The sequence below is a fragment of the Bradyrhizobium sp. U531 genome (assembly GCF_051710265.1).
Classification (GTDB): domain Bacteria; phylum Pseudomonadota; class Alphaproteobacteria; order Rhizobiales; family Xanthobacteraceae; genus Bradyrhizobium.
Map to the genome: position 1 here is coordinate 215,790 of NZ_JASVEN010000009.1, position 56,175 is coordinate 271,964.

Annotated in this window: 52 protein-coding genes (2 of these 52 running past the window's edge); 22 read left to right on the plus strand and 30 right to left on the minus strand. The window is 65.4% G+C overall.

Going from position 1 to position 56,175, the window contains the following annotated elements; genetic code table 11:
* From QRQ56_RS31780 to QRQ56_RS31795, 4 genes are all read left to right on the plus strand, one after another.
* On the plus strand, window positions 1-857 hold the 3' portion of the coding sequence (locus tag QRQ56_RS31780) for an ABC transporter substrate-binding protein (protein ID WP_438745313.1). The gene continues 529 nt to the left of window position 1, outside the view; only the last 857 of its 1,386 coding nucleotides appear in the window; the start codon falls outside the window, past its left edge; the stop codon is at window positions 855-857.
* 95 nt (window positions 858-952) lie between these two features.
* A complete protein-coding gene (locus QRQ56_RS31785) occupies window positions 953-1,825 on the plus strand; it encodes a carbohydrate ABC transporter permease (protein WP_438745315.1) in 873 nt (290 codons plus the stop codon).
* Entirely contained in the window at window positions 1,822-2,673 is an 852-nt protein-coding gene (locus tag QRQ56_RS31790) for a carbohydrate ABC transporter permease (protein WP_438745317.1), read from the plus strand. Before QRQ56_RS31785 ends, QRQ56_RS31790 begins: the two co-directional genes overlap by 4 nt.
* 114 nt (window positions 2,674-2,787) lie before the next feature.
* Window positions 2,788-3,780 carry a hypothetical protein gene (locus QRQ56_RS31795; RefSeq protein WP_438745318.1) on the plus strand — a complete coding sequence of 331 codons (993 nt, stop codon included), beginning with the start codon at window positions 2,788-2,790 and terminating at the stop codon, window positions 3,778-3,780.
* Here the strand turns inward: QRQ56_RS31795 and QRQ56_RS31800 are convergent, their stop codons facing one another.
* The 6 genes from QRQ56_RS31800 to QRQ56_RS31825 form a co-directional block, all read right to left on the minus strand.
* Window positions 3,781-4,278: a DUF6622 family protein gene (locus QRQ56_RS31800; RefSeq protein WP_438745319.1), complete on the minus strand. Its 498-nt coding sequence runs from the start codon at window positions 4,276-4,278 to the stop codon at window positions 3,781-3,783. It abuts the gene before it with no gap.
* Between the two features lie 14 nt (window positions 4,279-4,292).
* Window positions 4,293-5,105 (minus strand): ABC transporter permease, encoded by an 813-nt coding sequence (locus QRQ56_RS31805; RefSeq protein WP_438745321.1) that lies wholly within the window; start codon window positions 5,103-5,105, stop codon window positions 4,293-4,295.
* A gap of 4 nt (window positions 5,106-5,109) precedes the next feature.
* Window positions 5,110-6,024: an ABC transporter permease gene (locus tag QRQ56_RS31810; protein ID WP_438745323.1), complete on the minus strand. Its 915-nt coding sequence runs from the start codon at window positions 6,022-6,024 to the stop codon at window positions 5,110-5,112.
* Complete coding sequence (locus QRQ56_RS31815) at window positions 6,021-7,190, minus strand: ABC transporter ATP-binding protein (RefSeq protein WP_438745325.1); 1,170 nt, start codon at window positions 7,188-7,190, stop codon at window positions 6,021-6,023. Before QRQ56_RS31815 ends, QRQ56_RS31810 begins: the two co-directional genes overlap by 4 nt.
* Window positions 7,191-7,357: 167 nt before the next feature.
* Window positions 7,358-8,809, minus strand: a complete 1,452-nt coding sequence (locus QRQ56_RS31820) for a glycerol-3-phosphate dehydrogenase (RefSeq protein ID WP_438745404.1) — start codon at window positions 8,807-8,809, stop codon at window positions 7,358-7,360.
* Between the two features lie 138 nt (window positions 8,810-8,947).
* The gene (locus QRQ56_RS31825; protein WP_438745327.1) at window positions 8,948-11,632 is read right to left on the minus strand and encodes a sensor domain-containing protein; all 2,685 of its coding nucleotides are present in this window, start codon (window positions 11,630-11,632) and stop codon (window positions 8,948-8,950) included.
* Window positions 11,633-11,834: 202 nt separating this feature from the next.
* On the opposite strand from QRQ56_RS31825, the gene QRQ56_RS31830 reads away from it, so the two are divergent.
* On the plus strand, window positions 11,835-12,938 hold the full coding sequence (locus QRQ56_RS31830; RefSeq protein WP_438745328.1) for an NAD(P)/FAD-dependent oxidoreductase: 1,104 nt from the start codon (window positions 11,835-11,837) through the stop codon (window positions 12,936-12,938).
* A 109-nt stretch (window positions 12,939-13,047) separates the two neighbouring features.
* Here the strand turns inward: QRQ56_RS31830 and QRQ56_RS31835 are convergent, their stop codons facing one another.
* Window positions 13,048-13,227 carry a YdcH family protein gene (locus tag QRQ56_RS31835; RefSeq protein ID WP_094893420.1) on the minus strand — a complete coding sequence of 60 codons (180 nt, stop codon included), beginning with the start codon at window positions 13,225-13,227 and terminating at the stop codon, window positions 13,048-13,050.
* 331 nt (window positions 13,228-13,558) lie between these two features.
* Here QRQ56_RS31835 and QRQ56_RS31840 point away from each other — a divergent pair, with 331 nt between their 5' ends.
* The 3 genes from QRQ56_RS31840 to QRQ56_RS31850 all read left to right on the plus strand — a co-directional run bounded on the left by QRQ56_RS31840 (window position 13,559) and on the right by QRQ56_RS31850 (window position 14,443).
* Window positions 13,559-13,765: a YdcH family protein gene (locus QRQ56_RS31840; protein WP_008131174.1), complete on the plus strand. Its 207-nt coding sequence runs from the start codon at window positions 13,559-13,561 to the stop codon at window positions 13,763-13,765.
* Window positions 13,766-13,874: 109 nt separating this feature from the next.
* Entirely contained in the window at window positions 13,875-14,090 is a 216-nt protein-coding gene (locus tag QRQ56_RS31845) for a hypothetical protein (RefSeq protein ID WP_438745329.1), read from the plus strand.
* Window positions 14,091-14,191: 101 nt separating this feature from the next.
* Complete coding sequence (locus QRQ56_RS31850) at window positions 14,192-14,443, plus strand: hypothetical protein (protein WP_438745331.1); 252 nt, start codon at window positions 14,192-14,194, stop codon at window positions 14,441-14,443.
* Window positions 14,444-14,445: 2 nt separating this feature from the next.
* Here QRQ56_RS31850 and QRQ56_RS31855 read toward each other — a convergent pair whose 3' ends face one another.
* On the minus strand, window positions 14,446-15,168 hold the full coding sequence (locus QRQ56_RS31855; protein WP_438745332.1) for a GGDEF domain-containing protein: 723 nt from the start codon (window positions 15,166-15,168) through the stop codon (window positions 14,446-14,448).
* Window positions 15,169-15,309: 141 nt separating this feature from the next.
* Between QRQ56_RS31855 and purE the strand changes: the two genes are divergently transcribed.
* Both purE and QRQ56_RS31865 read left to right on the plus strand, forming a co-directional pair.
* Entirely contained in the window at window positions 15,310-15,798 is a 489-nt protein-coding gene (gene purE, locus QRQ56_RS31860; protein WP_438745333.1) for a 5-(carboxyamino)imidazole ribonucleotide mutase, read from the plus strand.
* Window positions 15,795-16,901, plus strand: a complete 1,107-nt coding sequence (locus tag QRQ56_RS31865; protein ID WP_438745334.1) for a 5-(carboxyamino)imidazole ribonucleotide synthase — start codon at window positions 15,795-15,797, stop codon at window positions 16,899-16,901. The genes purE and QRQ56_RS31865 overlap by 4 nt, the downstream gene beginning before the upstream one ends.
* Window positions 16,902-16,951: 50 nt before the next feature.
* Here QRQ56_RS31865 and aqpZ read toward each other — a convergent pair whose 3' ends face one another.
* Window positions 16,952-17,674, minus strand: a complete 723-nt coding sequence (aqpZ, locus tag QRQ56_RS31870; protein ID WP_438745335.1) for an aquaporin Z — start codon at window positions 17,672-17,674, stop codon at window positions 16,952-16,954.
* Between the two features lie 263 nt (window positions 17,675-17,937).
* Between aqpZ and rpsU the strand changes: the two genes are divergently transcribed.
* Window positions 17,938-18,234 (plus strand): 30S ribosomal protein S21, encoded by a 297-nt coding sequence (rpsU, locus tag QRQ56_RS31875; RefSeq protein WP_014492442.1) that lies wholly within the window; start codon window positions 17,938-17,940, stop codon window positions 18,232-18,234.
* Between the two features lie 274 nt (window positions 18,235-18,508).
* The gene (locus QRQ56_RS31880) at window positions 18,509-19,183 is read left to right on the plus strand and encodes a tetratricopeptide repeat protein (RefSeq protein WP_438745336.1); all 675 of its coding nucleotides are present in this window, start codon (window positions 18,509-18,511) and stop codon (window positions 19,181-19,183) included.
* A gap of 21 nt (window positions 19,184-19,204) precedes the next feature.
* Here QRQ56_RS31880 and QRQ56_RS31885 read toward each other — a convergent pair whose 3' ends face one another.
* The 11 genes from QRQ56_RS31885 to QRQ56_RS31935 form a co-directional block, all read right to left on the minus strand.
* Window positions 19,205-20,164, minus strand: a complete 960-nt coding sequence (locus tag QRQ56_RS31885) for a hypothetical protein (RefSeq protein ID WP_438745337.1) — start codon at window positions 20,162-20,164, stop codon at window positions 19,205-19,207.
* Between the two features lie 93 nt (window positions 20,165-20,257).
* The gene (locus QRQ56_RS31890) at window positions 20,258-20,542 is read right to left on the minus strand and encodes a cupin domain-containing protein (RefSeq protein WP_438745338.1); all 285 of its coding nucleotides are present in this window, start codon (window positions 20,540-20,542) and stop codon (window positions 20,258-20,260) included.
* Between the two features lie 58 nt (window positions 20,543-20,600).
* Complete coding sequence (locus QRQ56_RS31895) at window positions 20,601-21,698, minus strand: calcium:proton antiporter (protein ID WP_438745340.1); 1,098 nt, start codon at window positions 21,696-21,698, stop codon at window positions 20,601-20,603.
* Window positions 21,699-21,747: 49 nt separating this feature from the next.
* Window positions 21,748-23,082 carry a sodium:proton antiporter gene (locus QRQ56_RS31900; protein ID WP_438745405.1) on the minus strand — a complete coding sequence of 445 codons (1,335 nt, stop codon included), beginning with the start codon at window positions 23,080-23,082 and terminating at the stop codon, window positions 21,748-21,750.
* 97 nt (window positions 23,083-23,179) lie between these two features.
* On the minus strand, window positions 23,180-23,977 hold the full coding sequence (locus QRQ56_RS31905) for an alpha/beta hydrolase (RefSeq protein WP_438745406.1): 798 nt from the start codon (window positions 23,975-23,977) through the stop codon (window positions 23,180-23,182).
* A 219-nt stretch (window positions 23,978-24,196) separates the two neighbouring features.
* Window positions 24,197-25,594, minus strand: a complete 1,398-nt coding sequence (locus QRQ56_RS31910; protein ID WP_438745341.1) for an NAD(P)(+) transhydrogenase (Re/Si-specific) subunit beta — start codon at window positions 25,592-25,594, stop codon at window positions 24,197-24,199.
* A gap of 38 nt (window positions 25,595-25,632) precedes the next feature.
* Window positions 25,633-25,950: a proton-translocating transhydrogenase family protein gene (locus QRQ56_RS31915; protein WP_024337650.1), complete on the minus strand. Its 318-nt coding sequence runs from the start codon at window positions 25,948-25,950 to the stop codon at window positions 25,633-25,635.
* Window positions 25,951-25,961: 11 nt separating this feature from the next.
* Window positions 25,962-27,089 carry a Re/Si-specific NAD(P)(+) transhydrogenase subunit alpha gene (locus QRQ56_RS31920; RefSeq protein WP_438745342.1) on the minus strand — a complete coding sequence of 376 codons (1,128 nt, stop codon included), beginning with the start codon at window positions 27,087-27,089 and terminating at the stop codon, window positions 25,962-25,964.
* A 139-nt stretch (window positions 27,090-27,228) separates the two neighbouring features.
* Entirely contained in the window at window positions 27,229-27,381 is a 153-nt protein-coding gene (locus tag QRQ56_RS31925; RefSeq protein WP_018317799.1) for an aa3-type cytochrome c oxidase subunit IV, read from the minus strand.
* Between the two features lie 140 nt (window positions 27,382-27,521).
* A complete protein-coding gene (locus tag QRQ56_RS31930; protein WP_438745407.1) occupies window positions 27,522-30,485 on the minus strand; it encodes a cell division protein in 2,964 nt (987 codons plus the stop codon).
* 70 nt (window positions 30,486-30,555) lie between these two features.
* The gene (locus QRQ56_RS31935; protein WP_438745343.1) at window positions 30,556-31,254 is read right to left on the minus strand and encodes a TetR/AcrR family transcriptional regulator; all 699 of its coding nucleotides are present in this window, start codon (window positions 31,252-31,254) and stop codon (window positions 30,556-30,558) included.
* An 86-nt stretch (window positions 31,255-31,340) separates the two neighbouring features.
* On the opposite strand from QRQ56_RS31935, the gene QRQ56_RS31940 reads away from it, so the two are divergent.
* Window positions 31,341-32,123, plus strand: coding sequence for a sterol desaturase family protein (locus tag QRQ56_RS31940; protein ID WP_438745344.1), 783 nt, complete (start codon window positions 31,341-31,343; stop codon window positions 32,121-32,123).
* A gap of 16 nt (window positions 32,124-32,139) precedes the next feature.
* Here the strand turns inward: QRQ56_RS31940 and QRQ56_RS31945 are convergent, their stop codons facing one another.
* Window positions 32,140-34,092, minus strand: coding sequence for a M3 family oligoendopeptidase (locus QRQ56_RS31945; RefSeq protein WP_438745345.1), 1,953 nt, complete (start codon window positions 34,090-34,092; stop codon window positions 32,140-32,142).
* Window positions 34,093-34,219: 127 nt separating this feature from the next.
* Between QRQ56_RS31945 and QRQ56_RS31950 the strand changes: the two genes are divergently transcribed.
* The 3 genes from QRQ56_RS31950 (at window position 34,220) to QRQ56_RS31960 (ending at window position 40,168) form a co-directional block, all read left to right on the plus strand.
* Window positions 34,220-35,716, plus strand: coding sequence for a sigma-54-dependent transcriptional regulator (locus tag QRQ56_RS31950; protein WP_438745346.1), 1,497 nt, complete (start codon window positions 34,220-34,222; stop codon window positions 35,714-35,716).
* A 346-nt stretch (window positions 35,717-36,062) separates the two neighbouring features.
* Entirely contained in the window at window positions 36,063-38,267 is a 2,205-nt protein-coding gene (locus tag QRQ56_RS31955) for a L,D-transpeptidase family protein (RefSeq protein ID WP_438745347.1), read from the plus strand.
* 281 nt (window positions 38,268-38,548) lie between these two features.
* Window positions 38,549-40,168 carry a DUF882 domain-containing protein gene (locus QRQ56_RS31960; protein ID WP_438745348.1) on the plus strand — a complete coding sequence of 540 codons (1,620 nt, stop codon included), beginning with the start codon at window positions 38,549-38,551 and terminating at the stop codon, window positions 40,166-40,168.
* 105 nt (window positions 40,169-40,273) lie between these two features.
* On the opposite strand, the gene QRQ56_RS31965 is transcribed toward QRQ56_RS31960, so the two are convergent.
* From QRQ56_RS31965 to QRQ56_RS31975, 3 genes are all read right to left on the minus strand, one after another.
* Window positions 40,274-40,699, minus strand: a complete 426-nt coding sequence (locus QRQ56_RS31965; protein WP_438745349.1) for a DUF1801 domain-containing protein — start codon at window positions 40,697-40,699, stop codon at window positions 40,274-40,276.
* A gap of 147 nt (window positions 40,700-40,846) precedes the next feature.
* A complete protein-coding gene (locus QRQ56_RS31970; RefSeq protein ID WP_097659825.1) occupies window positions 40,847-41,119 on the minus strand; it encodes a DUF2312 domain-containing protein in 273 nt (90 codons plus the stop codon).
* A 199-nt stretch (window positions 41,120-41,318) separates the two neighbouring features.
* Window positions 41,319-41,630, minus strand: coding sequence for a DUF1244 domain-containing protein (locus tag QRQ56_RS31975; RefSeq protein ID WP_438745350.1), 312 nt, complete (start codon window positions 41,628-41,630; stop codon window positions 41,319-41,321).
* Window positions 41,631-41,817: 187 nt separating this feature from the next.
* On the opposite strand from QRQ56_RS31975, the gene QRQ56_RS31980 reads away from it, so the two are divergent.
* Together QRQ56_RS31980 and pyk are read left to right on the plus strand one after the other, a co-directional pair.
* Window positions 41,818-42,408, plus strand: coding sequence for a DUF1036 domain-containing protein (locus tag QRQ56_RS31980; RefSeq protein WP_438745351.1), 591 nt, complete (start codon window positions 41,818-41,820; stop codon window positions 42,406-42,408).
* On the plus strand, window positions 42,405-43,841 hold the full coding sequence (gene pyk / locus QRQ56_RS31985; RefSeq protein ID WP_438745352.1) for a pyruvate kinase: 1,437 nt from the start codon (window positions 42,405-42,407) through the stop codon (window positions 43,839-43,841). Before QRQ56_RS31980 ends, pyk begins: the two co-directional genes overlap by 4 nt.
* Before the next feature lie 145 nt (window positions 43,842-43,986).
* Here pyk and QRQ56_RS31990 read toward each other — a convergent pair whose 3' ends face one another.
* Together QRQ56_RS31990 and QRQ56_RS31995 are read right to left on the minus strand one after the other, a co-directional pair.
* Window positions 43,987-44,667, minus strand: a complete 681-nt coding sequence (locus QRQ56_RS31990; protein ID WP_438745354.1) for a helix-turn-helix domain-containing protein — start codon at window positions 44,665-44,667, stop codon at window positions 43,987-43,989.
* Window positions 44,668-44,966: 299 nt separating this feature from the next.
* Window positions 44,967-45,131: a Flp family type IVb pilin gene (locus QRQ56_RS31995; protein WP_097659833.1), complete on the minus strand. Its 165-nt coding sequence runs from the start codon at window positions 45,129-45,131 to the stop codon at window positions 44,967-44,969.
* Window positions 45,132-45,470: 339 nt separating this feature from the next.
* Here QRQ56_RS31995 and QRQ56_RS32000 point away from each other — a divergent pair, with 339 nt between their 5' ends.
* From QRQ56_RS32000 to QRQ56_RS32015, 4 genes are all read left to right on the plus strand, one after another.
* Entirely contained in the window at window positions 45,471-46,961 is a 1,491-nt protein-coding gene (locus QRQ56_RS32000) for a hypothetical protein (RefSeq protein ID WP_438745355.1), read from the plus strand.
* 97 nt (window positions 46,962-47,058) lie between these two features.
* Window positions 47,059-48,621, plus strand: coding sequence for a hypothetical protein (locus tag QRQ56_RS32005; RefSeq protein ID WP_438745356.1), 1,563 nt, complete (start codon window positions 47,059-47,061; stop codon window positions 48,619-48,621).
* Window positions 48,622-48,797: 176 nt separating this feature from the next.
* Window positions 48,798-49,793 (plus strand): glycosyltransferase family 2 protein, encoded by a 996-nt coding sequence (locus QRQ56_RS32010; RefSeq protein WP_438745357.1) that lies wholly within the window; start codon window positions 48,798-48,800, stop codon window positions 49,791-49,793.
* Window positions 49,794-49,800: 7 nt separating this feature from the next.
* Entirely contained in the window at window positions 49,801-50,484 is a 684-nt protein-coding gene (locus QRQ56_RS32015; RefSeq protein WP_438745359.1) for a class I SAM-dependent methyltransferase, read from the plus strand.
* A 1-nt stretch (window position 50,485) separates the two neighbouring features.
* Here QRQ56_RS32015 and QRQ56_RS32020 read toward each other — a convergent pair whose 3' ends face one another.
* From QRQ56_RS32020 to ybgF, 4 genes are all read right to left on the minus strand, one after another.
* Window positions 50,486-51,931: a hypothetical protein gene (locus QRQ56_RS32020; RefSeq protein ID WP_438745360.1), complete on the minus strand. Its 1,446-nt coding sequence runs from the start codon at window positions 51,929-51,931 to the stop codon at window positions 50,486-50,488.
* Between the two features lie 199 nt (window positions 51,932-52,130).
* The gene (gene ftsH / locus QRQ56_RS32025) at window positions 52,131-54,056 is read right to left on the minus strand and encodes an ATP-dependent zinc metalloprotease FtsH (protein WP_438745361.1); all 1,926 of its coding nucleotides are present in this window, start codon (window positions 54,054-54,056) and stop codon (window positions 52,131-52,133) included.
* Window positions 54,057-54,336: 280 nt separating this feature from the next.
* Complete coding sequence (tilS, locus tag QRQ56_RS32030) at window positions 54,337-55,419, minus strand: tRNA lysidine(34) synthetase TilS (RefSeq protein ID WP_438745363.1); 1,083 nt, start codon at window positions 55,417-55,419, stop codon at window positions 54,337-54,339.
* Between the two features lie 82 nt (window positions 55,420-55,501).
* On the minus strand, window positions 55,502-56,175 hold the 3' portion of the coding sequence (ybgF, locus tag QRQ56_RS32035; RefSeq protein ID WP_438745364.1) for a tol-pal system protein YbgF. The gene runs 421 nt beyond the window's last position; 674 of the gene's 1,095 nt are visible here — the last part of the coding sequence; its start codon lies off the right edge, out of view; the stop codon is at window positions 55,502-55,504.

The window sequence follows — 56,175 nt, forward strand, 5'->3', positions numbered from 1 at the left end:
CGGGCTACTGGACGTTCTGGTGCGACAAAGTGCAGCCGGCGATCCGCAAGGCGACCGGCCAGCGCATCTATGCCGTCGGCCAGCCGATGGGCGTGGAATCCACCGACGCCTTCCAGTCGTTCTACACCTTCATGGACGCCTATCACGTCAAGCTGGTCGACGATGACGGCAAGCTCACGGTCGACGATCCCACGGTTCGCGAGAACCTGATCAAGGCGATGAAGGACTACACCGACACCTACATCAAGGGCTGCACGCCGCCGTCCTCGACGACCTGGAAGGATCCGGACAACAACGTCGCCTTCCACAACAAGACCATCGTGATGACCCACAACTTCACGATCTCGATCGCGGCGAAGTGGTTCGAGGATTCCCAGAACCAGGCCCTGACCCAGGAGCAGCGCGACGCCGGCAAGAAGGCCTACGAGCAGGACATCATCACGGCGTCCTTCCCGAAGGCTCCCGATGGCTCGACCATCCGCTACCGCTCCGACGTCAAGACCGGGCTGGTCTTCACCGCGGCCAAGAACAAGGCCGAGGCCAAGCAGTTCATCAGCTTCCTGCTCCAGGAAGAGAACGTCCGTCCCTATATCGAGGGCGCGCTCGGCCGCTGGTTCCCGGTGACCAAGGAAAGCCAGCAAAGCCCGTTCTGGCAGGCTGACAAGCATCGCAAGGCCGTCCACGCGCAGTTCACGGGCGGCACCGCGGCGTTCGACTTCACCAAGAACTGGAAGTTCACGATCCTGAACAACGAGAACATCTGGGCCAAGGCGATGAACCGGGTGGTCAGCGAGAAGGTCCCGGTCGACAAGGCCGTCGACGAGATGATCGCCCGCATCAAGCAGGTCGCGGGTTAATTCACCCGGCCCTCTCCCCGCCTCGCGGGGAGAGGTGCTAGAATAAACACCGGCCGCGTTTCGCGGCCGGCTTCTCTTTGAAGAGTCCGAAAAGAATGGCGATCACGCTCTCTGGCGATCAGGCACTCCCCGGCCCGCCCCTGTCGTCGCGACTGACCCCGGCACAGGTCTGGGGCATCGCACTGCTCGCGCCCTATCTGCTCGTTTTCCTGGCCTTTGTCGTTTATCCCGTCTGCTACGGACTCTGGCTGGCGCGCGCCCCATCGAATTATGTCGCGCTCTACAACGACCCGATCTTCGCACGCGCCGCGGTCAACACGCTGATTTTCCTGGTCATCGGCATCAACATCAAGATGCTGATCGCGCTGTTCCTGTCCGGCTTCTTCGCCGTGCAGCGCCCCTGGATCAGATGGCTCTCGGTGATCTTCATCCTGCCTTGGGCGGTGCCCTCGATCCCGACCATCCTGTCGGTGCGGTTCATGCTCAACCCGGAATGGGGCATGGTGAACCACCTCATCTTCTCCCTCACGGGTGATGACGGCCCGAACTGGCTGAACGACCCGACCGTGGCGCTGACCATGGCGATCGCTGTGCACATCTGGAAATCGCTGCCGTTCTGGACGCTGATCCTGATGACGGGCCGGCTTGCGATCGCGCAGGATCTGTTCGAAGCCGCCGAAGTCGATGGCGCGAGCTGGTGGCAGAAATTCCGCTTCATCACCTGGCCTTCGATGCAGACGCTTTACATCACCTGCACGCTGCTCTCGATGATCTGGACGCTCGGCGACTTCAACAGCGTCTATCTGCTCACCGGCGGCGGCCCTGCCGACCTCACCCACGTGCTGTCGACACTTGGCATCCGCTACCTTCGGCTCGACCAGCTCTCGCTGGCGATGGCTTCCATCGTCTGTGCGATACCATTCGTCCTGCCGCTGATGTACTTCATGATGAAACGGTTGTCGCGATGAAGCTTCCCTCTCTCCGTGACGTCGCGACTGAAGCGCGGCTGCTGCTGATCGGCATTCCCGTCTTCATCTGGACGATGATCCCGATCTATCACATGTTCCTGTTCGCGATCTCGCCGAAGGAGGACGCGTTCTCGGGCAAGCTGTGGCCGGACCATCCGACGCTGCACAACTTCGAAATCGTGTTCAAGCAGCAGCACTACTTCCTGCGCGACTTCTACGTGCAGTTCTGGAACTCGCTGGTGATCGCGGCGTCCGTCGGCGTGCTGACGCTGTTCATCGCCACTGCCGCGGCGTTCTCGATCTCGCGGCTGAAGGTGCCGGGCGGGCGGGTCGTGATGAACCTCGCGCTGTTCACCTACTTCATCCCGGCGGCGTTCCTTGCCGTGCCGATGTACCGCACCATGGGCAATTACGGCCTGCTCAACAACCACTGGGCGCTGATCCTGGCGATGGTGACGATCGCCTCGCCTTACGCGATCTGGGTGCTCAAGCAGGCCTCGGACAAGCTGCCGGTCGAGCTCGACGAAGCCGCGGTGATGGACGGCGCCACGACGCTGCAGATTTTCCGCCTGGTCTATCTGCCGCTGATGATGCCCTCGCTGGTCGCGATCGGCACCTATGCGGTGCTGCTGGCCTGGAACGAATATCTCTACGCGTTCCTGCTGCTTTCCAACGACCGCGAGATCACGCTCCCTGTCGCACTCGGCAACTTCCTCGCCGCCGACGACTCGCCCTGGGAGCTCTTGATGACCACCGGCTTCATCTATGCGCTGCCGCCGGCCGCGGTCTATTACGCCTTCCGCCGCTACATGGTGGGCGGGCTCACGGCAGGCGCGGTGAAGTCCTGACGCGACAGGACGCATCGCGGCGCTGCAAGCAAAGCGTTTGAGGGACGGTGCGGACAATTGAAGATTGTCCGCACCTGCTCTAACCTTCCGGGACCCAAGGCGGGGCCCGGCATCATGCGCAGCAACGACGCGATCCATCTCGGCCTGATGCTGCTGGCGCTCGCCGCGGCCTACCTAGTGCCGTTCGAGCTGCTGCTGCTGGCCTATGTCGTGCTCGGTCCGGCGCATTACTTCACCGAGATCTCGTGGCTGCATGATCGCAGCTACTACCTGCCCCATCGCGGGATCGCGGCGGGCCTTGCCATCGTGGCCGTGGTCGCGGCGCTGATCGACAACGCCTCGTGGTTCGGCTTTGCCATGTGGGGCGCGCTGATCGTATGCGCCATGCTGGCCGCGACGAATTCGGCGATCGAGAGCATGCTGCTGTTCATGGCCGCGATCGTCCTGTCCGCGATCATGTATTCGAGCGGGTCCTCGCTCGCCGTCATCGGCATCCTGATTCCGACCCTGATCCACGTCTCGCTGTTCACGCTGATCTTCATGGTGCTCGGCGCCTACCGGTCCGGAAGCCGGGTGCAGGCTGCGCTGGTGGTGATCTACCTCGCCGCCCTCGCCACCATCCTGCTGCTGCCGCCGGCCGCGGAAATCCGCATCGCGAGCTTTGCCCGGGTCGGCCAGGATTATTTCGGCAATGTCGGCCCCGCCCTCGGCCGGCTGTTCGGCATGCCCGGCCTCGTGCTCGACACCAGGCTGACCAGCCTGCTCGCCTTCGTCTACACCTATCACTACCTCAACTGGTTCATCAAAGCCGACGTGATCCGCTGGACCGCGGTGTCGAAGGCGCGGCTGGCCGCGATGGCAGCCGCAAGTGCAGCGGCCACCGCACTCTATTTCTACGACTATGCGTTCGGCTTCACCTTCCTGCTGGCGCTGAGCCTGATCCACATCCTGCTGGAGTTTCCGCTCAATGCGCTGGCGCTGCGACAGCTCGGCGCGGCCGTGCAGGACGCAGTGCGCACGCGATATGCCAGCCCCGTCACAGCTTCCGCGACGCAGCCGCGCGCAGCAGGCACGAAAGGCCCGAAACGTCCGTCCCGGCCGCGCTGATCATCCGAGCGCGCGCTTGCGCCGATAGGCGATCAGCAGCGCGACCGTCGAGCCGATGAAATAGCCGGCGGTCGCACCGGACACCGCGCGGCCGAACATGATCGCGAATGCGCGATCGCCGGCATCGATGGCCGAGATCACACCGACCGCATATTGCAGCGAGAACACGACGAGGTTGCGGATCAGCGCGAACACGCTGCCCGGACGGATGATCTCACCCGTCCTGTGATCGACGTCGAAAGGGCGCGGCGTCAGCACGCCGAGCGGCAACAGCGCCAGCGCGGCTGCAATCCAGGCGATCAGCGGCCCCGCACCGTCCTGGTGTCCGAAGCCGATCCGCGAGGCGCCCCAGACGATGAACACGACCGGCAGGATCAGCGCACGCCAGATCGGCGTCGTGCGCGGCCGCATCGCCTGAATGCCCTGCCAGACGAGATAGGCGAACAATACAAAGACCCAGACGGGTGTGTGGATCAGGATCTGGTAGGCCATCGTCATGATCCCGGCCCCGCTCACAACGGCGCCGCGCTCTCGCCCTGCGAGCTCGACAGCTTCGAGGCGAGCGAGGCGATGACGATGACCACCGCGATCAGAGCGATCACCAGCGTGCAGATCGCATTGATCTCCGGCTTCACCCCCAGCCGCACCTCGGAATAGATCCGGATCGGCAAGGTGGCCGAACCGGGGCCGGTGGTGAAGCTCGCGATCACGAGATCGTCGAGCGACAGCGTGAAGGCCAGCATCCAGCCCGCGGCGATCGCAGGCGCGATCAGCGGCAGGGTCACTGACACGAAGGCGCGCACGGGGTCGCAGCCGAGGTCCATCGCCGCTTCCTCCAGCGAACGGTCGAGCGAGGCGAGGCGGGACTGCACCACCACCGCGACGAAGCACATCGTCAGCGTGGTGTGGGCGATCGTCACCGTCCAGAAGCCGCGCTCGGCATTGAGCGCGACGAACAACAGCAGCAGCGACAGTCCCGTGATCACCTCCGGCATCACCAGCGGTGCGTAGAGCATGCCGGAGAACAGCGTGCGGCCGCGGAAGCGCTCGCCACGCGACAGTGCGACGGCGGCGAGCGTGCCGAGCAGCGTCGCGATGGTTGCGGAGGACACCGCGACCCGCAGGCTCATCCACGCCGCCTCGATCATGGCGCGGTCATTGAAGAACTCGTGATACCAGCGCAGCGACCAGCCGCCCCACACCGTCACCAGGCGCGAAGCGTTGAAGGAATAGATGATGAGGATCAGGATCGGCAAATAGAGGAACGCCATCCCCAGCGCGAGCGAGGCGATGTTGAAGCGGGACAGGCGGGAGACCGCGCGCATCGCTCTACCTGCCCTGTTCCAGCTGCCGCTTCTGCAGCCGTTCATACAGCAGCAGCGGCACCAGCAGCACCACCAGCAGCACGGTCGCTGCAGCCGAGGCGACCGGCCAGTCCTTGTTGGTGAAGAATTCGAGCCACAGGGTCTGCCCGATCATCAGCGAGTTGGATCCGGCCAGGAGGTCTGGAATGACGAACTCGCCGACGATGGGGATGAAGCACAGCAGCGCGCCGGCACCGACGCCGGGCAGCGACAGCGGGAAGGTGACGAGCCAGAACACCTGCCACGGCGGCGCCCCGAGATCGGCGGCCGCCTCCTCCAGCGCCGGCTCCATCTTGGCCAGCGTGGCGTAGAGCGGCAGGATCATGAACGGCAGATAGGAATAGACGATGCCGATATACATCGCGGTGTCGGTGGAGAGCCACACCACGGGCTGGCTGACCAGATGCAGCGCCAGCAGGATCTGGTTGAGCAGGCCGTCGTGCTGGAGGATGTTGATCCAGGCATAGATGCGGATCAGGAACGAGGTCCAGAACGGCACGATCACCAGCACCATCGCCACCGCCTGCCAACGCTTCGGCAATCGCGCCATGCCGTACGCGATGGGATAGCCGATCAGGAGCAGCAACGCAGTCGCGGTGACGGCAACGGTGAGGCTGCGGACATAGGCGAACACGTAGATGTCGTCGGAGGCGATCAGCCTGAAATTGTCGATCGAGAGTGTGGAGAAGGCGGCCTTGAGCGCGTTCCACCCAGCCGTCAGGTCGAACACGGGCTCGTAGGGCGGCTGCGCGATCGCCGTCTGCGACAGGCTGATCTTCAGCACGAAGGCGAACGGCACCAGGAAGAACAGCACCATCCAGACATAAGGGGCGATCGCCGCGAAGCGAGCCGGGCGCGCGAAGATGCGGCGGGCGCTCATGATTGCAGCACCACACAATCATCGGGCGTGAACCAAGCGACGACCTGCTGGTTCAGGCTGTAGGCGTCGATGTCGAGGCGCGCGCTGTTGGCGACGGACGCCTGCACCGTTCCGCCGGTGTCGAGCTTCACCTTGTAGGTGGTGGTGCCGCCGAGATAGCAGATGTCGGCGACCACGCCGTCGAGCCGGTTGATCACCGTCCCATGACCGGCCTCACTCACCGGTCCACGTCGCGACAGCTTGACCTTTTCGGGGCGGATCGCGATCGCCAGTTTGCCCGCACCGACCGGCTCGCGCGGCTCGGCCACCACCAGCGCACCCGCATCGCGCGTGCCGATGACCAGGCGATGACCGTCGCGCAATTTGGACTCGCCGTCGAACACGTTGACGTCGCCGACGAACTCCGCGATCCAGCGCGAGCGCGGCGCCTCGTAGAGCTCGCGGGGGCTCGCGACCTGAGCGAGCTTGCCTGAATTCATCACACCGATCCGGCTCGCCATCGTCATCGCCTCTTCCTGGTCGTGGGTGACGATGATGAAGGTCATGCCGAGCCGGCGCTGCAGCTCCATCAGCTCGACTTGCGTGCTTTCGCGCAGCTTCTTGTCGAGCGCCGCGAGCGGCTCGTCGAGCAGCAGGAGCCGCGGCCGACGCGCCAGCGCGCGGGCGAGCGCGACGCGCTGACGCTGGCCGCCGGACAGTTGGTCGGGCTTGCGCTTTTCCAGCCCATCGAGCTTCACCAGCGCCACCATCTCCGACACGCGCGTGGCGATCTCGGCGCGCGCCATGGCGGCTCGCTTCAGGCCGAAGGCGATGTTGTCCCGTACCGACAGATGCGGGAACAGGGCGTAGTTCTGGAACATCATGTTGATCGGGCGCTCATGCGGCAGCGCCTGCGCGATGTCGCTGCCGCCGAGCAGAATGCGCCCCTCGTCCGGCGCCTCGAAGCCGGCCAGCATGCGCAAGAGCGTGGTCTTGCCGCAGCCGCTCGGCCCCAGCAACGCAAAGAACTCGCCGGCCTTGATGTCGAGCGAAACACCGTCCACGGCGCGGAACGTCCCAAACGTCTTGGCGACGCCCTCGATGCTCAGCAAGGGCTGACCTGCGGCGACGGCGTCTCCGTCGGCCGCCTTTGTCGCGTTGTGCATCTTGGGCAATTCGTCGGTCATATTTCCTGCCAACCCCGATTCCGCCGCACGCTAGCGGTCGATCGCGCTTTGCTCAACCGTGTCGGGGCAACTTGCATCGCAGATCGTAGCCCGGATGAAGCGCAGCGTAATCCGGGGCAGTCGATCCGCGGTGAGGGTTTCCCGGATTGCGCTCCGCTCCATCCGGGCTACGCCATGAACGCCGCCAGCGCGTCGCGGTCGGCCGCCGGCATGGTCAGGCCGAGCTTGGAGCGGCGCCACAGGATGTCTTCCGGAAAGCGCGCCCATTCCTGGGCCATGAGATAGCGCACCTCAGTGCCGGTCAGCTCCGGGCCGAAGGCAGGGCCGAGTTCCTCGCGGGTCTTGGCTTCACCCAGCACGGCCGGCAGGCGCGAGCCGTAGGCGGCGACCAGACGCTGGGCCTGCGCTTCTGAGAGAAAGCGCCAACGATCGCGCGCGAGGTCGACTTCGTGATCAAAGCGATCCCAGGCGAAATCACCGCCGGGCAGCGCCGCGCCCGCCGTCCAGGGCCGCGACATAGGATAGAACGGCGTCAGCTTCGTCACCGCGCGCTCTGCGCGCAGGCGCGAGCTGGTGACGTCGCCGCCGAACATCGTAAGCAGCGGCGCCTTGCGCCGGCGCGCGTGGAACTGGGTCGTGCCGTCCCCTCGCCGTGCGGACGCCGGCGCCAGATTGACGCCCGAGACCGCCCGCACCACGTCGGTCGGAGCGACGCGCTCGCGGAAATAGCGGCTGGCGGCGTCGCAGAGATAGCTGACGTCGGCGCCTCGCATCGCGACGATCGCGGGATCGCCGGTGAAATCGTGCGTGACCGTGCCGATCAGCGTGAACTCCCGCTCGAACGGGGATGCGAAGATCAGGCGCCCGTCGCTGTTCTGGAAGACGTAGACATTTTCGGAGTCGAACAGCCTGGGCACGACGATCTGGCTCATCTGCATCGCCGCCACAGCGGGCTGCGGCTGGCGCAGCACCGTCTCCGCGACCATTGACGCCCACGCTCCGGAGGCGTTGGCCAGCGCCCGGGCCGTGATGGTGCGGCGATGGCCGCGATCGACCACCGCGAGCCGCCAGATCTCGGTGCGATCGGCCCGCACGCAGCGCGCACCGGTCCGGATCGCAGCGCCACGCTCGGCCGCATCCAGCGCCGTGAGCACCACCAGGCGGGAATCGTCGACGACGCAGTCCGAATATTCGAACGCCATGCCGAACGGACGCTTCAGCGCGTTGCCGACCGGATGATGCGTGATGTCGAGGGTCGCCGATGGCGGCAGGCCGCCGCGGCCGGTAAGGCCGTCATAAACATACAGGCCCGCACGCAGCAGCCATGGCGGACGCTCGTCGGAATGCGCGGGGATCACGAAGCGCATCGGCCGGACCAGATGCGGCGCGATCCGGAGCCAAGTCCGGCGCTCGGCCAACGCCCGGCGCACCCGCCAGAATCCACGCCGTTCCAGCACCGACAAATCGCCGTGGATCAGCCGCGGCGTCGCCGAGGAGGCCGCGCCGCCGAGATCGCCCTGCTCCAGGAGGATGACCCGCAGACCGCGACCGGCCGCATCGCGCGCGAGGCTGACACCGTTCAGGCCGCCGCCGATGATCGCAAGGTCGTAATCCGCCATGAAGCCGTCGAGCAGGAGCAAAGCGCCCCATCATCTCTAGAGCCATTTGCGTTCCGATGAAATCGCAACGCGGCTCGAGATGGCCGTTCTCACACGCTTTCTCGAAGCGAACCGGCGTACGCCTCGCTCGCAATCGCGCTAGCCGGTCTTGAGCGCGAGCTCCATGATTTCGGCGCGGCCGACGAGGCCGGCATATTTCCCGATCGGCAGCGGCTTGCCGAGCAGATAGCCCTGCACGCCGTCGCAGCCTTCCTTGGCCAGGAAAGCGAGCTGCTCGACCGTCTCGACGCCCTCGGCGATGATCGACATTTCGAGGCCGTGGCCGAGATCGATCACCGCGCGGACGATCGCGGCCGATTGCGGGTTGCGGCCGAGATTGATGATGAAGGCGCGGTCGATCTTGATCTTGTCGAACGGGAACGCCTGGAGATAGCTCAGCGAGGAGTATCCGCTGCCGAAATCGTCCATGGAGATGCGCACGCCGAGCGCCTTCAGGCGGCGCAGCAGCGCAAGGCCGCGGTCGAAATCCTCGATCAGCACGCCCTCGGTGATTTCCAGCTCGAGGCGGCCGGGTGCAAGGCCGGTCTCGATCAGGATCGAATGGACGAGGCCGACCACGTCGCCGTGCATGAACTGCGCCGGCGACAGATTGACCGCGACCTGGAGCGGCTTCGGCCAGGACGCCGCCTCGCGGCAGGTCTCGCGCAGGATCCACTCGCCCATCTCGACGATCAGGCCGCTTTCCTCCGCGATCGGGATGAACTCGGCCGGAGAAACCTGGCCGCGCACCGGATGCTGCCAGCGCGCCAAGGCCTCGAAGCCGATGATCTCGCTCTCGGCCACGCTGTGGCGGGCGACGCCTTGGGGCTGGAAGGCGAGCGAAAGCTCGCCGTTCTTGATCGCCATCGACAGGTCCTGGTGCAGCACGCGGCGATCGCGGATCTGCTGGTCCATCTCGGGCTGGTAGAGGCTGATCGTGCCGCGGGACTTCTGCTTGGCGCGGAACAGCGCCGCACCGGCATTGGCGAGCAGCGAGGCGCCGTCGGTGCCGTTGTGCGGGAATATCGCCATGCCGGTGGTAGCGCCGGCGCGGACGGCCCGGCCGTCGATCTGGAATTCCTCGGCGACGGCCTCGCCGAGGTGCTGCGCCAGGGCAAGACCCGCGTCCGGCTGCTTGCCGTCGATGATGAGGCCGAATTCGTCACCGGACAGGCGCGCCACCACGCCGCCGCGGGCGGAATCCTGAAGCCGCTGGGCCACCTCGATCAGGAGCTTGTCGCCGAGCGCATGGCCGAAGACGTCGTTGACCTCCTTGAGGCCGTCGAGGTCGACGCAAAGGACGGCGAATTCCTCGCCGGTGCCTTCGCAGGCCTCGATCATCTGGGTCAGCGCCTGGAGGAAGGCGGCGCGGTTCGGCAAATCGGTGAGGCCGTCGTGATAGGCCATGTGCGCCATGCGCGACTCGGTCTGCCGCCGGTCGGTGACGTCTTCGTGGGTCTTGATCAGATATTGCGGCTCGCCGCCGTCGCCGAGCACGGTGGCGCGGCGGGTCAGGAACAGCCGCAGGCCGTCCTTGGTCGAGATCGGGTGCTCCTCGGTGATCATCCCGCGTTTCTTGATCGCGGCCTCGTCGCGCGCGATGATCAGCTTGGCTTCCTTGGGATTGAAGATGTCGGACGCGGTCAGGCCCGTGGCTTCCTCGCGGCGGCGGTTGAGGATCGTCTCCGCGCTGCGATTGGCAAGCAGATAGCGGCCGTCCTTGACCTGCTCGACGATCAGCGCCACCGGGATGTTGTCGACCACGAGCTCGAGGAACTTCTTGGCGCTCTCCAGCTCCTTCGACAGCGAGCGGCGGTCGGTGATGTCCTCGAACACCAGCAGCAGGAATTCGGGCTTGTTGCTTTCGTTGCGGACCACGATCCGGATCGAGGCGACCATGCGCCGCTCGCCGGCGCGATCGACCTCGAATTCGTTGCGGAACTGACCGTCCGGGGAATCGAGCGCCGCCCGGTCGGTCGCCTCGATGCTGTCGGCCGAGGCGGACGCGAACAGCTCGCGCGCATTCTTGCCGACGACATGATCGCGCGAGAACCCCCAGAACCGCTCATAGGTGCTGTTGGCGAAGATATAGCGGCCGTCCTCGATATTCTTGGCGGCCACGCAGGCCGGAACATTGTCCAGCACCGTCTCGAGGAATTGCTTGGTCGAGGCGAGCTGCCGCGACAGCCGGCGCTGCTCGCTGACGTCGAGATGCGTCGCCACCGAGCCGCCGTTCGGCAGCACGAAATATTTCACCAGGATGGCCCGCCCGTCCGGCAGCTCCGTGATCAGGCCGTTGGTGCTGGCCGCCTTGTCGTAGAACTCGTCGTCGGAGACGCCGAGTACCCCGCGCTTGCGGCGCAGCTCGAGCAGCTCGTAACCGTTCATGTTGGCCCAGACATCCGCGCGCGTCAGGCCGTAGATCTCGAGATAGCGGTCGTTGCAGAAGATGATGCGCCGCTGCGCATCCGTCATCACCACGCCCTGATTGAGGTTGTTCATGGCGGAGGAGACAAAGGCGTTGCGCCGCAACTGCAAACGCCGGGTCCGGCGCAGCGAGGAATGGATCCACAGGGCGATCGCGGCCAGGAAGGCACAGACCACGATACCCGCGATCAGGACTTCCCAGACCACGTTGGGATCGAGCTGGCCGAGATAGCTCGGCGCGGCAAAGTTGTCCGAGAGCGCATAGGCGCGCGCAGGCGCAACCGTGCTGGCCAGGCACACCACGGCCTGCACAGCAATCGGAAGCGTGCTGCCCTCGTGCCAGTTCTTCTCAGCCATCAGCCACCCGCGATTTCAACGTCGGATTGTCTGGCTTCACGGGTTTGGATCGGGTAAACGCCTGTACGCGCAACAGAAAAATCTGACGTGAAATACGGCAATTGCCCTGACATGATAAATTCTTCCTTAACGGAAACCGGCCCCGCGCCGCTGTTTCCAGGCCGAATGCCACCGGCGCGTCCAGCGGACATCCTGCACAACCATGGATAAGGTCGATTCCATCGTCATCGGAGCGGGCGTGGTCGGGCTCGCCGTGGCCCGCAAGCTCGCGCAGTCCGGGCGCGAGGTCATCGTGCTCGAGGAGGCCGAGGCGATCGGCACCATCACCTCCTCGCGCAACAGCGAGGTGATCCATGCCGGCATCTACTACCGGGCCGGGAGCTGGATGGCGCGCATGTGCGTCGACGGCAAGCACGCGCTCTACCGCTACTGCGGCGAACGCGGCATCCCCCACAAGAATTGCGGCAAGCTGATCGTCGCGACCAATCCGAAAGAGACCGAGAAGCTGCAATCGATCAAGGCGCATGCCGAGGCCAATGGCGTGCTCGACATGCAGCTGCTCACGGGCGAGGCCGCACGTGCGCTGGAGCCGGCGCTCGCCTGCGATGCCGCGCTGCTGTCCCCGTCGACGGGCATCATCGACAGCCACGCCTATATGCTGTCGCTGCGCGGCGAAGCCGAGGAAGCCGGCGCAGCCTTCGCGTTTCACACCCCGATGATCCGCGCCAAGGCGGCGAACGGCGTGATCGAGGTCGAGGCCGGCGGCGAGGCGCCGATGACGCTGCAATGCAGCCTCCTCGTCAACGCCGCAGGGCTGTCGGCGACGAAGGTGGCGCGCAACATCGACGGCATGCCGCTGGACCGCATTCCGCCAGCCTATCTCGCCAAGGGAAATTACTTCAGCTGCAATGCCAAAGCGCCGTTCTCGCGCCTGATCTATCCGGTGCCCGAACCCGGCGGCCTCGGCGTGCATCTGACGCTGGACATGGCAGGGCAGGCGCGCTTCGGCCCCGACGTCGAATGGATCGAGACGATCGACTACGAGGTCGATCCGTCACGCTCCGAGCGCTTCTATCCGGCGATCCGCAGATACTGGCCGACGCTGCCCGACGGCGCGTTGATGCCGAGCTATTCGGGGATCCGGCCGAAGATCGTACCGCCCGCGGTGGCGACGCAGGACTTCCTGATGCAGGGCCCGCGCGATCACGGCGTTGCAGGGCTGGTCAATCTGTTCGGCATTGAATCGCCGGGACTGACGTCATCGCTCGCGATCGCAGATCACGTCGCCGAGCTCGCAGACATCTAAACCGCGCAAACATTTTTGCGTGGTGCACATCCAACAGCAGGGATGAGCGCATAGGCTCTCATCCCTGCTGGATAGGGTGCGGTCAACTCTACGCTGTTACGGGGGGTTACTAGTGGAGCGTGTCGCCGTGCCTCAGACGCTCGATCTGGTCCTTGACCATCAACTTCCGGCGCTTCAACTCAACAATTTGCAGGTCGTCTGTTGAAAGGTGCACGAGAGCGTCGTGCAATTCGTTTTCGAGAAGTTTGTGCTTCCGCTCCAATTCAACGAGATGTGCCTGAATTGTCATTCGAAACCTCCTCGGTAGGGTTGAACCTCAGGATTCGATCCGGACAAGGAAGTCTACATCACCGATTCGATCTGTCGATGGGTATCCGTCGTCGCAGTGTCATTTTTGAAATTTCATATGTAACGAAGCGTGAGTAAAGGAACCACGCGGGAAAAATCCATGATATCAATGCGCTTGCGTGGCACTTCGGCGATCCGCAGAAATATGTTGCTGGAGATCGGCGAGCGAGGGTCGCAGATCGCTTGCGATCACGCCGCGCAAGGACGATAATTTCCACAGGGCATCCACAGCCTTAGAGTCTCACGCCTATCGGTTTTCGGCCACCGCAGACATGACCAATGAAGACGAGCGTGAACTCGAATCCGAGCTCACCCGGTTGCAGCAGGAACACCGAGATCTCGATGCGGCGATCGATGCACTGCATCAATCGCCCGCCCCCGACCTGTTGCGGTTGCAGCGGCTGAAGAAGCGCAAGCTGTTGTTGCGCGACCGCATCGCGTTCATCGAAGATCAGATCACCCCGGACATCATCGCCTGATCCACAGGCCCGGCGCGCGGCCCCGCGATGCCGGATCGAATCCGCTTGACTCCAAAAGAACAAAATAAGAACATCCGGGTGTCCCCTACGAGACGCCGAGGAAACGCAGATGTCGACAGCCGCCCTTCTCGACAACAGCCATTATGAACAGGCCTGCGACCAGGCCATTGCGATGTGCGACGGCAATCTGCGGAGCACGATCAAGGCGTTGATCATGGCCAATGAATATCTGGAAGCCGAGCTCGAGGAATTGCACGCGGCGATCTCCGCCGGCTGCATCCCGGAGACGTCGCGCAGCAGGGCGCGGAGCAACAGCGCCGCCTGAGTTCGAGAGCGCGATGAGATCGCACTGTTATTTCAAGGCATGATCCTGTCGATGCTGACGCGGCCCTTCGTTTCCGGATCATGCTCCATCGGAGCAACGCCATGTCAGACGTGACCTATTACGTTGCAATGCCCTTCTTGATCGACGCCGACGGCTCGCCTGTCGCCGGCGCCGCGGAAGAATGCCAGAGTTCGACGGCCGCGTTACGGCGCGCCGAAATGCTGGCGCATGGTGCCGGCCACATCGGCGCGGTCGCGTTCAGCCGCAGCGGCGATCCCATGACCGGCGAGTTCGGCGACGCCACGCTGCTGCGCAAGTTCGGCAACGTGCCGGACGATCTGGCGACGCTGTAGGATCAGCTGCTGACAAGCCTGATCCGCGGCTCGTGCCGCCGATGCGCCTTGCGCACATACATGGCGGCATCGGCCTCCTCCAGCGCGCGGCCTGCATCGGAATGCGATCCCAGCAGCGCGACACCGGCGGATGCGCCCGCGGTCACGTGCTGGCCGCGAAACACGAAGGACAATTCGTCGACCGCCTGCTCGAAGATAGCCGCCTTCGCCTTGGCATCGGTCTCGCTGAGATTCCACAGCAGCATCGCGAACTCGTCACCTCCGAGACGTCCGACGACGTCGGAGGCGCGGATCTGCCGCGTCAGCGTGGCTGCAATCGCCTTCAGCACCTCATCGCCGGCGCCGTGACCGAACGAATCGTTGATCGGCTTGAGGCGGTCGACATCGAGCACGATCAGGGCCCCGCTGGCGCGGTAGCGCTTCATGTAGGCAATGGCGCGCGCGAGCTCGCGCTCGAAGCCGCGCCGGTTTGGAATCTCGAGCAGGAAATCGGTGTCGGCCGCGGCTTCCAGTTCCGCGACCCGGCGCTGCGCCTCCTTGAGCCTGGCCCGCAGGTCCCGGATCGTCGCCTTGGCGTCCCTGGCTGCGCCGTCGCCCGACGCGCCCCGCCGCGGCGGCTTCGCGGCAGGCTTGGTCTGTCGTCTGGAGACGGCTTTGGACCGGCCGGCGCTGGTTTTCCGGCCCTTTTTGGCCTTCGCAGCGCCTGCCCTTTTTGGTTTCTTCATGGGCATCCTGCTCAATGAAGGCTTGCGGGGATTCACCAAGACAGGATAGTGGATTTCCTTCTCCTTGCCACCGCCTTGCGAGCCGCCGGCCGGAACCGTTAATCTGGCCTATCCTTCTGTTTTTCGAGCACAATTATCGTCATGACCGCGCCGATCGCCATCATCATGGGAAGCCAGTCGGACTGGGACACGATGCGGCATGCCGCCGACACGCTTGCCGCGCTCGGCGTCGCCGCCGACACCCGCATCGTTTCGGCTCACCGCACCCCCGACCGGCTGTTTGCTTTCGCCAAGGGCGCCAAGGCCGCAGGTTACAAGGTCATCATCGCCGGAGCCGGAGGGGCCGCGCATCTGCCGGGCATGGCGGCGGCGCTGACCGAACTCCCGGTGTTCGGCGTTCCCGTCGAATCCAAGACGCTCAAGGGGCTCGATTCGCTCTATTCGATCGTCCAGATGCCCGCCGGCATCCCGGTCGGCACCCTCGCCATCGGCAAGGCCGGCGCGACCAATGCCGCCCTGCTGGCAGCGTCCGTCCTGGCCTTGTCCGACACGGCCCTGTCCGATCGCCTCGCCGCCTGGCGCAAGGCGCAGACCGAAGCCGTTGCCGAGCGTCCGGAGGACAAGGCGTGACTGACGCAAAGCAGGTCAAGCTGAAGCCTGGCGATACCATCGGAATCCTCGGCGGCGGACAATTGGGGCGGATGCTGGCGATGGCCGCGGCGCGGCTCGGCCTGCGCTGCCAGATCTTCTCGCCCGATCCGGACTCGCCGGCCTTCGATGTCGTCCTGAACGCGACCTGCGCCGAATATGCCGATGTCGAAGCGCTCGAACTGTTCGCCGGCGACGTCGACGTCATCACCTACGAATTCGAGAACGTTCCCTCGGCTGCCGCGATGGTGCTGGATGCCCGCCGTCCGGTGCTGCCCAATCGCAAGATCCTCGAGACCACCCAGGACCGGCTCGCCGAGAAGGATTTCGTCACCCGCCTCGGGATCGGTACCGCGGCCTATGCCGATGTCACCTCGGTAGCCTCGCTGCGCGAGGCGATCGTCAGGATCGGACTTCCGGCCGTGCTGAAGACCCGCCGCTTCGGCTATGACGGCAAGGGCCAGGCCATCATCCGCGAGGGTGACGACATCGCGAAAGTGTGGACCAGCCTCGCCACCAAATCGGCGATCCTGGAAGCCTTCATCCCCTACGAGCGCGAGATCTCCGTGATCGCCGCGCGCTCGGCCACGGGCCAGGTCGAGTGCTTCGACGTCACCGAGAACGAGCACCGCGACCACATTCTGAAAATATCCCGCGCGCCCGCCCCGATTCCCGATGCGCTCGCCGAGGAAGCGCGCAGCATCGCCGGCAAGATCGCAAGCGCGCTCGACTATGTCGGCGTGCTCGCCGTCGAGATGTTCGTGCTGGCGAACGGCACAGGGCCGAAAGTGCTGGTCAACGAGATCGCCCCGCGCGTGCACAATTCCGGCCATTGGACGCTCGACGGCGCGTCCGTCTCGCAGTTCGAGCAGCACATCCGCGCCATCGCCGGCTGGCCGCTCGGCAAGCCCGTGCGCCACGGCGAGGTCGTCACCATGACCAACCTGATCGGCGACGAGATCAACGATTACGAGAACTGGCTGAGCGTACCGGGCGCAACCGTGCACATCTACGGCAAGGGCGCGCCGCGCCCGGGCCGCAAGATGGGCCACGTCACCGAAGTCAGGCCGCCCAAAGGCAAGTGAACCGGGGCAAGTGAGGGAGCGCAGCAGACTGCGATCCCCCAGCCTTGCGATCAGGCCGTCTTCACGCCCGCGACGACGCCGGCCGGCTCCTCGCTGAGCCAGCGATAGATCACCCCACCCAGCGCGCCGCCGATCAGCGGTGCGACCCAGAACAGCCAAAGCTGCGCCGTTGCCCAGCCGCCGACGAACAGCGCGGGGCCCGTGCTGCGCGCCGGGTTCACCGACGTGTTGGTGACGGGAATGCTGACGAGATGGATCATCACCAGCGCGAGCCCGATCGCGAGCGGTGCGAAGCCCGCGGGCGCGCGGCCATGCGTGGCGCCCATGATGACGAACAGGAACATCATGGTCATCACGACCTCGGTGAGGAAGCACACGATCATGCTGTACTGGCCGGGCGAATGCGCATCATAGCCGTTGGATGCGAAGCCCTTGCCGACGTCGAACCCGGGAGCCCCGCTGGCTATGATGTAAAGCAACTCGGCGGCGACGATCGCACCGCAGACCTGTGCGATCACGTAAGGCAGGATCTGGCCGGCCGGAAAGCGGCCGCCTGCGGCAAGACCGACGGTGACGGCCGGGTTGAGATGGCAGCCCGAGATATGGCCGATCGCATAGGCCATGGTCACGACGCTCAAGCCGAAGGCCAGCGACACGCCGACGAGGCCGATTCCGACCTGCGGGAAGCCCGCCGCGATCACGGCACTGCCACAGCCTGCGAATGTGAGCCAGAAGGTGCCGATGGCCTCGGCGGCATATTTCTTCATATCCATGTGGCGTCTCCCCTGATTTTCCAGTTTTCGGCGCAAAGCGCCGGTCACGACCCGTCAAATGGCGCCAAACCACCCAAATCAGGGCCGCACAGGGGCATTTTCGCCGCATTTAATGGCTGAACTTGGCCCGAAAACCCGCCGCGCCGGTGGACATCCCGGGTTTTGTCTGATACATCGGCGCCCTCAAGGTTAAGGGCTTGCGCGTTTCGCCATCCCCTTCGTCTTACCAGAATTCAAATCCGGTCCACTGAAGAGGATGCCGCGTGCAGGTTCTCGTTCGCGATAACAATGTCGATCAAGCCCTCAAGGCGCTGAAGAAGAAGATGCAGCGCGAGGGTATTTTCCGCGAGATGAAGCTCCGCGGTCATTACGAGAAGCCCTCCGAGAAGAAGGCCCGCGAAAAGGCCGAAGCCGTGCGCCGTGCGCGCAAGCTGGCCCGCAAGAAGCTGCAGCGCGAAGGCCTGCTGCCGATGAAGCCGAAGCCGGTGTTCGGCGCCGGTCCCGGTGGTGATCGCGGCGGTCGCAGCGGCCCGGGTGCTGGTCCGCGCGGACCGCGCTAAGCTACCGGCTCCTGCGAGATTTCAGTTTTCGATAACGCGGGCCCTTGGCCCGCGTTATTGTTTGTGAGGGGTGCCCTTTCCGGGACGCGGCATTCCCGACGCGGCGCCGAAGCGCGATGAGATTAGGACGAATGATCATCGCTCTTTGGCTTGTTGTTCGAGCACGATCTGCGCGCAAATGCGTTCGGCGTTTGCAGCGCGGGAAACCGCTTCACACCATTCGCCAACGCGGCCCTTCGGGTCCGGATCATGCTCTAGCGCGAGCGAACCGTAGATGGCCTCCCCTTCCCCCGAGCGCGGCTTGGCGCGGCGACGCCGGAACTGGCGGCAGCCGTACGCGCTGGCCTTGATGGGAATGGCGCTGTGCGGCTGCTCATTCGATCTGGGATCGTTGACGCCGGAGAAGGATAAGCCGCAGGAAGCCCCCAGGGAGGCTGCCAAGGAAGCCGTCAAGGAAGCCGCGCCCGCCGAAAGCGCGGTGAGCGCCGCCAACGTCACCGAGGCTCAGGCTCACACCGCAAAGGCCCAATCCCTGGCGAAGTCGGGCGAGACCGCGGCCGCGCTCGACGAATTCAATCGCGCGGTCGGGCTCGATCCCTACAACGCCCAGGCGCTCTATGGCCGCGCGGTGATCTATCAGAGCAAGAACCAGCACGACTTCGCGATCGCCGATTTCAGCGCGGCAAACGGGCTCAATCCCCAGAAGGTCGAGCCGCTGCTCGGCCGTGCCACCAGCTATCTCGCGCTCGGCAAGGTCAAGGAAGCTGCAGCCGACATGGATGAGGCCTCCGAGGTCGATCCGCACAACGCACAGGTCTGGACCACCCGCGGACAGGCCTATGAGCGCCTCGGCGACAAGGCCAAGGCAGCGGCGTCCTACACCAGGGCTGTCTCGCTTCGTCCACGCGACGACGCCGCCCGCAGCGGCCTCGCCCGCGTCGGCGGCTGACGGTTCGGCGCAGGCGCCGGCTTAATCGGGGGTAGCGCCCTTCGGCAGAACCGAGTGGAACATCGACTTCATGCCCGACAAGACGTCGTCGGCGACATTGGTCTTCTTCGGCCGGGGCATGGAGGCGCCGGCGTCGGCCCGCAGATCGAGCGGCGGAGCGATCATCGGCACGGGAATGTCGGCCGGCGGCGTGATTCGATTCGGGTCGTCGCTGCCGACCGAGGCCGTGTAGGACGGCGACGAACCGCCATTGCCATATGTCTCGGCCGAGGGCGTCGACACCGTGATCGGCGGCGGCAACGGACGGATCCCTGCGGGCTCCGTCGTGACGACGCGCGGTGCCTCGGGGACGCGGGTGGCTTCGCGCACCGCAGGATCCGGGGTCCGATCGGCCTGCTTGGTTTCGGCAGCCTTGGCTTCCGCAGCCTTGGCTTCAGCGGCTTTGGCCTCAGCAGCTTTGGTTTCGGCGGCCTTTTCAGCAGCCTTGCCCTCAGGCGACTTGCGAAGACGCTCGATGGCGGCCCGCGCCAGATCGTTGGCGTCGGGGGTCACAGCGGGCGACGTACCGGCCGGCGCGGAATTGGCTTCCACCACCGGGGCGGTGGCTGTCGGGGTCGACTTCGCGGCGGCCTTCTCGCGCGCCGCTGGGCGGCCGTGCGCGGGGGTCTCGGCGGGCGCAACGTCCTCAGCTTTGGTCTCGGAAGGCTTGGTCTCGGAAGACTTGGTCTCGGAAGGCTTGGTCTCAGCCTTGTCCGCCACGCTCTTCTCAGAGATTCCCTTGGCCTTGACGCCGGGGGCGGGAAGGTTGGCGGTGTCGGTCGGCTTGGCGTCCTTGCCTGCCTCGGCGGGCGCAACGACGGCCGCGGGGGTGTCCGGCGCCGGCTTGGCGTTGATGTAGTGGTTAACGATGTAGGCCCCGATGATCGTTGCGAGCACCGAGGGGAAAATATCCATCGAGATTTTAGCGAGGTATTTCAGCATTTCTCGGCCACTCCCCGCGCGATCAGATGCGGGAACTTTGGGGCATTGTAAGGGATCAACTGCGACGGATCGATGGCAAAGGTACCCTGCGCACTACGGCTTCAGCTCGATCTCAAGGAACACGATCTCGGTTGAGGTTTCGTTAAGTACGTCGTGTTGGACGCCGGCCTTGCGGAAGTAGGATTTGCCGGCCGCGAGCTGCGCCTTGGACCGCTCGCCGTTGGGCGCCACGATGGTCATCTCGCCGGCGGCGACGGGAACAATCACATAGTCCATGCCGTGGGTATGGTGGCCGGTGGCGCTGCCCGGACCGAGCCGCCATTCGGTCACCCGGACCTGCTCGTTGTCGACCTGAATTTCGGATGTGGCGGCAAGCATCGGGAACTCTCCTGGGAAGCGATCCGGCCCCGAAGGGCCGCGTAAGCGCAAAGTCGGGTCAGGGCACGAAAACCATGAATACGTAGACGGCAAATACCACCATATGGACCAGCCCGAACAGGACGTTTGTTCTGCCCGTGCCGAAGGTCAGCATGCTCAGGAAGAAGGTCAGGAGCAAAAGCACGCTGCCCTGGGCGTTGAGGCCGAGCTCGAGTTCCTTGTCGAGGGCATAGGTGGCGATGCCGACGGCCGGGATGGTCAACCCGATGGTGGCGAGGGACGAGCCCAGCGCGAGATTGATGCTCTTCTGCAGGTCGTTCTTGCGCGCCGCCGAGACCGCCGCGACGCCTTCCGGCATCAGGATCAGGAGCGCGACCAGGAGGCCGGTAAAGGCCGGCGGCGCACCGATCCTGACCGCCACGGCATCGACCACCAGCGAGAACTTCTTGGCGAGCAGCACGACCGCCAGCAGCGCGATCAGCAGCAGCACGATGCTGAGCACCAGCATCCGGCCCGACAGGTGCGCCTCGCCGCTGCCGCCGTCCGCCCGCTCGTGAACGAAGTAATCCTTGTGCAGGACGGTCTGGGTGTAGAGGAACACCCCGTACAGCGCCAGCGTGACCACGTCGACGAAGCCGAGCTGAACCGACGAATAGACCGGTCCCGGCGTGGTGGTGGTGTAGTTCGGCATGATCAGCGTGATGGTCGCGAGGGCGAACAGGACGCTGAGATAGACGTTGGCGCCGGAGAGCTGGAAGCCCTGCTCGCGATAGCGCAGGCCGCCGATGAAGATGCAGAGCCCGACGAGGCCGTTGCAGACGATCATCACCACGGCAAAGACGGTGTCGCGCGCCAGTTCCGGCGCGGGCTTGTCGCCCAGCATGATCGTGGTGATCAGCGCCACCTCGATGATGGTCACCGAGAGCGTCAGGATCAGCGTGCCATAGGGTTCGCCGACCCGTTCGGCGATCACTTCGGCATGGTGAACCGCGGCGAACACCGTGCCGAACAGGATCACCAGCAGCACGGTCGCGAAAACGAGCCCGCTCAGCGAGAGCGTGAACACGTAGCCCGTCGCGCTGACGGCCGCGAACAACAGCACGGCCAGCGCCGGAAAGACCCAGGCCGACCGGGGCATCGAATTATGCGCGCTCATCCACCGGCTCCAATCATCCAGCCGAGCAGTAGCAAATCGGCCGGCAGATTCAATGCCAGCGCAGGATCGGTGCGACCGGCAGAAGCGTCAGCAACAGGAACAGCGGGATCAGGACGGCACCGGCACGCGCGAAATAGCCGAAGAAGCTCGGCATCCTGATGCCGTTCTCGCTGGCGATGCTGCTCACCATGAAGTTCGGCGCATTGCCGATATAGGTGAGCGCTCCCATGTAGACCGCGCCCATGGAGATGGACGCGAGCGTGCCAGACATCTCGTGCATCAGCGTTTGCGGATTGCCGCCGGCGAGTTCGAAGAACAGCAGATAGGTCGGCGCATTGTCGAGGAACGCCGACATCAGCCCGGTGAACCAGAAATAGGCCACCTCTCGCGGGGTACCGTCCGGTGCCGTCACGGCGGACAACAACCAGGCGAAGGCGCCGTGATGGCCGGCATTGAGCATGGCGATGACAGGAATGATGGCGACGAAGATACCCGCGAACAGCTTTGCGACCTCGCGGATCGGCTCCCAGGTGAAGCCATTGGCCTGCCTGTGCTCGTCCGGCGTCAGCCACACCGACAGGGCCGCGATCGCGAGCAGCGCCAAATTGCGGGCGAGGTCTTCGAGCTCCATCTTCGTGCCGAGAATGTCGAAGGCAATGCCGGGCTTCCACGCCGCCGAGGCCAGCAGGCTGCCGATGATGGCCGCGATCAGCACCAAATTGACGAGGCCGCGGATCCGCACCGGCTCCGGGGGGCCGTCCTCGCCCGGCACCGGCTCGCTGCGGAAACGCCAGACGTCGACGACAACGAAAATGGCGAGCAGCAACACGGCAACGATCGCGGTCTGCAGCCAGATGGTCCGCGTGGTCCAGAAGAAATCGATGCCATGCAGGAAGCCGACGAACAGCGGGGGATCGCCGAGCGGACTGAGCGCGCCGCCGACATTGGCGACGAGGATGATGAAAAACACCACGACATGGGCGTTGTGGCGCCGCGGCAGGTTGGCGCGGATCAGCGGCCGGATCAGGATCATGGCGGCGCCGGTCGTGCCGACGATGCTGGCCATGACGGTGCCGAGCGCGAGCATGCCGGCATTGGCCGCCGGCGTTCCCTTGATGCCGCCGGTGACGAGAATGCCGCCGGCCACGACATAGAGCGCGAACAGCAGCACGATGAAGCCGAGATACTCGGTGAGCAAGGCATGCACCAGCGCGGCGGCCGTCGCCATCGCGCCGGCGAGCCCGACCAGCGAGCCAAGGGCCAGCAGCGCCCACAATGCGGCGATCTTGCCGTAATGGTGATGCCAGAATTTCGGAAACAACAGCGGCCCGAGCGCGATCGAGAGCAAGAGGCCCGCGAAGGGCAGCGCGTGCGGCCAGCGCATCGCGGCGCCATCGAGTTCGGCCGCCGCCCAGGCTTGCTGCGGCAACAGTGCTGGAACCACGACGAGGGGCAAGCTCCAGCGCCGAGTGACAAGCCGTTTAGGATCCAATGAAGAGCCTCGCCGTTTCGATCGCGCCGAAGGAGTCGAGATCGTCGTGTCCGCCGCCCGCAAGGCGAACGAACTGCTTCGGTTCATGCGCGAGCGCGAACAGACGCTCCCCGAACACGATCGAAATGGCAAGGTCATTGGTGCCATGCATCACCAGGAGCGGCACAGTGACGCGCGCGATCCGTTCGTCGGAACGAAACTGGTCCCGCATCAGGAGGCGGACGGGAACGAAGCGGAACGCCGAGGCGGCAACGTCGGCCGTCGAGGTGTACGGCGCCTCCAGGATCATCTTGCCAACGGGGTGTTCGGAGGCAGTCGCGACCGCAACGCCCGTTCCGAGCGAAAAGCCCCAGGCGACGATCCGTTCCGCCGCATAGCGAGCCGTGGTGAAGGCATAGGCCGCCGCGGCATCGCGCAGCAGCCCCTCCTCGCTCGGCGCGCCGGTCGACCCCGCATAACCGCGATAGGACAGCGCGACGAGGCCGGTGCCGTCAGCCGTGATGCCTTTGAAGCGATCGACACGGCCTGCGAGAAAATCGCCATTGCCGGGAAAGAACAGGACGACGGAGTGGCCAGGCTTGGCCGGCACATGCCAGACGATGACCTTCTCGCCGTCCGAGGCGCTCAGGACATGCTCTTCCGCCCCGGGAAAGCCTGCGGCATCCGGCGCAGTACGGCCGACGGACGGAATTGGAAACAGCATCTCGCGCTGGCGCACATACAGCACGACCAGACCGGCGCAATAGACGGTTACAAGCAGAATGACGGTCCATTTGGCGATGGTGATCATGGCGCGGTCGGCCTCAGGTGCAAGCTCAGGGCTTGCGATGGCTCCGCAGCAATTTCATGACGTCGGGCCGGAGGCTCGCGGGTATGTCGCGACAGCCGCACGCCGCCTTGTGGGCGGCGTGCCATGCGACGCGCTGCTCGCGCGTCGCCTTGGGTGGCATGCGATGGGACCGGTGCCATTCTCTGTTGATGGCCACGGTCCGTTTCCTCGTTTGCGCTACATCGCCTTGACGATGTTCTCGGTGACCTTCTTGGCGTCGCCGAGCAGCATCATGGTGTTGTCGCGGTAGAACAGCGGATTGTCGATGCCGGCGTAGCCCGAGGCCAGCGAGCGCTTGATGAACATCACGGTGCCGGCCTTCCAGACCTGGAGCACGGGCATGCCGTAGATCGGCGAGGTCTTGTCCTCTTCGGCCGCCGGGTTGGTGACGTCGTTGGCGCCGATCACGAAGGCGATGTCGGCCTGCGCGAATTCGGAGTTGATGTCCTCGAGCTCGAACACCTCGTCATAGGGCACGTTGGCTTCCGCCAGCAGCACGTTCATGTGGCCGGGCATGCGGCCGGCGACCGGGTGAATGGCGTATTTCACCTCGACGCCTTCCTTCTTCAAGATGTCGCCCATTTCGCGCAGCGCATGCTGGGCCTGCGCCACCGCCATGCCGTAGCCGGGCACGATGATGACTTTCTGCGCGTTCTTCATGATGAAGGCCGCATCGTCCGCCGAGCCGAGCTTGGCCGGCTTCTGCTCGCCCGTGCCGCCGCCGGCCGCCGCGGTCTCGCCGCCGAAGCCGCCGAGGATGACCGAAATGAAGGACCGGTTCATCGCGTGGCACATGATGTAGGACAGGATCGCACCCGACGAGCCGACCAGCGCACCGGTGATGATCAGCGCTGAATTGCCCAGCGTGAAGCCGATGCCGGCCGCGGCCCAGCCGGAGTAGGAGTTCAGCATCGAGATCACGACCGGCATGTCGGCGCCGCCGATCGGGATGATCATGAGCACGCCGAGCGCCAGCGCCAGGATGGTGATCATCCAGAAATCGAACGCGCCGCCGGTGAGGACGAGGCGGACGACGAAGAACACCAGCGCCAGAGCGAGCGCGATGTTGATGATGTGGCGGGCAGGCAAGATGATCGGCGCGCCGCTCATCCGCGCGGACAGCTTCAGGAACGCGATCACCGAGCCGGTGAAGGTCAGCGCGCCGATGGCGACGCCGAGCGACATCTCGACCAGGCTCTGCGTGTGGATGTGGCCGGTCGTGCCGATGTCGAAGGCTTCGGGCGCGTAGAACGCACCGGCGGCGACCAGCACCGCGGCCATGCCGACCAGCGAGTGGAAGGCGGCGACCAGTTCCGGCATCGAGGTCATCGGCACGCGGCGGGCGATCACCGCGCCGATGCCGCCGCCGATCGCGACCGCGAGAATGACCAACACCCACGCCACGCCGTCAGCAGGCGGATGGCTTGCGAGCGTGGTGGCGACCGCGATCGCCATGCCGATCATGCCGAACAGATTACCCTGGCGCGACGAAGCCGGGCTCGACAGCCCTCGCAGCGACAGGATGAACAGCACTCCCGCCACGAGATACAAAAATGCAGAGAGGTTAGCGCTCATCTCAGGTCCCCATTATCCCTTCAGCCCGAGGTGGCCGCTTACTTCGACTTCTTCTTGTACATCGCCAGCATGCGCTGGGTGACAAGGAAGCCGCCAAAGATGTTGACGCAGGCAAAGATGAGCGCGACGAAGCCGAAGCCGCGCGCCCAACCCGAGCCGCTCGAAACCATGCCGACGCCGACCGCGAGCAGCGCGCCGACCACGATCACCGAGGAGATCGCGTTGGTCACGCTCATGAGCGGCGTGTGCAGGGCGGGGGTCACCGACCACACCACGAAATAGCCGACGAAAACGGCGAGGACGAAGATCGACAGCCGGAAGATGAAGGGGTCGACGACCTGTGCAGCATGCTCCATGGCGGGTCTCCTTAAGCCTTCGGCTGGAAGTTCGGATGGATGACGGCGCCGTCTTTGGTGAGCGCAGTGGCCTTGACCAGTTCGTCGTCCCAGTTGACGGCGAGCTTCTTCTCTTTCTTGTCGACCATGGTCTCGATGAAGGAGAACAGGTTGCGCGCGTAGAGACTGGAGGCCGAGGCCGCAACGCGGCCGGCGACATTGGTGTAGCCGACGATCTTGATGCCATCGGCATCGACGACCTCGCCGGCTCTGGCGCCCTCGACATTGCCGCCGCGCTCGACGGCAAGATCGACCAGCACCGAACCCGGCTTCATCGACTTGACCATCTCGCCGGAGACGAGCTTCGGCGCGGGCCGGCCCGGGATCAGCGCGGTGGTGATGACGATGTCCTGCTTCTTGATGTGCTCGGCGGTCAGCGCGGCCTGCTTGGCCTGATATTCCTTGGACATTTCCTTGGCATAGCCGCCGGCGGTCTGCGCGTTCTTGAACTCCTCGTCCTCGACGGCGAGGAATTTCGCGCCGAGCGATTCGACCTGCTCCTTGGTCGCGGGACGCACGTCGGTCGCGGTCACGATGGCGCCGAGACGGCGCGCGGTCGCGATCGCCTGGAGGCCGGCGACGCCGACGCCCATCACGAACACCTTCGCCGCAGGCACGGTGCCGGCCGCGGTCATCATCATCGGGAAGGCGCGGCCGAAGGCTTCGGCGCCCTCGATCACGGCGCGGTATCCGGCCAGGTTCGCCTGCGAGGACAGCACGTCCATCACCTGCGCGCGGGTGATGCGCGGCATCAATTCCATGGCGAAAGCGGAGACGCCGGCATCGGCGATCGTCTTCAGCGCGGCCTCGTTGCCATAGGGGTCCATGATCGCGATGACGAGCGCGCCGCGCTTGTACTGCGACAGCTCCGACGCCTCGGGGCGCTTCACCTTGATGATGATGTCGGCATCCTTCAGCGCGTCCGCGCTGACCGTGGCGCCTACCGCGGTAAATTCGGAATCCGGAAGGCCCGACTTGATGCCGGCGCCCGGCTCGACGGCGATCTCGGCGCCCAGCGCCTTGAATTTCTTCACCGTATCGGGCGAAGCGGCGACACGCGGCTCCGACGGATCGATTTCCTTGGCAACGGCGATCTTCATAGGTCCTCCGGCGGCGCGGGACAGCGCGCGCGCAAAACTGAGCGTTTACTCCCGCGGCGTTCGTTACCGGTTTTATCACCGGCTTGGATGCAAATATTCTGGGCAGCTGCTGCCGCTGGCGTGTGCAGCTGCCGACAGGTCAGGTCAGGAAGATCGCCATCAGGATCACGATGAGCGCGACCGAGGCCGTGCCGTACTTCACCAGCTTGATGAAGCCCTCGTAGGTCTGCTCGTGGGCAACGTAGTCGTTGCCGTCGGCGGTGCTGTACGCCACTTCGCTATGATCAGCCATGGAATGTCCCCAGTCGAAAGTTCAATTCTTGGGCTGGGATACCGCAAAGTTTCAGGCAGGGCAACGGCAGGTGGGCGCGGTTTTCCGGCAAATCAGGTGATTTGGGATTCCAATGGCCGCGAATCGGGCTCGCGCGCCGCTCAGGCCTGATCGGTCGTCATGGTCGCGGGCCCCGCGGTCCGCCGCTGAAGCGCCGGCAGGCCGAGCGCCTTGCGCACCTCGTCGACGGCCTTCTCCCCGGCCTCGGTGAACCGCCCCATGCGCGGCGCCGTGCCGGGGCCGACCGCCACGGAGTGGTCGCCGGCCAGGAAGCCGTGGGTCATGTGAAACCCCAGCGCGCGATAGACCTCGAACTGCTCCTCCGAAAAGAACTGGTCGCCGGTGGTCTCGTGGGGAAAGCTGTCGTTCCGGCGCGCATAGTCGCGGATGTAGTCGTTCTCGTCGCTGGAGAGCGAGGACTTGATGTAGACGAGATACCCCCTGTCATCGCCGCCGTAGTCGATGACGCCGATCGCGACGTGAACGTGGTCCCTCGCCGCCTCGTCCGGGGCTGCGACGGCCGGCGCGGACTTGCTGTCGGCGTTCTCCGCCATGATGGCACGCGTGCGGTCCCGGATCGGCGTCCAGGGCAGATCGATGCGAGCGCCGAGATCGATGCGGGCGTAGCGCTGCAGCTTCATCAGCGAGGCAAAGTTCATCGGCGCGTCGGCTTCGGCATCGACCGCGATGATCACCTTGCAGCGCCGGCGCAGCAACTCGTAGACACCGAGATTCTCGATGTGGCCGCCGTCGGTAAGATAGACGCCGTCGCTGTTCTCGTAGAGACGGCCGGAGATTTCCGACCACAGGAACAGCGGCGTGGAGCGGCGCTGCGGCCGGGCCGTGGCCTCGACGTAACGCGGGTTGTTCAGCCAGTAGCCCAGCCGCACGTTGAGCAGCGCGAGCGTCGGCGTCAGCGCCTTGATCGAGTTCGAGCCCATGTTCGACGACGCCGCCGCCCCCGAGATCGCCATGGCGGTGGCGAGGTCGAGGCTCTGCTCCAGGCGCTCGACCGCCGGGGTTTTGGCGTAGCGCGTCGCCTCGCTGCCGACATAGAGCGGCGAGAAGACGAAGAAATCGGCATTGCGGCCGCGCCGGTTGGCGAAGTCGGAGCCCTGAATGTTCAGCGCCGTGTTGATGAGATGATAGGGCGCGCCGAGCTTCGGCGCGGCAGGCTGACCATCTGTCGCGGCGCCGTCACCGGCTGCATAGAGCTCGCTCAGCTTCATCCGATCGAGCGGCTTGAAATCGCGCCCCTGGTCGAGGCTCGCCTCGGCGCGCGCGATGTTGCCGTCGGCCGAACGTCCGGGATCGAACAGGAACGCCTTGCTCAACCGGTCGCGATACAGGCGGTGCAACGAATTGGCGTTGGGCGTCAACGACCAGGACATCGCAAACAGCACCGCGCCGACGAGGAAATACAGAATGACCAGGGGAAGGCTGTGCGAATAGCCGGAGCCCGCATCCACCCAGTGGAATTGCCGTGCGACGTTGCTCGCTGCAAATCTGAGCCAGGCCGGCACGTGTGAGACCGGCGTCAGCCACTCCATCGTCGCCGTCGGCGCCGCAGGCTGTGGGGTGATCTCGGCCGTAAAGGTGCCCGCGCCCGCGTCGAACGCGATTTTGCCTGCCAGATTGCCCGATGCCGCCACGGTCGCTTTGTTGGCGGCAAGACAACTCCTCTGCCCGATGGCGGCCAAAGGCGCCTGACATTTCTCGAGCGGATCGTTGGCGATGCCCCAATAGGACAAATAGAGGTAGGCGACCCAGATGATCAGCGGCAGCGCCAGACCCGCGATCCACAGCGCGACCTTGGCCGCAATCGCGAGCACCAGCGAGCCCCATTGCGAGGAGACGCTATTGCCCTTGAGGAACTCGGCGAATTGCTGCCTGAAGGCCGTGACGAACACGCCGATCGGCGCGGCAATCGCGGCGAGTGCCTTGATCCAGGTGACGGCGACACCGCCGACCGGCCCGCCGATCGCGTTGCTGTCGACGACATCGAACATCTGCGACAGCATGAAGGGCTGGAACTCGAAGAAGGCGATCACCGCAAGCAGCACCAGGAAGGTCGCGCCCGCGGTCGGCCAGTGCGAACGAAACTCCTGGCGCTTTTCCGGGCTCGCCAATGATTGCTTGAGCGCCCAGACGAAGAACAGAGCGACCCCGATGATCCCGGTCGCAAGCGTCAGCGCGAAATGCTTGATCTGCAGGATGCGGGCGAAGTCGCAGGCGATGCCGAGCAGGAACGCGATGGCCGCAGCATAAGTGAGGAAGATCGTCGGCCCCATGCCGCGCTCGGCGCGCGCGAACAGATAGGCAATTCCCGCGCCGGCGAGCAGCACCAGCGAAAAGATAGTGCCGATCGCCGCGAAGCCGTAGCGATCCGCGATCCAGCCGAAATGGTGCAGCTCACATTGCGGCAGCGCGCCGTCGGCGAGATCGACGCCGAAGAAGTTTGCGACCGTCAGGCAGCTCCGCAGCGGGGTCGACCAGATGGTGACGGCAGCGACCAGCAGCACGACCGGCAGCGTCAGCCCGATATTGGCGATCAGGCCGCGCGCCACGATCGCGATACCCGTCAGGAGGTCGCGGAAGCCGGCCGGGACGAGGTAGTTGGAGTAATTCCTGATATGGCCGACCGACGGCGTATCGCTGATCTCGCTGGCGGTGACGGTCGCGCCGGCTGGCCGCTGGCCGAACACGAAACGACCGGTCACCGTCATGGTCGAGCTGAGCGAGGTGCCGATGTAGCCGCCGCCCGACACGGTGGAGAGATAGTCGATCCGGCCGATCAGATCGTGGTGGTTCAAGGCCTGGAGCACGCCGAGGCACATGGCCGAGGAGCGGATGCCGCCGCCGGACAGAGCGAGCCCAATCACGTCGAGCATCTGGCAGGCGTCTATGCCGTCGGGATCGATCCGCCGTGCCGGCTCGCGGCGGGTGTTGATCGCCTCGATCTCGTCGCGCACGATCTGCTGGTGCTTCTCGCACCAGGGCGTTTCCTCGTCGAAGGCTGCAGCGTTCCGTGCTCCGGGTTCCGGGACTTGTCCCTGATCGGGCATCATGACCTCCCGGACGGCAATGGGCGATCAACAATCGAGAGTTGAAGAAATAGATCAAGTATCTACACGGTTAGTCTCGCCGCGGCCCCGAACGTTCAATGCCGGCGAGCAGGATCTCGAGACCGGTCTCGAAGGTCGCGTCGAAATGCGCGGGCTGAAAATACGGCGCGGCCGCCGCCAGATGGCTGAAGCTCGCGGCGATCGTTTCGTTGGAGACTGGTTCCGCAGATGAGGGCCCGCGGGCGTAGCCCGCGGTCTCGTCGAGCGCGGCACCCGTGAGGTAGTAGCCGAGCTCCCGAAAATAGATCGCAGCCTCGCGATCGGAAAAACCGGCCTCGCGCAGGATGCCGATGATGCCGTCGATATAGGCGACGCCAGCGGGCGTGTTGAGCCGGTGCACGGCGAAGAACGGAAAGAAGGCCGGGTGCTTGAGCGCCATGGCGCGAAAGCCGTGGGCGGCGCGGCGCAGGCGCTCGCGCCAGTCCCATTGCGGCTGCATCACCACGCGCGCATCCGCGAGCATCAGGTCGACGAGCGCATCCATCAGATGCGCCTTGCTCGGGAAGTGATGATAGATGCTCATCGCCTCGCAGCCGAGCACCTCGCCGAGCCGGCGCGTCGAGAGCTTGGCCAGTCCGTCGCGGTCGACCAGCGCCATCGCGGCGGCCGCGATCCGCTCGCGGGACAGCGCCCTGCCCCCGTCACGCGTCGCGGAGCGCCGCCGTGGCGCAGTCGAGGCTTTCCGGCCCGCTCTGGCTTTTCTGGTCATGACATCCGAATCGAAACCGCTTGCAACCTTACACCGCAAGGCAGTATCGTGGAATCAACTTACACCGTAAGGTTGGAGTTGCAGCGATGTCGGCGATCGATCTGTTTGGCCTGCTAGTGCCCGTGACCTATCTCGTTATGCTGGCCATCGAGCGCCTGATCCCGGCGCGGCAGTTTCCCGAAATTCCCTATTGGCGGCTCAGGGGGTTCTGCTTCCTGACGGCTCAGGGCCTGCTGGCGACGCTCACTCCGCTGCTGATCCCGGAAGCCTGGCTCGAGCGGCATAGGCTGATCGACCTCAGCGGCCTTGGTGTCGCCGGCGGTGCTGCGCTGGGATATGTAGTGCTGTCACTGGTCAATTACGTCTGGCACCGCAGCGCGCACACGTTTCCCCTGATGTGGCGCATGTTCCACCAGATCCATCACAGCCCGCAACGCATGGACATGTCGGGCGCGGCGCTTTTCCATCCGCTGGAGACGATCGCATTCTTTGCGATCGCGTCCGTGGTGACGACGCTGGTACTCGGGCTCGATCCGGTCGCGGCGGCCGCGACAGGCTACATCGCCGCCTTCTACGGCTATTTCCAGCACATGAATGTGCGCACGCCGCAATGGCTCGGCTTCATCATCCAGCGGCCGGAGGCGCATTGCATCCATCACCAGCGCGACGTGCACGCCTACAATTACGGCGACCTGCCGGTCTGGGACATGCTGCTCGGCACCTTTCGCAATCCGGCAAGCTTCGAGGGCGCGGTCGGCTTCGGCAAGCCGGCGACCGGCCGGCTTGGTGCGATGCTCGGCTTCGTTGACGTCAACGAACCTGCGGCGGGGCAAAACAGCCTCGGCCGCAGCCCCAACGCGAGAGGCTAGCTCAAAGCGGTGGCGCTCAGCCCATCGCCTCCAGCTCGTCGATCATGCCGGCGATGACCGAGAGGCCGCCGTCCCAGAACTTGGGATCCTTGGCATCGAGCCCGAACGGGCGCAGCAGCTCGGAATAATGCTTGGTGCCGCCGGCGGCGAGCATGTCGAGATAGCGCTCGGCAAAGCCCTCGGCCGCGTTCTCGTAGACGGCATAGAGCGAGTTCACGAGACAATCGCCGAAGGCATAGGCGTAGACGTAGAACGGCGAGTGGATGAAGTGCGGGATGTACATCCAGTAGTTCTCGTAGCCCGCCTTGATCTCGATCGCCGGCCCGAGGCTTTCGCCCTGCACCGACAGCCAGATCTCGCCGAGCCGCGTCGCGGTGAGCTCGCCGTTCTTGCGCTCGGTGTGAACCGCGCGCTCGAAGGAATAGAACGCGATCTGCCGCACCACGGTGTTGATCATGTCCTCGACCTTGCCGGCGAGCAGCGCCTGGCGCTGCTTGGCGCTCTTGGTCTGCGCCAGCAGCCGGCGGAAGGTCAGCATCTCGCCGAACACACTGGCGGTCTCCGCCAGCGTCAGCGGCGTCGGCGCCATCAGCGCGCCGTTCTTCGCCGCCAGCACCTGATGCACGCCGTGGCCGAGCTCGTGGGCGAGCGTCATCACGTCGCGCGGCTTGCCCTGGTAGTTCATCAGCACGTAAGGGTGTGCCGATGGCGTCGTCGGATGCGAGAACGCACCCGGCGCCTTGCCCGGCCGCACCGGCGCGTCGATCCAGCGATCGGTGAAGAAGCGCTCGGCGATATCGGCCATTCCTGGCGAGAAGCCGCGATAGGCCGTCAGAACCATGTTGCGCGCATCGGGCCAGCCGATGACGTCGGTCGCGGCAAACGGCAGCGGCGCGTTGCGGTCCCAATAGGCGAGCCGCTTCTTGCCGAACCACTTCGCCTTCAGCGCGTAATAGCGATGCGACAGTTTTGGATAGGCCGCGCGCACCGAGGCGACCAGCGCATCCACGACTTCGCGCTCGACGCGGTTGTTGAGGTGCCGCGAATCCGCGACGTCCTGAAAGCCGCGCCAGCGGTCGGAAATGTCCTTGTCCTTGGCGAGCGTGTTGGTGATCAGTGCGAACGTACGTTCATTGGCCTTGAACGTCTTTGCCAGTGCTTCCGCCGCCGCCTTGCGCTTGGCGCCGTCGCGGTCCTGCAGGAAGTTGAGCGTCGGTTCGATCGCCAGTTCCTTGGACCCGACCTTGAAGCGCAGGCCGGAGATGGTCTGGTCGAACAGACGGTTGAAGGCGGAATAGCCGGTCTGCGACTTCTCCAGGAAAAGCTGCTCGAGCTTGTCGTCGAGCTGGTACGGCTTCTCCTTGCGCAGATCCTCGATCCACGGACGATAGTGCGCGAGCTCGGGCGCCTGCATCGCGCGGTTCAAAATATCGTCATCGACGCGATTGAGCTCGAGCGCGAAGAACAGAAGATGCGTCGAAGCCGCCGTCAGCCGCTCCGACACATCGCCGTAAAACTTTGAAATCGCAGGGTCCACGCTGTCGCCTGCATGGACGAGGCCGGCGTAGGAGCCGAGACGTCCGGCGAGATCGTCGATCGCCTCATAGCGTCGCACGGCTCCCGCGAGCCATTTTCCGCCATCTTCGTTTGCTGTTCCTGTCGCGAGCTTGCCCTTGTAGTCGGTCTCGAACGCGACGCAGTCGGCATTCATCTTGTCGAGATCGCGCGTCACTTCCGGCGCGTCGATCCCGGAATAGAGATCGGCAAGGTTCCACTCGGGAAGCTTGCCTGTCTTGCTCGCAGGCTTTGCGAGCGACGTCTTGGAGGGCTTTGCCTTGGCCACGAGTTTCTTGACGACCGATTTCCTGGCGGCGGATTTCTTGACGGCAGACGTTTTGGCGGCAGATGTTTTGGCGGCAGGCTTGCGGAGAGCGTGCTTTTCAAGAGCGTTCTTGGATCGCGAAGTCATTGTGTGGGAAACCTGTGTTCAACAATCGCGGCGGCGGGCGGGGGCATCAAGGTTTAAGAGTGCGTTAATCGGCTTCGGCCAGAGTGACCCGATTCGAGACAGATAGTAGTAGCGTGCGGGGAGCACCATGGCTGCCAGTATTTTGATCGCCGACGACGATGCCGTAGCCCGCCGGCTGGTCGAGAACATGGTGCAGAAATGCGGCTATGAGACGGTCGTCGTGGACTCTGGCGACGCGGCGATTGCCACCCTCACCGCCCCCGACGCACCGGCCATCGACGCAGTCATCCTCGATCTCGTCATGCCCGGTCTCGACGGTATGGGTGTGCTGGCGAAAATCCGCGAAGCAGGCCTCAGCGTCCCCGTCATCGTGCAGACCGCCCATGGCGGCATCGACAACGTCATCTCGGCGATGCGCGCCGGCGCGGCCGATTTCGTCGTCAAGCCGGTCGGGGTGGAGCGGCTGCAGGTCTCGCTTCGCAACGCCCTCAACGCCTCTGCGCTCAAGGGCGAATTGCAGCGCATCCGGCACAGCCGCGAGGGGCGGCTGACCTTCTCCGATATCATCACCCGCGCCGAAGCCATGGGCCCGGTCATGCGCGCCGCGCAGAAGGCCGCGAACTCCGCGATCCCCGTGTTGATCGAGGGCGAGTCCGGCGTCGGCAAGGAAATGTTCGCGCGCGCCATCCATGGCAGCGGCGAGCGCAAGACGAAGCCTTTCGTCGCGGTCAATTGCGGCGCGATCCCCGACAATCTCGTCGAGTCCATTCTGTTCGGCCACGAAAAGGGTGCTTTCACCGGCGCCACCGAGCGGCACATGGGCAAGTTCGTCGAGGCCCATGGCGGCACGCTGTTTCTGGACGAGGTGAGCGAGCTGCCGCTGACCGCGCAGGTCAAGCTGCTGCGCGCGCTCCAGGAAGGCGCCGTCGAGGCGGTGGGCGGCCGCAAGCCGGTCAAGGTTGACGTCCGCATCGTCTCGGCCACCAATCGCAAGCTGCTGGAGCGGGTGAAGCAGGGACACTTCCGCGAAGACTTGTTCTATCGCCTGCACGTGCTGCCTCTGACGATCCCCTCGCTGCGGGCCCGGCGCGAGGACGTCCCGCATCTGCTGCGGCACTTCCTCGTGCGCTTTGCCGCCGAGGAGAACCGCCAGATCACCGGCATCAGTGGCGAGGCCATGGCTCATCTCGCCCAGCTCGACTGGCCCGGCAACATCCGCCAGCTCGAGAACGCGGTCTACCGCGCCGTGGTGATGAGCGACGGCGACCAGCTCGGCCTCAACGATTTCCCGCTGCTGGCCTCGCAGCCCAACTCCGTCACCGAAATTCCGACCGCCCCGCTGATGCTCGAGCCGGCGGCGACCCCTTCGATGGTGTCGGGTAATGAAATACCGATCGTGCCGCTTCCCGCCGCGGGAACTCTGGCCATGCTGACGCCGACCGGGGACGTCCGTCCCCTCGACGACATGGAGAACGAGATCATCCGCTTCGCGATCTCGCACTATCGCGGCCAAATGTCCGAGGTGGCCCGCCGCCTCAAAATCGGCCGGTCCACCCTCTACCGCAAACTCGACGAAGCCGGGGTTCCCGGGCATGGCGGGAAAAGCGGCGAGGAGACGCACTGAGCCTCATGCGAACGGAGGTTCGCGGGGCGATGCCAGACCGGCTGTAAGCCGTTCGCATGACGACGGAATCGACCGCGCCTTGAACCGTGACTTGGAAGTGACAGACACAGGGAAAAGCGCGCGGGGCAAGCGCACAATCCGTTGCCAAGCGGCTCCCTTGAAGTCAGTTTGGCGTGAGTTGCCCCGGTTAGCGCTGGCTGCAAAATCGGGGCCTGTATATCGTCTGCGTCAGAATCGTTGCGTGCAGGCGTGCAACTTTCGAGAGGCCGGCGCGGTTTAGCCGAAGCTCATAGGCGATAACGAAAGCTGTTCCATGAGGGACAGTTCACCCAAGGGGTGCGACACAATGCGTGACTGTTTGAACCACCGTGCGGGCTTCGACCGTGTCTTGATGACGGTCGCGGCAACCTTCCTCACGGTGTCGGCCAGCTCGGCCCTGGCGCAGGATCAGGCGCGCAGCAGCGCTGCCGAACTCGCGATCGAAGCCGCGATCCCGCGTCCCGAACCGGCCAACGTCCCGCCCCCGACCGCATCCGACATCAAGCTCGACACCACCGCCACCGTTCAGGACTCCGCCAAGGAGCCGGCGAAGGAGCCCATGAAGGCCGACGCCGCACCTGCCCCGGACAAGGTCGAGAGCAAGCCGTCCGACCTCGCCACGACGCCCGCCACCGAGGCGCCGAAGAGCGAGACCGCCAAAACCGAGTCTGCAAAGACTGAGCCCGCCAAGGCCGACACCGCGACGGCACCGTCGGCTGCACCTGCCGCACCCGCCACGGCTGCAGCTCCGGCTGCCGAGCCGGTCAAGGCCGCGAGCAACGTTCCCGCCGCCGACCAGCCGGTCGCCGACAAGCTCAAGGACATCATCGGCGCGAAGGCTTCGCGCCATTTCGACCGCAAGAACGAGCGCGCGGCGATCGAGAAGTTCTATGGCGCACGCGACTTCGCGCCGGTCTGGACGCAGGCCGGCAGCCTGACCGCCGCCGCCAAGGGCGTCATCGCACGGCTGAAGGATGCGGGCTCCGAGGGCCTCAATGCCGCCGACTATCCGGTGCCGGACTTCGCCAGCGCCACCACGCCCGATGCGCTGGCCGACGCCGAACTCAAGCTCACCGCCAGCATGTTCGACTATGCGCGCCAGGCCCAGAGCGGCCGCATGCATTGGTCGCAGGTCTCTGGCGACATCCTCTATCCCGAGCATCCGGTCGACCCGAGCGAGGTACTGACGAAGGTCACCACCGCAACGGACGCGTCCGCCGCGCTCGACAGCTACAACCCGCCGCACAAGCTCTACAAGGAGCTGAGGGCGAAGCTTGCGGAGCTCCGCGGCCAGGGCAGCGGCCCGGTGATCGACATCGCCGACGGTCCGTCGCTGAAGTACACGCCCGCGACCAAGAAGCAGGCTGAAGTGGTCGTGGAAGATTCGCGCGTGCCGCAGCTGCGCGCCAAGCTCGGCCTCGCCGAGAACGCGAACGACACCCGTTACGACGCGGCCGTCGCCGAAGCCGTACGCAAATTCCAGAACGGCGCCGAGATGAAGCCGACCGGCATTCTCGACGACAAGACGGTCAAGGCGCTCAACACGCCCAAGCGCGACAAGCAGATCGACGTCGTGCTGGTCAACATGGAGCGCTGGCGCTGGCTGCCGCGCGATCTCGGCGCGCCCGCGCTGGGCGATGCCTATGTGATCCTCAACATTCCCGACTACACGCTGAAGGTGATGCAGCGCGGCCAGCAGGTCTGGACCACCCGCGTCGTCACCGGCAAGCCGGGCACGCATGCAACGCCGCTGCTGACCGAGACGATGAAGTACATCACGGTCAACCCGACCTGGAACGTGCCGCCGTCGATCGTCTACAACGAGTACCTGCCGGCGCTTCAGCAGGATCCGACCGTGCTGCAGCGCATGGGCCTCAAGCTCGAACAGAACCGCGACGGCTCGGTGCACATCTCGCAGCCCCCCGGTGAAGCCAACGCGCTCGGCCGCATCCGCTTCAACTTCCCGAACAAGTTCCTGGTCTATCAGCACGACACGCCGGACAAGAACCTGTTCGCCAGGGACGAGCGCGCCTTCAGCCATGGCTGCATGCGCGTGCAGTATCCGGATCAGTACGCCTCGGTACTGCTCAACATCGCCATGCCGAACGACAAGTACACGCCCGAGCGCGTGCGCGGCATGTACGGCAAGAGCGAGGTCGACCTGAAATTCCCGACGCCGGTCCCGGTCAACATCACCTACCAGACGGCCTTCGTCGACGACGCCGGCAAGCTGCAATTCCGCAAGGACGTCTATGGCCGCGACGCGACCATGATCAACATTCTGAAGAACAACCGCGGCAAGGATCTCGAGGCCGTCGTTGCGCACTCGCAGCCGAGCTATTCGCGTCCGGCCACGACCCTGCCCTCCGGCGTCGCGGTGGCCAACAATGGCGGCGGCTTCGGCTCCTCCGGCCCGAACTTCTTCGAGCGGCTGTTCGGAGGCGGGTCCCCAACCCCGCCGCCGGCTCCGGTCGGCCGCCGGCCTCAGCAGCAGCGGGTGTTCACCCGGTAAGCTCCGAGCAGGCCAGATTTTCGAATTCTTCAATGATAACAACGGCCCCATTCCTCGGATGGGGCCGTTTAACGTTAACCATTGTCCACCTGTCCGCAGGCTATGGGCGTTTTTTTGCCACACTCAGCCGGTTAGGATTGTATTCTGACTTGGTTTGGGGGCGGGAAGGTCAACCTCGAATTAACCTTCTCGCTTTAAGAAAGCGTTCATCCTCTTTCGCGCGCTAACGGGGTTGGCGGGAGAGTCCATTTTGAACGCTCGTCGACTGGGTGGGCTCAAACGTGCTGACTGGTCTCGCACGCCAATTCGTTGTGCTGTCGTTGTCCCATGCGGGAGTGAAGGCCGGTTCGCGGATCGGCCTCACTGCCGCATTGCTGCTTGCCGGCGCAGGCTCGGTTCATAACGCCGCCGCGCTGAGCGAGACCAAGACGCTCTCCTTCCATCACACCCATTCCGGCGAAGACCTCACCGTCACCTTCAAGCGCGACGGGCGCTACGACGAAGCGGCGCTGAAGCAGCTCAACCATTTCCTGCGCGACTGGCGCACCCAGGACGAGACGGTCATGGACCGCCGCCTGTTCGACATCATCTGGGAAGTCTATCGCGACGTCGACGGCAAGCAGCCGATCCAGATCATCTCCTCCTATCGCTCCCCCGCCACCAACGCGATGCTCCGCCGCCGCTCCTCCGGGGTGGCGCGCTTCAGCCAACACATGCTGGGGCATGCGATGGACTTCTACATTCCGGGCATTCCGCTGGAGCAGATCCGCTTCGCCGGCCTGCGCATGCAGCGCGGCGGCGTCGGCTTCTATCCGACCTCCGGCTCGCCCTTCGTGCATCTGGACACCGGCAGCATCCGGCACTGGCCGCGCATGACGCATGACCAGCTCGCCCGCGTCTTCCCTGATGGCAAGACGGTGCATCTGCCGACCGACGGCAATCCGCTGAAGGGCTATGAGCTCGCCAAGGCCGAGATCGAGCGTCGCGGCAATGGCGACGACGCCGGCAGCAGCAAGCCGAACTTCTTCGCGGCGCTATTCAAGGGCAAGTCGGCAGCTCCGGCCGCCAGCAGCGACGAGGACGACGAGGGCGCGCCGGCGCCGGCCGCAAAGCCGGCGGCACCGACCGTCGTCGCAGCCGCCGCCAAGCCCGCCGAACCCGTTCCGACGCCGCGCGCGAAACCGCAGATCGCCAATGCGATCCAGCTTGCCTCGGCCGATGCGCAGCTCGTTGCGCCGCCCAAGCCGAAGCCCGCGCCGGTCGCCGACAAGGCCCCGTCAGGCAAATCTGGCGACGGCAAGCCGGAGACGCCGGCCGACATCATCAACGCCCGCGGTTTCTGGGATGATGCCCCGACCGCACCGCAGCAGGCGACGCCGGCGCAGGTCGCCGCGCTGAAGGCCCGCCAGGCCCTCGCCGCCGCCACCGATCCGCAACCCACCGCGAGCGTGTCCCATTCGGCGCTTCAGGCGCTGGCTTTCGCGCCGGCCGCCTCGCCGGTCGACCGCGCCAATGTCGTCGCGGCCTCGGCGCCGATCCCGCGTTCCGCCCGCCCCGCGTCGCGCAACCTTGCCCAGGCGACCGAGATCAACACGGTGGTCGGCAAGAGCATCGACGGCATGGTGGCGACCGCGACCCGCCTCTCCGCCGCCAAGGGCGAGAGCATCTGGCTCAAGATCGTGATGCTGTCGCCGAGCGCCAGCCGCGCGATGTCGGTGACGCTGATGGGCGAGCTCGATACGACGGCGCTGCGCGGCTATTTCGTCAAGCCGCAAGCCGTGGTCGCGATGGGTTTTGCCGACGATCCGATGCAGGGCCTGTCCTGCGACAGTTTCTCGGGCAGCGCGACCGCAAAGCTCCAGACGACGTCGTTCGTGGTCCGCACCGCTGCGCTGCGTTGACAGCTTCGACAAACCCAGTCTCGTAGCCCGGACGAGCGAAGCGACATCCGGGAAAGCCGCGCGCGAAAGACATCCCGGATATCGCTTCGCTCATCCGGGCTACGGCTACTTCGCCTTCCTGCCTCGCCGATCCCGATGATAGGTCAGCGCCAGGGACAGGCAGACCGATAGCTCCTGCTTCGGCAGCCTGCCCGTCACCGGCACCAGCAATGCCCGCGTCTGCCGGTATTCGAACTGATCGGGAAAGCGCTCGCGAAATTCGTCGACCAGGGTCGTCTTGCAATTGAACAGGACGGCGGCGTGGTCGGAATCCTTCAGACGTCCGAGCCGGATCGTCGAGCCGCTGCCGGTCTCGTCGGTCAGATAGGCGGGCTCACCCCATTTCAGCGTTTCGGTGAGCTTGCCAACGTCGTCATGTGCCGCAGCGGCCGCGAAGATCAGGTCGCGCACCTGGAGCAGCCGCTTGCCGATCGGCGCCGGTAGGGCGTCGATCGCACGGCTGACCTCCCGCGGCGGCTTCGGTGCAGTCACCGGCGTCTCCGTTCACTGACGAACACACCGGCTTTGTAGCCCGGATGGAGCGCAAGCGTAATCCGGGAGTACGAGGCAGGCTGCAAGAACCCGGATGTCGCTGCGCTTCGTCCGGGCTACGGCAGCTGTGCGAGAGGCCCAATTGCCTCAGAGCATTCCCAGCGCCTGCATGTAGGTCTCGAGAATGGTCTCGGCCTCGGCGCGCTCGTTGGGATCCTGCTTGCGCAGGCGCACGATGGTGCGCAGCGCCTTGACGTCGTAGCCATTGCCCTTGCTCTCGGCATAGACGTCACGAATGTCGTCGGAGATCGCCTTCTTCTCTTCCTCCAGCCGCTCGATGCGCTCGATGATGGATTTGAGCTGGTCCTTGGCAAATTTCGTCGCGGGCTCGTCGTCGCGGACGGCGGCGGTGGTGGCCATCTTGGTACTCCAAATGGAACTGGCAAAACGAGGTGACGCCGGCATCCTCACCGCGCGTGCTGGCTAGAACCCTTAGGGTTGGTGCCGACTGCGTTCAAGGCAGCATCGCGCTCGTCCACAGCGCGCCCACACCTTCCTGCGGCGGGACGAAGAAAGCTGTTGTGTGGTGCGACTCGGGGGGCGTGGCGCGTGCGGCCGCTCAGTGCCCGTGACCGTGGGGATGGACCTTCTTCATCGTCTCGATCTGCTCGGGCGTGGCCGTGCCCTGGTATTTCGACTTCCAGGTCTCGTAGGGCATGCCGTACACGGCCTCCCGGCTCTCGTCCTTGCTCAAGGCGGCGCCTTGCGCGTCGGCGGCTTCCTTGAGCCAGTTGGACAGGCAGTTGCGGCAGAAGCCCGCCAGATTCATCAGATCGATGTTCTGGACGTCGGTCCGGGTCTTGAGATGATCGACCAGACGCCGGAAAGCGGCCGCCTCGAGCTCGGTTCTGGTTTTGTCGTCGATTGCCATGGCTGTATCCCTTGATATCCCGTGAGCCTGACCCGATGGAGGTCACCCTTACGGGATCAGGTGGGCTCTGTCACAGATTTTGCCATATCCCGGCGCAAACCGACCGAAACCGCCGCCGCCGACCTTTTCGGGGTGGTTCCCCGGCCCTACGCCAAATCGTCAATGATCTGGTATAGCTACCGCGACAATGATTGCCGAATCTCCCCGCACCCCGCTTCGCCTGCTCGCCCGGTTGGTCCCGGTGCTGGTCGTCGCTTGGCTGTGCCTTTTCGCCAGCCCGGCTTCCGCCGATTTCAGGCTCTGCAACAACACCTCGAGCCGGGTCGGCATTGCGCTCGGCTACAAGGATGCCGAGGGCTGGACCACCGAAGGCTGGTGGAACATCTCCTCGCGCTCCTGCGAGACCCTGCTGCGGGGAACGCTGGTCGCCCGTTACTATTACATCTACGCGATCGACTATGATCGCGGCGGCGAATGGTCGGGGCAGGCCTTCATGTGCTCGCGCGACAAGGAGTTCACCATCCGCGGCACCGAGGATTGCCTCGCGCGCGGCTACGACCGGACCGGCTATTTCGAGGTCGATACCGGCGAGCAGCGAGCGTGGACGGTGCAACTGACCGACGCCAATGAACAGCCGGCGCAGCAGCGCGTTCCTGGCCTGCCTGGTCCGGTCGGTCCGGGCGGAGTTCCGGGTTTGCCCAATGGCCCGCCCGGTGGTACGCCCCCCGCCGCGCCTGGCCTCCCGCCAGCCCCGCCCCCGTCTGGAAGCAAGCCATGAGGCGTCTTCGCCGTATCAAGATTCTCGCGACCCTGGGACCGGCCTCTTCAGACCTCGCGATGATCCGCCGCCTGTTCGAGGCCGGCGCCGACCTGTTCCGCATCAACATGAGCCACACGCCGCATGACAAAATGCGGGAGCTGGTAGCGACGATCCGCAATGTCGAGTCGAGCTACGGCCGGCCGATCGGCATCCTGGTCGACCTGCAGGGACCGAAGCTTCGGCTGGGAGCCTTCGCCGAGGGCTCGGTGCAGCTCCAGAACGGCCAGACCTTCACGCTCGATTCCAACAAGACGCCCGGCGACGCCACGCGCGTGCAGCTGCCGCATCCCGAGATCCTCGCCGCGCTCAGGCCCGGCCACGCGCTGCTGCTCGACGACGGCAAGGTGCGGCTGATCGCGGAGGAGACCTCCAAGGAGCACGCGGTGACGCGCGTCGTGGTCGGCGGCAAGATGAGCGACCGCAAGGGCGTCAGCCTGCCCGACACCGATTTGCCGGTCTCCGCCATGACGCCGAAGGATCGCGCCGACCTCGAAGCCGCGCTCGTCACCGGCGTCGACTGGATCGCGCTGTCCTTCGTGCAGCGCGCCGACGACGTGCTCGAAGCCAAGAAGATGATCCGCGGCCGCGCCGCCGTGATGGCCAAGATCGAGAAGCCCCAGGCGATCGACCGCCTCGCCGACATCATCGAGGCCTCCGACGCGCTGATGGTGGCGCGCGGCGACCTCGGCGTCGAGCTGCCGCTGGAGCGCGTGCCGAGCCTGCAGAAGCAAATGACGCGGATGGCGCGCCGCGCCGGCAAGCCGGTGGTGATCGCGACCCAGATGCTAGAATCGATGATCCAGTCGCCGGTGCCGACCCGCGCCGAAGTCTCCGACGTCGCCACCGCGGTCTATGAGGGCGCCGACGCCATCATGCTGTCGGCGGAATCGGCGGCCGGCAAATTCCCGGTCGAGGCGGTCTCGACCATGAACCGCATCGGCGAAGAGGTCGAGCGCGACCCGATCTATCGCTCCGTGATCACGGCGCAGCGCCCGGCACCGGAAGCGACCGCGGGCGATGCCATCGCGGACGCGGCGCGGCAGATCGCCGAGACGCTCGACCTGCCAGCGCTGATCTGCTGGACCTCGTCGGGCTCCACCGCCGTGCGGGTGGCGCGCGAACGGCCGAAGCCGCCGATCGTGGCGATCACGCCGAACATCACCGCAGGACGGCGGCTCGCCGTTACCTGGGGCGTGCATTGCGTGGTCGCTGAAGATGCCCGCGACCAGGACGACATGGTCAGCCGTGCCGGCCAGATCGCGTTCCGTGACGGTTTTGTCCGTGCCGGCCAGCGCGTGCTCATCGTCGCCGGCGTGCCGCTCGGCATTCCCGGCACCACCAACATGGTGCGCATTGCCTCGGTCGGCCCCGAGGGCGATGCGGACATGTAGGTCTGCTTCACGCAGCCAAAACTAAAATGTCGAAAACAACCCCATGCACGGTAGCCGGCGTCGTCGGCGAGCGTGCGTGGGTTTTAAAGAAAGAAGCGCTCGGGCAATGACCTGAGCGCCTTTCGCATCGGCGGCGTGGCGATCTTTACGCCCCCACCAGCGCCTTCGTCGCCGGCAACAGCGTCTGCTGCACCACCAGACCGCGGGCACGGGCGTCCATGACGCCGACCGCGCGCAACGCCAGCAGCGTCACGGTTTGCACCGCATCGCGCATCTTGACGGGATCATCGAGATTGTCGGGCGCGAGCGGCCCGACCAGGGCCTCATGCAGCGCACCGAGCAAAGCGGTGGCGGCAAGCGCGGTATCCTGAGCCGGCAGATGTCCGGCACGCACCGCAGCGTCGATCCGCCCCGCCATCTCGCCCGCGATCTCTCGCCGGCTGGCAAGACGCGAGGCGCTGACATCCACATCGACGGGCTCGGCGAGAATGCCCCAGGCCAGCCGGCGCTGCGACAGGGTGTGGACCGCCACCGTCGTCACGGCCGCGGCCAGGGCCGAGGACGGCCCCGGCGCGGCATCGGCCGCCCGCCGGATCGCCGCGAGCTCGTCACGCGAGACCTCGGCAATGAGTTCAGAGATCAGCTCGGCCTTGGAGGGGAAATAGCGGTAGACCGTTCCCGCCGCGACATTGGCGCGAACCGCGACCGGCGCGATCTGCACCGCCGCCATCCCGCCTTCCGCCGCCGTCTCCCGCGCCGCCGCCAGAATCGCGCTGCGCCGCGCCGCAAGGCGCTTAACCACTTGATGCGTCCGCCGATAGACCATGGCGCGCTTCCTGTCCCACACGCCTGCCACACGCCCTGCGGCCGAACGCTTCGTCACGTCAAAGATGCAAATCGTCCCGCAAGGACTGAACAACTATTCAGGAGAGATGACAAGAAGCAAATGCGTGGACCGTCACATGGGCGGACAGGCGCGCCATGCATCCGGAGACGCGGGCCGGAAAGTGCGCTTGCGTGTCGGAGCGGAAATATTCTGCACGGCGTCGCCGCGGCAGACCTCGCCCCAAAACAAAAGAGCCCCGTCAAGGACGGGGCTCTCGAAACTCTCTGGATCGTCCAGCCTTACTTGAGGCTGCTCGAGATCGAGGTGAACTTGGTGTTCAGCGTGGTGCCGAGGTTGTTGACGACGGTGATGATCGCCAGCGCGATACCGGCAGCAATCAGGCCGTATTCAATGGCGGTGGCGCCGGATTCATCCTTCACGAAACGCGCAACGAGGTTCTTCATAGAGTGCTCCAAATGAGTACACGAGGCTACAACTGATCTGGTCTTTTCGGCTTCCCAGCGCCGCCCGACCATGGAACCGAACGTAGAGGCAAAGAATTGCGCCGCAGTTAATTCGACTGCGTAAACACAGAGCGGTTTGCGTGTATTCGGCGATGGTAAACCGAAATCTAAAACGATCCGTTAAATTGTTCGGACATGAAAGCCGTGTGACGCGGCCGATTTACTCGAAGTTATAACCGGCCATGGTCCAATGCCGCCCGCTCGGACCAAAGCGCGACGAGATGGATCGTTCGTCGCGCTCTTGGTGATTGTTCGAGAACAACAGGACAACGAGGCGGCATGTCCCTTTCCTTTGCCAACAGCATCGCGGTGCAGAGCCGCGCGAGGGCCCTCGTGCCGCTGTGCGTCGGCGCCGGCGCCTACCTGTTCTACCTCTTTGTCGGCGACACGCTGCTTCAGGATTCCGACTCCTTCTGGCAGATCAAGATCGGGCAATGGATCCTCGATCACGGCGCCATGCCCACCACCGACCTCTATTCCTTCACGCGAACGGGCGCGCCGTGGATCTCGACGTCGTGGCTGTCGCAGGTTCTGTTCGCCTTCTCCTATGCGCAATGGGGTTGGGCTGGACCCGTCATCGTCACCGCGATCGGCGTCGCGCTCACGGTTGCCGTTTTCGTCTACCTGCTCGACGCGCAGATCGAAGCTCCGCGCGCCGTGCTGTTCGCGATGCTGGCGCTGCTGCTGTCGATCCACCACGTGCTGGCGCGTCCGCATATCCTGGCGCTGCCGCTCATGGTGGCCTGGGTCGGGCTGTTGATGGCCGCCGCCGACCGCAGGAGCGCGCCGTCCTGGTACTGGCTGCCGCTGATGGCGCTCTGGGCCAATCTGCATGGCGGCTTCGTGCTGGGCCTTGCACTGATCGGCCCGATCTCGCTCGAGGCGGTCGAGCACGCCGAGAAGGGACGACGCCTCAAGCTGTTCATGCAATGGGTGCTGTTCGGCATCGCCGCGCTGATCGCGAGCTGCTGCACGCCCTATGGCTGGCGGACGCTGCAGGGCGCGACCAACATCCTCGGCCTCGGCGAATTACTGACGCTGATCTTTGAATGGATGCCGGCGAACTTCGCCACGTTCAACGCGTTCGAAGGCGCCCTGCTCGGCCTGATCGCGTTCGGCTATTATCGCGGTCTCGTGCTGTCGGCGCCCCGGATCTTCCTGATCCTGTTCCTGACCTGGAGCGCGCTGACCCATGTCAGGAGCATCGAGGCCTTTGCATTCCTGATACCGCTGGTGATGGCCAAGCCGCTCGGCGCGATGTTCCCGCGCCCGGTCTCCGACACCTCGGGTGCTGACCGCTGGCCCGCCCGCTATGTCACCGCCATCGGCGCGCTGATGATCGTGGCGGCAAGCTGGACCTCGACATCGCTTTACATGGGACATCACCGCTTCACCTTCACGATGAACCAGACGCCGGTTGCGGCGGTCGACCTGCTCGAGAAGCTCAAGCCGCAGCGCATCTTCAACGCCTATCAGTTCGGCGGCTATCTGATCTCGCGCGACATTCCGGTGTTCGTCGACGGCCGCGCCGAGCTCTATGGCGAGAAATTCGTCATGGATTTCTTCAAGGCGACCGAAGGCAAGAAGCCCGAGCTGCTGCCGCGCCTCCTCGATGAGTACAAGATCGACGCGACGCTGCTGGTCGCCGATGCACCTGGCCCGCAGATCCTCGATCAGCTCAAGGGCTGGAAACGGATCTATGCGGACGACATCGCCGTGATCCACGTGCGAGACCCCGCGGGCAATGCAACAGCCGCGCCCTCGAAGTGAGGCGCTGCTTCGCGGGCTCGAAGACCAGAGAAATGCTTTCAATGGTGACGCGAGCCCGGGCTCGCGCACTGCGGCGAGACCTCAGCGATCCCACGACATGGTACTTTCCAGCAAGCCGCCTCTGACAAATCCGGCGCGTTCCGGCGCGGACCGATCGCTGGCGATCACCGTGCTTGCGGTGCTGGCGGTGGTGTCATTTCTCCCGGTGTTGCTGACCCCCATTCCCGCGATGGTCGATTACCCCAATCACCTCGCCCGCATGTACATTCTGAGCCAGAACGGTACGCCCGATGCCAATCCGTATTACGAGGTGGCCTGGGCCTTCTATCCCAACCTCGGAATGGATCTGCTGGTGCCGCAGCTGGCGCGGCTGACCAGCGTCGAGACCGCCACACGGCTGTTTCTGCTGCTCAGCCAGGTGCTGATCGTCGGTGGCGCGCTTTTGCTCGAATGGGTCCGAAAGGGACGGGTTGAGCTTGCCGGCTTCGCCGCGCTCGCGTTCCTCTATTGTCTGCCGTTCAGCTGGGGCTTCGTGAATTTCGAGTTCGGGCTGGGGCTCGCGCTGTGGGGCATCGCCGTCTATCTGTTGCTGGCGGAAGGCCCGTGGCCGTTGCGCTTCGTCGCCAATCTGATCTTCGTCACCGCGCTGTATGTGGCGCATTTCTTTTCGCTCGGCATTTACGGCGCGGCGCTTGGCCTTTTCGAGCTGTCGCGTATCCAGCAGCGGCAAGTCGCTTATCCCGTCGCGGCCGCACGGCTTGGCGCGCTGGCTCTGCCGGCGCTGGTGCTGTTTGCGATCATGCACGTCAGCTCGGGCTCGATCGGCAGCGAAGGCTCCAGCTGGTTTGTCGGGTTCAAGCCGGTCTGGCCGCTCCGCATCATGAACGGCTACAATCTGACGACGGCCGCGGCGACCGGTCTCGCGCTGATGATCGGGTTGCTTGTCGCCGCAAGACGCGGCGTGCTGCGGCTCGAGCCGGCCGGCATCTGGCTCGCGATCGGCTTTGCGCTGCTCTACCTCGTCATTCCCTCGAAACTGTTCGGGACTTCGTTTGTCGATCTTCGCGTGATTCCCGCGGCGGCTCTGATCCTGCCGGCCTTCTGCTGGCTGTCGCTGCCGAACCGGGCTTGGAGAATGGCTGCGCTCGCCGGCATCAGCGGCATCACGCTGCTCAATCTCGCGGTCGTGCTCCTGGTCTGGCTGCCCTACCGCGCCGACTATGCGGCGATCATCGCCTCGTTCCAGAAGATCGATCGCGGCTCACGCGTGCTGGTCGGGAGCGCGGGCGACAATGGCGACCCGCCCTTCGCCGACCTGACCTCGTATCCGATGTATTATGCGCCGACGCTGGCCGTGCACTACGCAGGCGCCTTCGTGCCCAACCTGTTTACGGAAACGGGCAAGCAGCCGGTGCGGCCGCGTGAGGCCGTGCGCAATATTTCCATTCCTTACGGAGGTCCGGTGCCGTCAGGCCTGCTTGCCGCCATCGCGACGGGCCCGTCGCCGCAAGACGCGCCGCCGTTTGTCCGCACCTGGTACCGGGATTTCGATTATCTCTATGTGCTGGGATCGCCTGCTGCAAATCCGCTGCCGGATCTGCTGGAGCTCCTGGAGACTTCTGAGCGATTTTCGCTCTACAGGGTTCGCCGCAAATCCTAGGCCGAGCGGAGGCTGCCCGAGCGTGGTTAACCGCGCTTCACCATCCCGGCCTCGACCAGCCCTCGCTCCCGCCCCAGCAATGACGGGGGCCCTAGACACTTAATGGTTGCGGCAAGGCGACCTTAACCACCGGCTCCTAGACTTCCGCCCCTGCAACCCAGTCGGAATCCCTTCGCATGGCGGCCCATTCCAGATCGATCCGCTACAGCCTCGTCATTCCCGTGTTCAACGAGGAAGCGGTGCTGCCGGTCCTGTTGCGCCGGCTCGAGCAGGTCATGTCCCGGCTCGATGCACCGGCGGAAGCGATCTTCGTCGACGACGGCAGCCGCGATTCCAGCTCGATCGTGCTGCGGGCGCTCGCCGCGCGCGACCCGCGCTTCCGCTACATCGGCCTGTCCCGAAATTTCGGTCACCAGATCGCCATCACCGCCGGCATGGACGCCGCGCAGGGCGATGCGATCATCGTCATGGATGCCGATCTGCAGGATCCGCCCGAAGTGATCGAGCAATTGATCGCGAAGTGGAAGGAAGGCAACGACATCGTCCACGCCCGCCGCCTGTCGCGCGAGGGCGAAAGTCATTTCAAGCGCGCGACCGCGCATCTGTTCTACCGGCTGCTCGGCAAGATGTCCTCCGTTGGCATCCCCGCCGATGTCGGCGACTTCCGCCTGATCGATCGCAAGGTGTTAGAGGCACTCAGGCAGATGCCCGAGCAGGATCGTTTCGTGCGCGGCATGATCGCCTGGCTCGGCTTCCGGCAGGCCGAGGTCGCCTTCCACCGCCTCGAGCGTGCCGCGGGCGAAACCAAGTACCCGCTGTTCAAGATGGTCCGGCTGGCGGTGAACGCCGCGCTCGGCTTTTCCGATCTGCCGTTGCGGCTTGCGATCTGGTGCGGATTGGCGGTCTCAGGGCTCGCGCTGCTCTACGGCGGCTGGGTGGTCCTGTTGTGGTTCAGCCAGGACAGCCATCTCGTGACCGGCTGGTCCTCGACGATCGTCGTCGTGTCGCTGCTGTGCGGCATCAACATGCTGATGACGGGAATCGTGGGGCTCTATGTCGGCCGCATCCACGCCGAGGTGAAACGCCGCCCGCTCTACGTCGTGCAGGAACGCGTCGGCTTCGGCCGCGACGAGGCGGCGGCGACGCCCGCGATCCACGCCGTCAACGAGTAACCAGCGCATGACCGAACTGTTCGACGGCTATCACGACAATTACCGTGAGGTGGTCCAGTCCTCGATCGACTTCTCGGGCCTGCCGCACGACTTCTTCATGCGAGCGAAGGCCGACCTGCTGCGCGATCTCATTGCGCAGCGGCTCGGCGCAGGGAAGCCCGATATGCTGGATGTCGGCTGCGGCGTCGGCAGCCTGCATCCGCTGCTGGGCGGCATGGTCGGTCGCCTGAGCGGCATCGACGTCTCCTCGGCCAGCCTGGCGCAGGCGCGCGCTGACAACCGCGAGGTCGACTACCGGGAGTACGACGGCCGCACGTTTCCCTTTGCCGACGCCAGCTTCGATCTGGTCACCGCCGTCTGCGTGATGCACCACATCGTGCCGGCCGAATGGGCGCAGTTCATCGCCGAGATGCGCCGTGTCACGCGCCCCGGCGGGCTCGTCTGCGTGATCGAGCACAATCCGTACAACCCGCTGACGCGGCTTGCCGTTGCGCGCTGTGAGTTCGATCGGGATGCCGTCCTGCTCGGCGCCGGGACGACGCAGAAGCTGATGGCTGCAGGCGGCCTTCACCAGATCGGCGCGCGTCATTTCCTGCTGCTGCCCTGGGACAGCAAGCCGGCGCGGCGGCTCGAAGGGGCGCTGGGCGGCGTGTGGCTCGGCGGACAATACGCCGCCTTCGGCACTGCCTGAGCTATTTCTGCGGCGCAGTTCGCCGCTTGTGCACGACCGCCACGTCGTCGCTGTAGACGCGCTGCCATTCGGGCAGCCGGTCGAGCATCGCGACCGCCGGTGTGCGCGGTGAGAGCAGCGTCGCGCCGATGCTGTAGTCATCGAGCAGCTTGAGAAGATCCGCAAGGTCGATCAGCGCCAGCGCACGATTGTAGCGATCGATGAACGGCCCGCCATACAGCTCGCCGCGACCATCGATGAAGGTGGGAATGCCGGCATAGATCAGATAGCCGCCGAACGAATAATCGTTGAGCACGCGCCCTGCCCTGGCGAGGTCGGCCTGCGCGATGGCGGCCTCCGGCGTGATGTTGGGCGCCGGTCGCATGTCGCGCGCCAGGGCCACTCCGCTCATCGCCGCCACTGCGGCGATCGCGGCGAGGCCTAAACCGCGCGACGTGCCGTCGTTATCGATCCTGCTTGGACCGCCGAACTTCCGGCCCAGGGGAGCCGCCAGATAAAGCGGCGCCAGCATCGCCAGCAGGTCGGCATTGCGGATCTGCGCCAGCGCGAAATGGAGCAAGCCGATCACCACGAGGGCCCGCACGACCGGCAGCGTCACGCCGCGCGAGAGCGCGAAGATGCCTCCCAGCAGCAACAACTCGAAGCCGCCGATATGGCTGAAATCCTGCGGTCGCCATTCCCCGATCCAGGCGAGCGCGGAGCCGAGGCCGAGCGTCGTCAGCGGCATCAGCAGCGGTTCCGGCCCGTGCGGCGTCAGGCAGGACGCCGCGAGGGCAAGGGCCGCGAACGGCATCCAGCGCAGCAGCACGCGCGGCCATTCGCTCCGCTCCTCGCGCAGCAGCGCCTCGAGCACCGCCGGGCCGATCAGCCCGAGCGCCAGCACCACGCTGCCGTGCAGATTGGTCCACAGCACCAGAAGCGGCAGCGCCCAATAGGGCGGAGGCGTGCCGCGGTCCATGCAGCGGACCAGGGCCGCTGCCCAGGTCACCATCAGCGGAAGCACGAAGACATGTGGCCGCGCCAGCATATGCGGCGCCAGCAGCACGAGGGCCGCGATCACCATCAGCAGCGTCAGGGTCGGCGACAGCTCGCGCAGCAGGAAGAACGTGAACAGGCCAAAGGCGAGCGCGATCGCCGCGGCCGCGATGGCGACGACGCCAGGCCAGCCGGCAAATCCGTAGACCGCGGCATAGACGACCTCGGACAGCCATTCGAAGGTGATCCAGTGCGCGCCGTGCATCGAGAAGGAAAAGGGATCGGTCGACGGCAATGCGCCGTGGGCGATGATCCAGCGTCCGACCTCGATGTGGGAATAGCTGTCGGGATCACCGAGCAGCCGCGGCCCGGCGACCAGCAGCAGAGCATAGATGCAGAGCCCCACGGCCCAGGGCAGCACTGCACGCGCCGAAAACGGTTGAACCGCGCTGTGAACGACCTGCTCAGTCATGGCGGGCCAAAGTAGGACGCAAGCGTTAAGGTCGTCTTTAATGTTTCGCGCATTTGCACCGGAGCGGGCTCAGGGGCACCTCGCCCGCCGCCGGCGTGGGGCGTCGCGCCCGCGCCGGAGGCGCCCTCCCCGCGAACGGTCGGCCAACAAAAAACGCGGCGTTTCCGCCGCGTTTTTCGATCTCATCTGCCGTTTGCGATCACGCCTGCGGCTGCGGCTCCAGGCCCGGATCCGCATCGGGACGCGGGCGCGGCGACTTGCCGGCCGGGGGCACGGCGGAGGCGCGCGGCGTGGTCGGCTCGAGCACGGACTCGCGGTTCGGCTTCTTGCCCTTGAGCAGGTCGACGATCTCGTCGCCGGAGAGCGTTTCGAACTCCAGCAAGCCCTTGGCGAGCGCTTCGAGATCGCCGCGCTTCTCGGTGAGAATACGCGTCGCTTCGTTGTAGCCTTCTTCCACGAAGCGGCGGATCTCGGAGTCGATCTTCTGCACCGTCGCCTCGGAGGCGTTCTGCGTGCGCGACACCGACATGCCCAGGAACACCTCGTCCTGGTTCTCGCCGTAGGACACGGTGCCGAGCTCTTCGGACAGGCCCCAGCGCGTCACCATCATGCGAGCCAGACGCGTTGCCTGCTCGATGTCGGAGGACGCACCCGAGGTCACCTTCTCGCGGCCGAAGATCAGCTCTTCGGCGACGCGGCCGCCCATCATGATGGCGAGGCGCGAGGTCATCTGCTCCAGGGACATCGACAGCTTGTCGCGCTCCGGCAGCTGCATGACCATGCCGAGCGCGCGGCCGCGCGGAATGATGGTCGCCTTGTGGATCGGGTCGGTCGCGACGACGTTAAGGCCGACGATGGCGTGGCCGCCCTCGTGATAGGCCGTCAGCAACTTCTCTTCCTCGGTCATGACGAGCGACTTGCGCTCGGCGCCCATCATCACCTTGTCCTTGGCTTCCTCGAACTCGGCCTGGGTCACCATGCGCTTGTTGCGGCGCGCGGCGGTCAGAGCGGCTTCGTTGACGAGGTTCATCAGGTCGGCGCCGGAGAAGCCCGGGGTGCCGCGCGCGATGGTCTTGAGGTTGATATCCGGCGCCAGCGGCACCTTGCGGACGTGAACCTTGAGGATCTGCTCGCGGCCGACGACGTCGGGGTTGGGCACCACGACCTGACGGTCGAAGCGGCCCGGGCGCAGCAGCGCGGGATCGAGCACGTCAGGGCGGTTGGTGGCGGCGATCAGAATCACGCCCTCGTTCGCCTCGAAGCCGTCCATCTCGACCAGCAACTGGTTCAACGTCTGCTCGCGCTCGTCATTGCCGCCGCCGAGACCGGCGCCACGGTGACGACCGACCGCGTCGATTTCGTCGATGAAGATGATGCAGGGCGCGTTCTTCTTGGCCTGCTCGAACATGTCACGCACACGAGAGGCGCCGACGCCGACGAACATTTCGACGAAGTCCGAACCCGAAATGGTGAAGAACGGCACGTTGGCTTCGCCCGCGACCGCGCGCGCGATCAGGGTCTTACCGGTGCCGGGAGGGCCGACCAGCAGCACGCCGCGCGGAATGCGGCCGCCGAGGCGCTGGAATTTGCCGGGATCGCGCAGGAATTCGACGATCTCCTGCAGGTCCTGCTTGGCTTCGTCCACGCCCGCGACGTCCTCGAAGGTGACGCGGCCATGCGCTTCGGTGAGCATCTTCGCACGCGACTTGCCGAAGCCCATCGCCTTGCCGGCGCCGCCCTGCATCTGGCGCGACAGGAAGATCCACACGCCGATCAGCGCGATGAAGGGCAACCAGGAGACCAGCAGAGAGACGAACCACGGCACGTTGTCGCCGGGAGGCTTCGCGGTGATCTGGACCTTGCTGTCATAGAGGCGCTTCACCAGCGTCGGGTCGCTCGGCGCATAGGTCTGGAAGCTGGAGCCGTTGGTGAAGGTGCCGTGGATATCGGGACCCTGGATCACGACGTCGCGCACATTGCCGCGGTCAACCTCGCTCAGGAGCTGCGAGAACGCGATGTCCTGCGAGGACGCGCGCTGGCCGGGATTCTGGAAGAGCGTGAACAACGCCAGCAGCAGCAAGACAATGATGACCCAGAGGGCGAAGTTGCGCAGATTGGCGTTCATCGATCTTCCTTCGTGGTCGCGCGGATCGCGGCCTGGTCCTTCAGGAGTTACCTTCAGGTGTTACGTTCAGGAGTTACTTGGGCAAGTTAGAGAAAATCCCCAAGGAATCCTCTCGGTTAGACGCATACAATCTAGGTGCCGCCCGGGTCGCTGCCAAGGGAATGAGATGGGACTATTTAGCCCATCTTAGAGCGATTCCCGCTGAAATAATGGCGCCGGGAGCGGGGTTTTTCCTGCCTGGTTAAGGTGTCCTGACGGTGCCGGGGCGAAATGGCTGGTGTCATGATCCGCCATCGTCCCGGGCCTGTCCGGCCTTGCGGCGCCTGGCCGGCGCCGGTGCGATGTGGATACGCCCGCCGGCGAGGCTGATCAAGGCTCCCGCAAGCGTCTGCTTCAGGGCCGGGCGGCTACCGGGACGACCGCGTAGACCTGCCGAAATCGCCTGATCCAGCACGGACATCAGGGTTTCGACCTTGCCGAGTTCCGCAGGCCCTTCGTGCCCCAGCGCGTTGACGGCCCGCAGCAGCAGCCGCAGCCGGACCTCCTCCGGCAGTGCGGCAAAGGCCGACGCCTCGAAGCTTCGAACGCCCGCCTGCGACGCATCGCCGCGATCCCTCAAACGGAGGAAGCGCTCGGCGCCGTCGGCCAGCAGCTCGACCGCCGCATTGGCCCGCGCCAGCCTCGTCGCCAGCCGCGCCAGATTCCTGGCATCGCCACCCTCGGCCGCGAGCAGCGGCAGCAGCGCGCGTAGCCGCGGCCGGGTGAAGGCGGCGTCGCGGTTGGTGGGATCGTCGGCAAAGCCGACTTTCGCCCGCTTCAAGGTCGCGACCAGTTGCGCCTTCGGCACGTCGAGCAGCGGGCGCGCCAGCACGATCCCGTCGCGCGCGCTGAGCGGCGCCATGGCCGACAGTCCTGCAAGTCCGCTGCCGCGGAACAGGCGCATCAGCAGCGTCTCGGCTTGGTCGTCGCGGGTATGGGCGGTCAGCACGTGGCTGGCGCCGACGGCACGCGCGGCCTCCGCGAGCAAATGGTAGCGGGCCTCGCGCGCGGCCGCCGGCAGTCCCGTCTTCGGCTTGTCGCCGCGCCAGCGCAGGGTCCGGTGCGGCAATCCGAGCTCAGTCGCGAGCCGCTTGACGGCGCGCGCTTCGCGCGCCGCCTCGGGCCGCAGGCCATGATCGATCGTGACGACGGTGAGAAGCGGTGCGCGCGCAAGGCTGCGCTGCCAGCGCGCCATCAGCCACATCAGCGCGACCGAGTCCGGTCCGCCGGAAACGGCGAGCACCAGCGCGGGCGCGCTCTTCAGCGCGGCGAAGAGGCGGCTCGCCGTGCGCGCCGAGATCGGAGAATTATCATCGTCTGACATGACGCTGCCCAGCAATCGCCAGCGGAAGGCCGGCGCAATCTAGCGCAGTGTCATCCGCCTTGTCAGCGAGCAACGCGGCGGATCAGCACTTCACCCGCTTCTGCTCGCGGTCGACCGCGGCTTTGACGCCGGCGGAGGCGCGCGGATATTTGCGGCCGACCTCGCCGAACGCGGCGCAGGCGGCCTCCTTCTCCTTCAGCGCGGCGAGCGACTGGCCGAGCCGCAGCAGCGCATCCGGGGCCTTGGCCGATTTTTCGTATTTGGTGGTGACGGAGAGGAAGGCTTCCGCGGAGTCGCGATATTGCTGGCGCTGGAAGTAGCTCTCGCCGAGCCAGTATTGCGCGTCCCCGAGCAGCGGATCGCTCGGATATTTCTGCGTGAAGTTCTTCATGGTCTGCTCGGCGAGCGCATAGTCCTTGCGCTGCATGTAGCCGATGCCGAGGTCGAACTCGTCGCGCGGCGTCGCCGAGGGCGGCAGCGTGGTCAGCCCCGCGCCGCCGGGCTGCGCCGGATAGCCCTGCGGCTGTGCCGGCGGATAACCGGGCTGGGCCGCCGGCGGAACGCCCTGCTGATAGCGGGGGCTGGTGTTGGCGAGATCGAGCGGCTCGCCGGCGCCGCGGCCGCCGGGCGAGCCGATTGGGCCGCCGGGCGAGCCGGCCTGCTGGCCGGCCGGCATCGGCTGTTGACCGCCGCCCAGCGCGCGCGGCGCGCCGGGGGCATTCGGATTCTGGCCGGGGTCGAACGCATCGCCGCGGC

What these genes read in the sequence shown, in the direction of transcription:
- QRQ56_RS31835 (WP_094893420.1), bottom strand. Translation starts at nt 13,227, where the DNA reads ATGACAATTCAGGCACATCTCGTTGAATTGGAGCGGAAGCACAAACTT.
- QRQ56_RS31920 (WP_438745342.1), bottom strand. Translation starts at nt 27,089, where the DNA reads ATGAAGATCGCCGTTGCCAAGGAAATCGATCCGTCGGAGCCGCGTGTC.
- QRQ56_RS31880 (WP_438745336.1), top strand. Translation starts at nt 18,509, where the DNA reads ATGGCCTCCCCTTCCCCCGAGCGCGGCTTGGCGCGGCGACGCCGGAAC.
- QRQ56_RS32000 (WP_438745355.1), top strand. Translation starts at nt 45,471, where the DNA reads ATGTCCCTTTCCTTTGCCAACAGCATCGCGGTGCAGAGCCGCGCGAGG.
- ftsH (WP_438745361.1), bottom strand. Translation starts at nt 54,056, where the DNA reads ATGAACGCCAATCTGCGCAACTTCGCCCTCTGGGTCATCATTGTCTTG.
- QRQ56_RS31915 (WP_024337650.1), bottom strand. Translation starts at nt 25,950, where the DNA reads ATGGAGCATGCTGCACAGGTCGTCGACCCCTTCATCTTCCGGCTGTCG.
- QRQ56_RS31940 (WP_438745344.1), top strand. Translation starts at nt 31,341, where the DNA reads ATGTCGGCGATCGATCTGTTTGGCCTGCTAGTGCCCGTGACCTATCTC.
- QRQ56_RS31900 (WP_438745405.1), bottom strand. Translation starts at nt 23,082, where the DNA reads ATGCGCTGGCCGCACGCGCTGCCCTTCGCGGGCCTCTTGCTCTCGATC.
- QRQ56_RS31790 (WP_438745317.1), top strand. Translation starts at nt 1,822, where the DNA reads ATGAAGCTTCCCTCTCTCCGTGACGTCGCGACTGAAGCGCGGCTGCTG.
- QRQ56_RS31830 (WP_438745328.1), top strand. Translation starts at nt 11,835, where the DNA reads ATGGATAAGGTCGATTCCATCGTCATCGGAGCGGGCGTGGTCGGGCTC.
- QRQ56_RS31885 (WP_438745337.1), bottom strand. Translation starts at nt 20,164, where the DNA reads ATGCTGAAATACCTCGCTAAAATCTCGATGGATATTTTCCCCTCGGTG.
- QRQ56_RS31890 (WP_438745338.1), bottom strand. Translation starts at nt 20,542, where the DNA reads ATGCTTGCCGCCACATCCGAAATTCAGGTCGACAACGAGCAGGTCCGG.
- QRQ56_RS31970 (WP_097659825.1), bottom strand. Translation starts at nt 41,119, where the DNA reads ATGGCCACCACCGCCGCCGTCCGCGACGACGAGCCCGCGACGAAATTT.
- QRQ56_RS31990 (WP_438745354.1), bottom strand. Translation starts at nt 44,667, where the DNA reads ATGGTCTATCGGCGGACGCATCAAGTGGTTAAGCGCCTTGCGGCGCGG.
- QRQ56_RS32015 (WP_438745359.1), top strand. Translation starts at nt 49,801, where the DNA reads ATGACCGAACTGTTCGACGGCTATCACGACAATTACCGTGAGGTGGTC.
- QRQ56_RS31825 (WP_438745327.1), bottom strand. Translation starts at nt 11,632, where the DNA reads ATGGCTGAGAAGAACTGGCACGAGGGCAGCACGCTTCCGATTGCTGTG.
- QRQ56_RS31945 (WP_438745345.1), bottom strand. Translation starts at nt 34,092, where the DNA reads ATGACTTCGCGATCCAAGAACGCTCTTGAAAAGCACGCTCTCCGCAAG.
- QRQ56_RS31800 (WP_438745319.1), bottom strand. Translation starts at nt 4,278, where the DNA reads ATGACGATGGCCTACCAGATCCTGATCCACACACCCGTCTGGGTCTTT.
- QRQ56_RS31935 (WP_438745343.1), bottom strand. Translation starts at nt 31,254, where the DNA reads ATGACCAGAAAAGCCAGAGCGGGCCGGAAAGCCTCGACTGCGCCACGG.
- purE (WP_438745333.1), top strand. Translation starts at nt 15,310, where the DNA reads ATGACCGCGCCGATCGCCATCATCATGGGAAGCCAGTCGGACTGGGAC.
- QRQ56_RS32005 (WP_438745356.1), top strand. Translation starts at nt 47,059, where the DNA reads ATGGTACTTTCCAGCAAGCCGCCTCTGACAAATCCGGCGCGTTCCGGC.
- tilS (WP_438745363.1), bottom strand. Translation starts at nt 55,419, where the DNA reads ATGTCAGACGATGATAATTCTCCGATCTCGGCGCGCACGGCGAGCCGC.
- QRQ56_RS31925 (WP_018317799.1), bottom strand. Translation starts at nt 27,381, where the DNA reads ATGGCTGATCATAGCGAAGTGGCGTACAGCACCGCCGACGGCAACGAC.
- QRQ56_RS31975 (WP_438745350.1), bottom strand. Translation starts at nt 41,630, where the DNA reads ATGGCAATCGACGACAAAACCAGAACCGAGCTCGAGGCGGCCGCTTTC.
- QRQ56_RS31930 (WP_438745407.1), bottom strand. Translation starts at nt 30,485, where the DNA reads ATGCCCGATCAGGGACAAGTCCCGGAACCCGGAGCACGGAACGCTGCA.
- QRQ56_RS32020 (WP_438745360.1), bottom strand. Translation starts at nt 51,931, where the DNA reads ATGACTGAGCAGGTCGTTCACAGCGCGGTTCAACCGTTTTCGGCGCGT.
- QRQ56_RS31820 (WP_438745404.1), bottom strand. Translation starts at nt 8,809, where the DNA reads ATGGCGGATTACGACCTTGCGATCATCGGCGGCGGCCTGAACGGTGTC.
- QRQ56_RS31785 (WP_438745315.1), top strand. Translation starts at nt 953, where the DNA reads ATGGCGATCACGCTCTCTGGCGATCAGGCACTCCCCGGCCCGCCCCTG.
- QRQ56_RS31850 (WP_438745331.1), top strand. Translation starts at nt 14,192, where the DNA reads ATGTCAGACGTGACCTATTACGTTGCAATGCCCTTCTTGATCGACGCC.
- QRQ56_RS31845 (WP_438745329.1), top strand. Translation starts at nt 13,875, where the DNA reads ATGTCGACAGCCGCCCTTCTCGACAACAGCCATTATGAACAGGCCTGC.
- QRQ56_RS31855 (WP_438745332.1), bottom strand. Translation starts at nt 15,168, where the DNA reads ATGAAGAAACCAAAAAGGGCAGGCGCTGCGAAGGCCAAAAAGGGCCGG.
- aqpZ (WP_438745335.1), bottom strand. Translation starts at nt 17,674, where the DNA reads ATGGATATGAAGAAATATGCCGCCGAGGCCATCGGCACCTTCTGGCTC.
- QRQ56_RS31910 (WP_438745341.1), bottom strand. Translation starts at nt 25,594, where the DNA reads ATGAGCGCTAACCTCTCTGCATTTTTGTATCTCGTGGCGGGAGTGCTG.
- QRQ56_RS31805 (WP_438745321.1), bottom strand. Translation starts at nt 5,105, where the DNA reads ATGCGCGCGGTCTCCCGCCTGTCCCGCTTCAACATCGCCTCGCTCGCG.
- QRQ56_RS31955 (WP_438745347.1), top strand. Translation starts at nt 36,063, where the DNA reads ATGCGTGACTGTTTGAACCACCGTGCGGGCTTCGACCGTGTCTTGATG.
- QRQ56_RS31995 (WP_097659833.1), bottom strand. Translation starts at nt 45,131, where the DNA reads ATGAAGAACCTCGTTGCGCGTTTCGTGAAGGATGAATCCGGCGCCACC.
- QRQ56_RS31980 (WP_438745351.1), top strand. Translation starts at nt 41,818, where the DNA reads ATGATTGCCGAATCTCCCCGCACCCCGCTTCGCCTGCTCGCCCGGTTG.
- pyk (WP_438745352.1), top strand. Translation starts at nt 42,405, where the DNA reads ATGAGGCGTCTTCGCCGTATCAAGATTCTCGCGACCCTGGGACCGGCC.
- QRQ56_RS31950 (WP_438745346.1), top strand. Translation starts at nt 34,220, where the DNA reads ATGGCTGCCAGTATTTTGATCGCCGACGACGATGCCGTAGCCCGCCGG.
- QRQ56_RS31840 (WP_008131174.1), top strand. Translation starts at nt 13,559, where the DNA reads ATGACCAATGAAGACGAGCGTGAACTCGAATCCGAGCTCACCCGGTTG.
- QRQ56_RS31815 (WP_438745325.1), bottom strand. Translation starts at nt 7,190, where the DNA reads ATGACCGACGAATTGCCCAAGATGCACAACGCGACAAAGGCGGCCGAC.
- QRQ56_RS32010 (WP_438745357.1), top strand. Translation starts at nt 48,798, where the DNA reads ATGGCGGCCCATTCCAGATCGATCCGCTACAGCCTCGTCATTCCCGTG.
- QRQ56_RS31810 (WP_438745323.1), bottom strand. Translation starts at nt 6,024, where the DNA reads ATGAGCGCCCGCCGCATCTTCGCGCGCCCGGCTCGCTTCGCGGCGATC.
- QRQ56_RS31895 (WP_438745340.1), bottom strand. Translation starts at nt 21,698, where the DNA reads ATGAGCGCGCATAATTCGATGCCCCGGTCGGCCTGGGTCTTTCCGGCG.
- QRQ56_RS31795 (WP_438745318.1), top strand. Translation starts at nt 2,788, where the DNA reads ATGCGCAGCAACGACGCGATCCATCTCGGCCTGATGCTGCTGGCGCTC.